This is a genomic window from Polaromonas sp. CG_9.7 (genome assembly GCF_015752205.1).
In the GTDB taxonomy this organism is placed as follows: Bacteria; Pseudomonadota; Gammaproteobacteria; order Burkholderiales; family Burkholderiaceae_C; genus Polaromonas.
The window spans coordinates 1-55,856 of the sequence record NZ_JADOVG010000011.1; the positions used below are offsets into that span (position 1 = coordinate 1).

Genomic DNA, 55,856 nt, shown 5'->3' on the forward strand with positions numbered 1-55,856 from the left:
GACCTCAAGCAAGAGTTGGGAAAGCGCGTACCGGTGCGCAGCAAAGCCAAATTACGCGATGCTGCCAATGAGCACATGACGTTGCTCGAACGCACGCCTGAGCGAGTTATCGCCTATTTCCAGGATCGGCGTGTTCGCTATGCCGCTTGATACTTCATCGGGCCGGATCAATAGGTCATTTGTAGGACATGGCGCTAACATTTTTTAACGTTTACTTTTACAGTCGGATCGCTTACATAATCGCGCCCAGAACGCGTAAAAGTAGCGAATTTTCGTAACTGTCCTGCGCGTCCCTCACCAACAGGAACAAGAAATGAAACAACCCACAAGCCAGTACAGCCACCGCACGTGGCTGTCGGCACTGCTGCTGAGTGCCTTGGTGGCCGGATGCGGCGGTGGTGACAGTGGACGCGACCCCATCCTGGGTTCGGGCGCAACGGTCGTCTCGCCGGTGCCCGCCGCTGTAGCTCCTGCAGTCACCGACGTGAATCCTTCGAATGATTCCACGAGTGTCGCGATCAACCAAACCCTGATCACTGCCACCTTCAGCGAGCCGGTGTCACTGTCAGGCACTGGCGCTTTCACCCTGAGCTGCGCAGCGCCCTGCGTCGCTCCCGCAGGTATCGTGACGTTTGACGCGAGCCAGCAACAAGCTACCCTTGAACTCGCGCCTACCGCCACTCTGGCATCGTCCACGCGTTACACGGCCATGATCAGCGACGCAAAAAGCCTGGCCAGCGGCCTGCGCATGACGACCCCTTATGTATGGCGCTTCACCACAGGCGTTACTGCCGACACGACGCGGCCCCGCGTTTCCCTGACAGTTCCCGCCACGACTAAACCGGGTCCGTTGACCGGCGTGCCGGCCAATACGGCCATCAGCGCCGCGTTTACCGAAGCCATGGCGCCGGGCAGCCTGAACGCCGCCAGTTTCACCCTGACGTGCGCCGCACCTTGCGTATCGCCTTCAGGAACGGTGAGCTATTCGGGAGCCAGAAAAACCGCGTTTTTCAAGCCGTCTGCCGTGCTCACTGTGGGCACCACCTACACCGCCACCGTCACAAGTGCCGCGACCGACTTGGCGCGCAACCAGTTGGGCGGTAACCAGGCCGCACTGCCAGCGGCCAGCAACCATGTCTGGACCTTCACCGCAACAGCGCCGACAGCGCCCGGAAATGTCTCGGTTCTTTCCACCCGGCCTGGCTCCAACGCGGCCAACGTGTGCACGAATGCCAGTGTCAACGCAACTTTCAGTGTGCCCTCAGGTTTTGAAATGGATCCGGCCACCGTCAATACTGCTAGCTTCAACCTGACCGGCCCTGCGCTGACTCCCGTGGCTTCAGCATCCGTGGTGCTGGACGACGCCACCGGCCGCACGGCCACACTGAAGCCTGTGGCGCTGCTGACTGCCGGCGTGACGTACACCGCTGTGGTCAAGGGCGGTGTAAATGGTGTCAAGGACCTGGCCAATCCGGCCAATCCGATGGCTGCAAATTACCAGTGGACGTTTACCGCCGTCAATTGCACCCAGCCGCCCGTTCCGTCTGCCATCGTTCTGGGCGCGGCCAGCACCTTTGCCAGTTATGGCGGTACCGCAGGCATGACCAACCAAGGCATTGACACGGTCATCAACGGCGACATCGGCACCACCGCAGTATCGACTGGTGTGACAGGCCTGCACGACACCAACGGCAATGTCTACACCGTGACGCCGTTGAACGATGGTGCCGTGAATGGCAGCATCTACACTTATCCACCGGCTCCCGGCAATGCCACGACCAAAGCAATTGCCGACGCAGCCCTGAACGCCGCACAAAATGCCTATAACCAGCTCGTCGCAGTTCCACCCGGCGCTTATGCCGGTGCCGGCGAACTTGGCCTGCTGACGCTGGCTCCCGGCACCTACACTTCGGCCACGTCCTACCAGCTGACGCAGGGCGACCTGACGCTTGACGCACAGGGCGACCCGAATGCAGTGTTCATCTTCCAGATGGGCAGTTCGCTGACGGTCGGCATTGCCGGGCCCACAGGCGCGCGCAGCGTCATTCTGGCCAACGGCGCTCAGGCAAAAAATGTGTTCTGGCAGGTCGGCACCTCGGCCACCATCAATGGGGCCGGCGGCGGCTTCATGAAGGGCACCATCATTGCCCAGCAAGCCGTGACCTTCTCCACTGCCGGAAATGCCAAGCTCACGGTGCTTGATGGCCGTGCATTGAGCCTGATCTCCGGCGTGACCATGGTGAATACACATATCAACCTGCCTTGACCGGTTGGAGGTGCTGAAGACCGGCAAGGCGATGGTTTCGCCGGCTTCACTCCTCAAGGCGTGCCTGGCATAGCGGTCAAGCGCAAAGACCAATGATTCAAATCCTGTCTGGAGAAAAACATGAAGTTAATTAAAGTCACAAGTGTGCTCGGCCTGGCCGCGCTGGCGACACTTGCCTGCCCGGGCGTGATGGCGCAAGGCCAGGATGCGGGCTGGTACGGCGGGGCCAACGTGGGCCGCTCGGCTGCCACCATCGACGACGAGCGGATCAACCGAGGCCTGTTGGGCAGCGGCTTCAGCGCCAGCACCCTTGTCGATGCCGACCGCTCCACTGGTTACAAGATTTTTGGCGGCTACCAGCTTAACCGGAACTTTGCGATTGAAGGCGGCTATTTCGACCTTGGGAATTTCGGCTACACCGCCACCACTGTGCCGGCCGGAACGCTTGATAGCCGCATCAAGCTGCGTGGCCTGAACCTTGACCTGGTTGGCACCGTTCCCCTGAGCGAAAAGTTTTCAGTGTTTGGCCGGGCTGGGCTGAATTACGCGCAGGCGCGAGATTCCTTCAGCGGCACGGGCGCCGTCCAGGTGGCCAATTCCAACCCGCGCAAGAACGACACCAACTACAAGCTTGGCTTCGGGCTTCAATATGCCTTGAGCGAGTCGCTTGCCGTGCGTGCCGAGGCCGAGCGTTATCGCATCAACGATGCGATTGGCAACCGGGGCCACATTGACCTGGTTTCAGTCGGCCTGATCTACCGCTTTGGCGCAAAGAGCCAGGCACCCGCGCCACGCATGGCCGCCGCCGAGCCGGTCCGGCAAGTTGTGGCCGTAACACCTCCGCCACCGCCGCCGCCACCCGTGGCGCAATTTGAAAAGTACACCTTGTCGGCCACCGAACTGTTTGCTTTTGACAGTGCCGAGCTGCGCATGCCGCAGATGCGGCTTGACGAAATCGCCAGTGCGCTGGGGCGCCATGCCGAGGTCAACGACGTCGTCATCACCGGCTACACCGACCGCATTGGCTCCAGTGCCTACAACCAGAAGCTGTCCGAGCGTCGCGCTGAGGCCGTCAAGACCTACTTGGCCAGCAAAGGTGTTGGCGCTGCGCGGCTGAAGGCCCAGGGCAAGGGCGAAGCCGATCCGGTCATGGCTTGCACCGAAAGGCAGCGTCCTGCATTGATCAGGTGCCTGGAGCCTAACCGGCGGGTAGAGGTTGAAAACATCACGATCGAACGCCGAGTGCAATAGCCCGGCCGGGAAACCCCCCGGACAGTACCCGGAAAATGACAAAAAAGGCGCTTTCTGCGCCTTTTTTCATGGCTGTTCTCAAAAACCTTAAGCTGAAACTGTTCGTTCCTCCTGACAACGATTCGAGGGAAAATCCTACAGTTGTGTCATTCATTTTTAAAAAAATATAGTTGTGGCGAAAAGTGTGCAGCAAAGCATCTGCAAACATCGGCCGCGCACCGGTGAATTGCCACGCCACATCCGTAAAGCCAGCGCCGGTGCGGATTTTTCAAGTTGTGAACATTGTTATCCACAGCGTGGCGCACAGAATGCATGGCCAATTTGCAGCCAGCGACGGGCCAAAACACCCAACAGCGGGACTGTTTGCGAGGGACTTGAAAAACAGGTTTTCATTGGCAAACAAGGCATTTTTGTCCTTCATGCGGTAATAGCCCTGGTGCTTTGAAAGGCACCGCCCGGCAAGCCAGTGCTGGCGCGGCTTCCGGGGTTTTTGAACAATGTTATGCACAGGGTGGTCCACAGTAATTGGGGGTAATTCATACGGTTGATAAGGCAAGTTTTTGCGGTCACGGTTGTGCGCTGAGGTGTTCGATACCAAGCGTCTGTGCGTACTGGCGGGCATGGCTGGTTTTTTTTGCTGAACACACCATAAAAAGGACAAAGGCTTAACCTCGCAGCCTTGATCAAGAATTTCAGGTGCAGTCATGAACTGGTTTAAAAAAATTCCGCATCACAACCGCGCCGCCAGTGGTCTAGAATGGCGGCTGTGGCGCAGGCTGCCGCTGATTGCCCTGGCGGGCACGGCGCTGCCTTTGGTGTGCCTTGTGGCGGTGCACCTGATGGACGAACCGGTTCCTGATGCCGCTGAGGCGCGCTGGATTCAAATGATGGATTACGTGGTCGGCGGTGTGATCATTTTCCACTGGTCCATGGTCCTGACCGTCGGCATTGGCTGCATCATCGTGATGGTGATGAAGGGCCCCGGCTATGTGGCCGATGGCTACCGGGTGTCGCACAGCGACCAGCCGCGCACCGCGCGCGAAACCGACGAAGAGGTATCGGCTTACCGCCTGCCCGATGCCTGAATAAGGCTTTTTCCACCGCTGGTGTCTTGTGGCGCCGGTAAAGCGATACCTGAACAGCATCATGTCAAATGCATCTGCTGCGTGATTTCCATGCCGGTGCGTCCAACCCGATCCCGGCTCAGGACCCAGCCAGCATGCCCCAAGTGCAAACAGCACCAATATTGTCAAAATTGATAGCTGCTAATGCCCTGCTGGAAAGCGCTACATGTAGTTTTTACTAACATTCAGGTAGATCATCAGTTTGGACTGGTCAATTTTCGGGCACCACTCTGCAGGCCAATGGCAGCGCGGCTTTCGAGGCTTGTGAACATTGTTATCCACAGCTTCGCCCACAGAAAGGGAGGACAAGTTTGCGCCATACGTTGTCAAGCCTCTGGAGTTGTCGCGTGACCTGCTTTTAAACAGCCGGGTGGCATTGAGCGCAGTGGACGTTCATGGCGAATAAAAACGATGCGCCCCTGACTCCTGTCTTGCTGATCAATTCTGGTTCAGGTTTCCCCGCCCGGAATGACAGGGCTTGTCCTTGCCGCAAGGGGCAAGGCGCATCGCAAGGCGACAATTCACGCATCATGAAAACCATTCTTCCCCTGCAACTCCTCGTGGCGCCTGACCTGAATGACCCGCAGCCGCTCATCATTTACCATGGCCGAAAATGTCCTGACGGCTTCGGCTCGGCTTTGGCCGCCTGGTTTTTTTATGCTGGAAAAGCCGAATTCCTGCCGCTTGACCATGGCGACATCAAGTCGGTCGATGATCTGCCCGCGCTGGCAGGCCGCGCCGTCTATATCCTCGACTTCTCGTTTTCGGCCGACATCCTGCACGGTATCGAGGAACGTGCTTCAAAGCTGGTCATGCTCGACCACCACAAGAGCGCCGCTGAAAAGCTGACCGGCTTTGCCTGCCGCTGCGGCGTGGTGCATTTCGACATGGACAAGTCCGGCGCCCGGCTGGCCTGGGAGTTTTTTCATCCCGACAAGCCGGTACCTGATCTGGTGCGCTTTATTGAAGACCGTGACATCTGGGTCTGGCAGTACCCCGAAAGCGCCGGCTTTCTGGCCGCGCTCGACATGGAGCCGCTCGACTTTGCCCGCTGGGCCGAGATTGCGAATTTCAGCCCCGAGCAGACCGCCCATTTCATGGCGCGCGGCCAGGCCATGGACGAGAAATTCAAAAAACTCGTCGCGGACATGGCCGACTCTGCCCAGCCTGTCGTTTTTAATGGGCACAGCGGCTTGATGATCAACGTGCCGGGCGTGTTCCACAGCCTGATCGGCAACATGCTGTCTGAAAAAAGCGGCACCTTCGCCATGATGTGGAATGTCGGCAAGAGCGGCGGTGTGAAAGTCGGCCTGCGTTCTCAACGCAGCTTTGACTGCATTCCACTGGCTGAAAGCATGGGCGGCGGCGGGCATGCACAGGCTTGCGGCTTCAAGATGGGCATTGATCGCCTGCCCGAGTTGCTGAGCGGCGTGTTCAATGCCAGTGCCACTCCTTTGGCCCCGCAGGAAGCGCTTGGTGCGCCTCTTGACAGCGTTTTGCCCAAGTAGTTGAAGGGCGAAAGGGGGAGGGCGGAGGGGAGGGGTTTTTTAGATGATCTGGTCAGCACGCTGTCACAACTGGGATTCCAGCAGCAAGGCCAGCCGCTCCATGAATTTTTCCTTCAGCGGCCGGGCAGCCCATAGGTCGTACGTCACCTGGCGGGAATTTTTCAGGTCGTCCTCGAAAATACGCGTCTGGCGCTCTGCAAAAGCCGTGTCGTAAATGTTCAGGTTGGCTTCGTCGTTCAGGCGAAACGACCGGTTGTCAAAATTGGTTGAACCCACCGACACCAGCAGCTTGTCCACGATCATCACCTTGCAGTGGTACATGCTGGGAATGTATTCATGGATCTCGGCGCCGGCCTTGAGCAGCGGCCCCCAAGTGCCGCGAGAGGCTGCACGCACCGTTTCGGTGTCGATGATTTCTCCAGGCGTGATGACGCGGATTTTCACGCCGCGCTTGAGCGCATCGACCAATGCCTGGGTGGTGAGGTCGTCGGGGACAAAGTAAGCGCTGGACAGGTCAATTGCATCCTTTGCGGCAGTGATGGACAACTGGTACATCAGCTGCATGCTTTCGCTGCCGCCCGAAGGCGAGCTTGAAAAAACCTGGGCGTCGCTGTTGCCCAGGGCTTGCAGCGCCGGAAAGTAATTCTCGCCGTGCATGACCTGGCCGGTGACCTTGAGCCAGTTCTCCATGAACACCGCTTGCATCTGGGCAACCGCCGGGCCTTCGATGCGGAAATGGGAGTCGCGCCAGTGGTCGGCATCCTGGCCGTTGCCGGTCCATTTGGGGGCAATGCCGACGCCGCCAGTGAATCCGGTCTTGCCATCGACCACCAGCAGCTTGCGGTGGGTTCGGTTGTTGAGCCGGTGCAGGCTGTACCAGGTCGGCTTGTGAAACTTCTCGATCTGCACGCCCGCGTTGCGCATTTCGTCCAGAAAGCTGTCGTCGATCTTGGCGCTGCCGACCCAGTCCAGCAGCACATTCACTTTGACCCCCGCCTTGGCACGCTCGGACAGCGCACTGGCAAACTCGCGGCCAATGTCGCCTGACCAGTAGATATAGGTTTCAAAGGTGATGGTCTGCTGCGCGCTGCGGATCGCCGACAGCATGGCCGGGAAAATCTGATCTCCATTGATCAGCTCCTGCACCTGGTTGCCGCCGACAAGTGGCGGACCCAGCAGCGAGCCGATGGCGCGTCGAAACTGCGGATCGTGGGTTGAATACAGGCGTGGCAATTCCTGACTGACGTCTTTTTCACCGCTGCTGAAGTTGATCACCGCCAGCAGGCTGATCAGGGTCAGAAAAAACGTGGCAGCAACGGCCAGCGCAAGGCGTTTTTTTTTAATCATCGTGAATTGGCAGGGTTTTAATGGAAGAAGAGTGGCCTTAATGCCGTCTGAACAGGTTCAAGCTCAAGCATTATTCGACAGGCGGGCGATTTTGTCGAAAGCCGATTCCCTACAGGTCGGTAGTCCGGCAGCCTGATCGCCGGGCGACAATAGCGCCATGGCAAAAACACACATGCAATTGCAGGAAATTCTTTTTTCACAGGGGTTTGGCACGCGGCGCGTCTGCGCGGGGCTGGTTCAACAGGAATTTGTGACGGTAGCGGGCGTTCCTGTTGATGATCCAGCTATGGATTTCGTAGCTGACAGCCTCCAGTTCACGGTGCAGGGCGTGGCGTGGGAATACCACGAAAAAGCCTACCTGATGCTGCACAAGCCGGCGGGCTACGAATGCTCGCAAAAGCCGAGCACTTATCCGAGCATCTACACGCTGCTGCCCGCGCCGATCCGCCAGCGCGGCGGCGGTGCGGCAGCGGGCGTGCAGGCGGTCGGGCGGCTCGACCAGGACACCAGCGGGCTGCTGCTGCTGTCGGACGACGGCAAATTCATTCACCGCATGAGTTCGCCCAAACACCATGTGCCCAAGGTCTACCAGGTCAGGGCCAAGCACCCGGTGGACGCGCAGCAGGTCGGCAAGCTGCTGGCCGGCGTGGTGCTGGACGACGACCCCAAGCCGGTTCGGGCGGCTGCCTGCGAGCAGACCGGCGAATCGCAGCTGAGCCTGACGCTGACCGAAGGAAAATACCACCAGGTCAAGCGCATGATTGCTGCTGTGGGCAACCGGGTGGAAGAGGTGGGCGGCCTTCACCGTTCCTGCATCGGCTCGCTGGCGCTGCCCCCAGACCTCAAGCCCGGTGAATGGCGCTGGCTGACAGCGCACGACCTGGCCAGCATTGCCGGCATCGCTGCCAAGCCGCCGGCCTGACGTTTCGTCACCCATAGTCGCAAGGGCTTGCGTGGCTCGCAAGGCTTTCAATTCACCTTGGCAAGAGCTGTTTATTGCCGGCCGCTACACTACCGGACTGATCTTGGAAAGAACCGTTCTGTGAATGCTTATTCCCGTTTTCCGTCTGTTTGCATGGCGGCTTTTTCAGCCTTGCTGTGCTTGTCCGCATCTGCACAAACTGCCGCAGTTCCGGCCGCTGCGCCGGCAACGGCCGTGATCACCACGCCGGTGTTCGTGCTCAACTCTCTGGAAGACAGCGTCAGCGTGATCAATCCGGCGACCTGGACCGAAGTCAAGCGCATCGAGACTGGCAAGCAGCCACACCATCTGTACCTGACGCCGGACGAAAAATCGGTGATTGTGGCCAACGCGCTGTCGGATTCGCTGACTTTCATTGATCCGAAAACGGCTGAGGTCCAGCGCACCGTGCGCGGCATCATCGACCCTTACCACCTGCGGTTTTCACCCGACATGAAGTGGTTCGTGACGGCTGCCAACCGCCTCAACCATATCGATATTTTTCACTGGGATGGCAAGGACATGACGCTGGCCAAGCGCATCCCCACCGGCAAGACGCCCAGCCATTTGTGGATCGACAGCAATAGCAGCACGATTTATTCGACCATGCAGGAAAGCGACGAACTGATCGCCATCGACATTGCCACGCAGACCATCAAGTGGCGCACCGCCACCGGCTCGACGCCCGCAGACGTGTTTGGCATGGCCAATGACAAATTCGTGCTGGTGGCCCTGACCGGCGGCGACGGCGTCGAGGTGTATGACGTGAGTGGCAAGGAGCCCAAGCGCGTCAAGTTCATCAAGACGGCGATGGGCGCGCACGCCTTTCGCGCCTTCGGCGACAAGCGACACCTGTTGGTCAGCAACCGGGTGGCCAACACCATCAGCATGATCGATTTGCAAACGCTCGAAGTGGTGAACAGCTTTCCGGCACCTGGCGGCCCCGACTGCATGGACGTGAGCCGTGACTTGAGCCAGATCATCGTCACCTCGCGCTGGATTCGCAAACTCACTTTCATCGACGTGGCCAGCCGCAAGGTGGTGCGTCAAATCAACGTTGGCAGGAGTCCGCATGGCGTCTGGACGCTCGATCATTCGCCAAGGTAGGTGGCCCCCACGGTCGCTCACATCGTGTAGCTCCCTGCCCCCCGAGGGGGCCACTTTGCCTGCGGCCCGGCAAAGCCGGTTCCGCGGCCCTGGCTGGTGGAAGCGGGCCACTTTTCACGACGCCTGGCTGATCGCTGCGCCTGCGGCCCGGCCAAGCCAGTTCCGCCGCCATGGCTTGGGTATGCGGCTTGTTCAATTGCTATTTGCTATGTTTTCAATAGCTAATTACGCTTATGCAGAAAGCGCGAACAGCCAATTAGATTTAAAAAACTCGGATGAGCGGCCTTCTTGCAAGCCGGTCTACCTGACGCTGGACACCGGCCACATGGAAGTGGCGCCGCTGATTGCCGACGTGTTGAAACGCCATCAGGTCAGGGCCACTTTCTTTGCCGCCAACGAGCGCACCAAGACCGGCGATGGCAGCCTGGGAGCGTACTGGGCGCCCTGGTGGAAAGCGCGGGCGGCGGAGGGCCACGAGTTCGCCTCGCACACGTTCGACCACACCTACTGGCGGGCCGACGTGCCGGGCGCCTCGGGCGCGCCGACGCAGTTCAGAGTACGCCCTTCGGCGGGGCCATCCGAGGGCAATACATTCACCTGGACAGCCAGGCAATATTGCGAGGAAATAAGCCGCTCCAGCGCGCGCCTGCAGGACATCACTGGCAAGAAGCCTTTGCCGCTGTTCCGCGCACCTGGCGGCAAAACCTCTGGGCCGCTTCTGGCAGCGGCGCGGTCGTGCGGCTTCGCGCATGTGGACTGGTCTCCGGCCGGCTTTCTGGGGGACGAGTTGCCCAGCGAAAAATACCCCAACGCCGCGCTGCTGAACAAGGCGCTGAAGGATGTCCGTTCGGGCGACGTGCTGTTGGCGCACCTGGGCATCTGGTCACGCCAGGACCCGTGGGCGCCCGCCGTGCTGGAGCCCTTGATCACTGGCCTGCAGGCGCAAGGCTTTTGCTTCAAGACGCTGCGCGAGCATCCGCAGTACCAGGCGTGGATTGAAACGCACTCGCCTGTTTTGACAACCCAGACGGGGAAATAACGGCGATGGACTGGTTGACTGGAATTTTCGCAAGTGTTCAGGGCTGGTTGTTCCAGACGCTGGTGCAGCCCGCACTCTTCGCGCTCGACATGGCCAGCCTGTTTGAAGACGCGTATGCAGCGACGGCCTGGTTCATGATGGGCGTCCTGCAGGTCACCGTCCTGCTGGCAGTGATCGGTCCGCTGCAGCGCTGGCGACCGGTCGAGGCCATGGACTCGCCCGCCGACCGGGCCAGTATCCGCATTGATGTGATGTACACGCTGATTCACCGGCTCGGGCTGTTCCGGCTGGCGCTTTTCTTCACGTTGGACCCGTGGTTTGATGCGGCCTTTGGCGCGCTGCGCACTGCCGGCTATGGCACCTTTCACTTGGACCAGCTGTGGCCCGGCGTGACCGACCAGCCCGTCGTGAGCCTGCTGATCTACCTGCTGGTGTTTGACTTTGTCGCCTACTGGACGCACCGTGGCCAGCATCAGCTGGACTGGTGGTGGCGGCTGCATTCGCTGCACCATTCGCAGCGGCAGATGACGATGTGGAGCGATAACCGTAACCACTTGCTCGACAGCATCCTGCTCGACACAGTAGTCGTGGTCATTGCGCAACTGATCGGCGTGGCGTCGGACCAGTTCATCCTGATCGTCGTGCTGACGCAATTGAGCGAAAGCTTTCAGCATGCCAACGTGCGGCTGTGGTTTGGCCGGATCGGTGAGCGGCTCTGGGTCAGCCCGCGCTTTCACCGGCTGCACCACAGCATCGGCCTGGGACATGAAGCCCCCACGCTCCCCACTGCGTGTGGTTCGCTGCCCCCCGGGGGGGCGCTGCGCCTGCGGCCCGGCAAAGCCGGTTCCGCGGCACCTGCTGGTGAAGACAATGCGTACGCTCCCAGACTCGGGGGGCACAATTTTGGCGTGCTCTTGCCGTGGTGGGACATGCTGTTCGGTACGGCCAATTTCGAGCATCGCTACGACCCCACCGGCGTGCGCGACCAGGTCGAGAAGCAGCGCGACTACGGCAGCGGTTTCTGGTCGCAGCAGTGGCTGGGCGTGAAGCGGTTGTTCGGGCGCGCATGAAGCTTTCATGAACACCATGCTGGATTCCTTCTGGCGGGCGGTGATGTACTGCCTGCATCCTCGCGTCATTGCGCTGTCGATCCTGCCCGTCATCATCATGGGCGTGCTGTCGCTGACGCTGGGCTACTTTTACTGGGAAGACGCATTGTTCGCGGTGCGCGCCAGCCTGGAAAGCTTCGAGCTGGTCAACGCCATGGTGCACTGGCTTGAAGGCATCGGGCTAGGCAGCCTGCGCCTGGTGCTGGCGCCGGCGCTGGTGCTGTTTCTGTCCATTCCGGTGATTGTCATCGTGACCCTGCTGCTGGTGGCGGTCTTCATGACGCCCAGCATGGTCGCACTGGTGGCAAGCCGGCGGTTTCCGCAGCTCGAGCGTAAAAAGGGCGGCTCGATGCTGGCCAGCATCGTCTGGTCGCTGGGCTCGACCTTGCTGGCCATCGTGGCGCTGGTGGCGACAGTCCCGCTGTGGCTGGTGCCGCCGCTGATTTTGATCCTGCCACCGCTGATCTGGGGCTGGCTCACTTATCGCGTGATGTCCTACGATGCCCTGGCCGACCATGCCAGCCTCGAAGAACGCGAGCAGTTGTTCCGCGAAAACCGCCTGCCCCTGCTCGGCATTGGCGTGCTCAGCGGCTACCTTGGTGCAGCGCCCAGCCTGCTCTGGGCGTCGGGTGCCATGTTCATCGCCATGGCGCCCATCGTGGTACCGCTGGCGATCTGGATTTACACCCTGGTATTTGCTTTTTCATCGCTCTGGTTTGCACATTACTGCCTGGCCGCGCTGGAACAGCTTCGCAAGAGAAATGCTACTACAGCACAGGCGCTGTCAGCACAAGCTGCTACCGAATTAATAGTTGACGAGTCGCATGCACGCAGCTTGCCACGCGCATCAGCTGGCGGCTTGCCGGATTCATCGACCCAACCCCAGGACCCTTTCGCATGACCCCTCAATTCGGACTCATCATCATTGGCGATGAAATTCTTTCAGGCAAGCGCAGCGACAAGCATTTGCCCAAAGTCATTGAACTGCTGGCCGCCAGAGGTTTGTCGCTGGCTTATGCCGAATACGTCGGCGATGACCCGGAGCGCATCACCGCAACGCTGGCGCGTGCCTTTGCCACCAGCCGCGCGACGGGCGATGTGGTGTTCTGCACCGGCGGCATCGGCGCTACGCCGGACGACCACACCCGCCAGTGCGCGGCTCGGGCGCTGGGCGTGGAACTGGCACTGCACCCCCAAGCCAAACAGCTGATCGAAGAACGCATACGTGACACCGCGAAAGAGCAGGGCGCCGCCTACGAGCCCGATCGTCATGACAACCTGCACCGCCTGAACATGGGCGTGTTCCCCCTCGGCGCCGAGATCATTCCCAATCCCTATAACAAGATTCCAGGTTTCAGCTGCTTCGTTGAGCCCCAGGATGGCGGCTTGTCCCCGGCAGGACCAACTGCATCAGCAGGCAGCGCGGAATTGGAGGCGCAGGCCAGCCAGCCCGGGCCGAAGGACCCGCTTTGCCGGAATGCATCCTCGGTGGGCAGCGAGTCACACGCAGTGGGCAAGCGTGGCGGCATCCACTTCTTTCCAGGGTTTCCCGTCATGGCATGGCCCATGCTGGAATGGGTGCTGGACCACCACTTTGCCGATCTGCATCAAACCTCGGGCGCGGTTGAAAAATCGGTCATCGTGATGGGGTCGATGGAAGCCACATTGACGCCGCTGATGCTCGCGATCGAAGCCGATCATGCCGGCGTCAAAGTGTTCAGTCTGCCCAGCGTTGACCATCCGCAATACGGCCGCCATATTGAACTTGGTGTCAAAGGTCCTGTAGAAGCGGTCAACCGTGCTTATCCCGCGTTGCTGGCAGGCCTGCACCAATTCAACCTGCAACTTGGCCCTGAATTGGTGCGTTAAGCACAATGTCGTCAAATCGATCCAGTAATTGCACACAAACGGTGCATTTTTGGTTTTTTTTCAAAACGGCTGTTTCAAAACAAGTCAATCACCATTCCATAGCGACAATAGTGTCGGCACAATAACGGGTTTAGCCAAAAATCCCGGCGTTCTCGGCTTTGGCACAAAAAGTGCATTCGAAAAAACCGAGACGAATTTTTAAACCACTACCTATCACAGGAGATTCTTGAATGGCAAAGACCGTCGCTGACGTCATGAACATGGTCAAGGAAAACGAAGTCAAGTTCGTTGACTTCCGTTTTACCGACACCCGGGGCAAACAGCACCACACCACGGTGCCCGTGTCTCATTTTGATGAGAATAAATTCACCGACGGCCATGCATTTGACGGTTCGTCCATCGCCGGCTGGAAGGGTATTGAAGCCTCGGACATGCAACTGATCCCCGATCCGAGTACGGCCAACATTGATCCGTTTTTTGAGGAAACGACGCTGATCATGACGTGCGACGTGATCGAACCGACGGACGGCAAGGCCTATGAGCGTGATCCTCGCTCCATCGCCAAGCGCGCAGAAGCCTATCTGAAGTCCACCGGCCTGGCCGACACCGCTTACTTCGGACCCGAGCCAGAATTTTTCATCTTCGACGGCGTGCGCTGGAGTACCGAGCCAAACCACAGCTTCTACGAGATCGAAGAATACGAAGCACCATGGAACACCGGCACCAAACTCGAAGGTGGCAACCGCGGGCACCGTCCCACTGTCAAAGGCGGCTACTTTCCCGTGCCTCCCGTGGACAGCACGCAGGACATGCGCGCTGAAATGTCCCTGATTCTTGAGTCGTTGGGCATTCCGGTCGAGGTGTTCCACCATGAAGTCGGCGGTGCTGGCCAAAACGAGATTGGCACGCGTTTCTCGACCCTAGTCGAGCGCGCTGACTGGACCATCCTGCAAAAGTATGTGGTGCACAACGTGGCCAATGCCTACGGCAAGACCGCCACCTTCATGCCCAAGCCCTACGCTGGCGACAACGGCTCTGGCATGCATGTGCACCAGTCGGTCTGGAAAGACGGCAAAAACCTGTTTGCTGGCGACGGCTACGCCGGCCTGAGCGACTTTGCGCTGCATTACATCGGCGGCATCATCAAGCATGCCAAAGCCCTGAATGCCATCACCAACCCCGGAACCAACAGCTACCGCCGCCTGGTGCCGCACTTCGAGGCTCCGGTCAAGCTGGCTTACTCAGCCAAGAACCGCTCGGCGTCGATCCGCATTCCCTACGTGGCCAATCCCAAGGGCCGCCGCGTCGAAGCACGCTTCCCCGATCCGCTGATGAACCCTTACCTGGGTTTTGCGGCCCTGCTGATGGCCGGCATGGATGGCGTGGAAAACAAAATCCACCCGGGCGAAGCCGCCACCAAGGACCTCTACCATCTGCCGCCAGAAGAAGACAAGCTGGTGCCTACCGTCTGCCATAGTCTGGACCAGGCGCTGGAAGAACTGGACAAGGACCGCGCATTCCTGACCAAGGGCGGTGTGTTCACCGACAGCATGCTCGATGCCTACATCGAATTGAAGATGGGCGAAGTCAACCGCACCCGCGTTGAAGTCTCCCCGGTCGAATTCGACATGTACTACTCGCTGTAAAAAGCGTCAATCCCACCTGCATCCCTGAAGCAGGCGGCCCGGTAAAAAGGATGGTTTGCGCCATCCTTTTTTCATGGCGGCATGGGTTTGACACTTGCATGATTTTGTATTCTTGACGCTTTGCAGCATACTCATTGCGTTTGCAGGCCAATGCGAGATCAGGCGCTAAGGCGCAGACAGTGCCGATGCACCGCAAGGCGAAGCAACAACCTGTCGGATTGATTTGAAATTGGAATCACAGGCAATTTCTGCATCCACCCTGCAACCAACTGCAAGCGCTTTTAGACGCTGTAATCCTTCCATGAAAATTCTCTGTTCCCTGTCCATTTTTTCCATGCTGCTAATCGGTGCAGGCCCCAACGCCTGGGCACAACAGATTTACCGCTGCGTTGGCGCCGGTGCCGGCGCGCCTGAATACATCAACAACGTCAAGGATGCGCAATCGCGCAACTGCACTGTGGTTTCCGGCGGCAATGTCACGGTGGTGCAGGGCACGCCAGTGCCGAAGGCGCCAGCGCGCGTGGCCACCACCCCTGCGCCGGCCAATTCGCGTGCGGACAGCAGCCCCGACCAGCGGGCGCGCGACAGCGATTCACGCATCATCCTGGAGTCGGAGCTCAGGAAATCTGAAGCCCGGCTGGCTGAACTGGAAAAGGAATACAAGAATGGCGAGCCCGACAAGCAAGGCATCGAGGGGCGCAACTACCAGCGTTACCTTGACCGTGTCAGTGACATGAAAGACAGCATTGCGCGCAGCCAGAGCGACATTGCCGGCCTGAAGCGCGAAATTTCCCGCTTGCCAGCGTCAAATTAAGCGGGATAGCGCCGCTTATGGATGAAAATAAGGCTTTTTGAAAAAGCCATCCATCCCCACCTTTTTGTCATCCTTCCCGGATTCGGGAACCCTGCGCTTCCAGGCCTTTGACCTGCTGGCTACCTTGGTTGCGGTGGTTCGCACCAACGGCTGCGTGGTGTTTGCCAATGCCGCGCTCGAAGACGCCCTGGGCACCTCGCGCCGCACTATCGAAGGCTCTCAGCTGCCTGAATGCTTCACCGAGCCACACATCCTCAAGCATGCGCTGGAAGGCGCCGGCAGCAATGAATTTGCCGCCCTGCGCTATGACGCCTGGCTGCGCCGCCTGAACCACGAGCCCATGCCGGTGCATGTCGTGGTGGCCCAGACCGACACACCCGGAGAAGCCATCGTGGAAATGCTGCCGCTGGAGCAGCAGGCCAAGCAGGACCGCGAAGAACGCCTGATTGACCAGGCGCAGGCCAACAAGGAGTTGATCCGCAACCTGGCGCACGAGATCAAGAACCCGCTGGGCGGCATTCGCGGCGCGGCGCAACTGTTGCAAATGGAAATCGGCAAGGACCTGACCGAATACACGCAGGTGATCATTCACGAAGCCGATCGTCTGCAGTCACTGGTGGACCGCCTGCTGGCCCCGCACCGCCGGCCGCACCTGGTGGGCGACGTGAACATCCACGAGGTTTGCGAGCGCGTGCGTTCGCTCATTCTGGTCGAGTTTCCCAAGGGCCTGCGGGTGGTGCGCGACTACGACACGTCGATTCCCGAATTTCGCGGAGACCGCGAGCAGCTGATTCAAGCCGTGCTGAACATTGCCCACAATGCGGCCCAGGAACTGGCGCAGCACATCACGGCAGGCAACGCCACCATCACTTTCAGGACGCGGGTGGCGCGGCAAATAACTTTTGGCAAGAAACGCTATCGACTGGCACTGGAATTGCATGTGATTGACAATGGGCCGGGTGTTCCGGACTCCATCAAAGACCGTATTTTCTATCCCCTGGTTTCAGGGCGTGAAGGCGGTTCGGGGCTGGGGCTGACACTGGCGCAAACCTTTGTCCAGCAACACCACGGCTTGATTGAGTGCGAAAGCCGGCCTGGCCACACAGACTTCAAGCTGCTGATACCACTGCCCTGAAGTCTGCTGTCTTTCATCAAAGATAACCACGCTCCAAGCAAAGGGACCCCCAAGCATGAAACCGATCTGGATTGTTGACGATGACCAGTCCATCCGGTTTGTTCTGGAAAAAGCGCTGCTGCGCGAAGGCCTGCCCACGCGCAGCTTCACCAATCCACGCGAAGTCCTGGCCGCCCTTGACGTTGCCACCGAAAGCGATGGACCGCAAATACTGGTCAGCGACATCCGAATGCCCGGCGGCTCGGGCCTGGACCTTCTGGAAAAAGTCAAGGCCAAACTGCCCGGCCTGCCGGTCATCATCATGACGGCCTTTTCCGACCTGGACAGCGCTGTGTCTGCCTTCCAGGGCGGGGCGTTCGAATACCTGCCCAAGCCGTTCGACCTGCACAAGGCCGTGGAGCTGATCCGCCGCGCTGTCGAGGAAAGCCAGCGCGAGGAAGTGGCCGAAGAGCGCATGGCCGCCGCGCCTGAAATGCTGGGACAGGCGCCAGCCATGCAGGACGTGTTCCGCGCCATCGGCCGGCTCAGCCAGAGCATGGTCACAGTCATGATCACAGGCGAATCCGGGTCGGGCAAGGAACTGGTGGCACGCGCACTGCACAAGCATTCGCCACGCGCCAACGGACCGTTCATCGCCATCAACACCGCCGCCATCCCCAAGGATTTGCTGGAAAGCGAGTTGTTCGGCCATGAGCGTGGCGCCTTCACCGGCGCGCAGACGCTGCGCCGTGGCCGTTTCGAACAGGCTGACGGGGGAACGCTGTTCCTCGATGAAATCGGCGATATGCCGTTTGACCTGCAGACCCGGCTGTTGCGCGTCCTCAGCGATGGAAATTTCTACCGCGTCGGCGGGCACAACGCCGTCAAGACCAATGTGCGCGTGATCGCCGCAACGCACCAGGACCTCGAGCAGCGCGTGAAGGACGGAGGTTTTCGCGAAGACCTGTTTCACCGCCTGAACGTGATTCGCCTGCGTCTGCCCGCGTTGCGCGAGCGGCGGGAAGATGTGTTCATGCTGACGCGCCACTTCCTTCAGCAAAGCGCCAAGCAACTCGGCGTCGAACCCAAGCGCATTTCGGAGGCGGCATTGCAGCAGCTGAGCCTGTTTGGTTTTCCAGGCAATGTGCGGCAATTGGAAAACATCTGCCACTGGCTGACTGTCATGGCACCGGCCCAGGTGGTCGAGCCAAAGGACTTGCCCCCCGAAGTCCTTAGCTCGACGCTGGCGTGGAAGTCCGGTGCGCGGCCATCTGAAAGAATTGACTTGCCCCTGGAGGAATCGACCAGAGATGCCGACAGGCCCGCTGCCACCGTGTATCCGTACGACTCACCAGCGCTTCCCGCGCAGGCGGCAAGCGCAACCGGATCCGAGAACTGCGCACTGCCATCGGCATGGGAAACCGGACTGCAAGCCGAAGCGCTGGCCTTGCTGGTGTCAGGGCGCAGCGATGTCTGGGATGTGCTGACGCGCCGCTTTGAATCCCGTTTGATCATGACCGCGCTGGCCAACACGAACGGCCGACGCATCGAGGCGGCGCACAAGCTGGGCATTGGCCGCAATACCATCACGCGCAAGATACAGGAATTGAATCTTGAGTGAATAAGGGTGTTTGCGCAGGACGGGCAAGCGATAGCAGCTATATTTTCAATAGCAAGCTAAATTTTCCAACATCGAGTGGATGCCACGGAGCCGGTCTTTTTTCCGTTCCCGCTCCAATGTTCCTGCCTGCTGGCCAATGGCGCGCAAGCGATTGGATCAATTGCTTTTGTTCAAGCCCTTTTGAGGGCTGAAAGAAATTCTTGCGCCAGCACATCGGTCAGCGCTGCATTCTGGTTGGTGGCGGATTGCACCAGAACAATGTGCCTCTGCTCAGAGGCCTGTGCAATTTCGATGACCTGGAGCTTGGGGTCCGCCAGCCAGCGGCTGCCGTTGAGAAGCGGAAGAATCGACACACCCAGGTCCGAACGGATGAGCTCCACTATGGTTTCTATGGAATTGAGTTCCAGGAATTCGTTGGGCTTGATGCGCAGCTTTCGCAACGTACGCTCAACGATCTGCCCGGTCAGCTCCGTGCGGTCAAAGCGAAGCAAAGGGTGAGTCTTCAAGACATACTGCACTGTCTTTTCGTTCATCTTTCGGGGGCAGACCAACACCATGGGCTCCGAATAGAGGGCGGTCCAGGCCAAGCCAGACCCGCTTTGTCCGGGGTCACGAACCACCACAGCCGCATCGAGTTCCCCCGAGCCGACCTTGGCCAGCAATTCAATGGACTTGGCAGCGCTGACGTGCAGGTCCAGCGAGGGATGGCGCTCCCTGACCGCCAGGCAGGCCTGCACCAGCGGCCGGACGGTTGAGACAACAGCGCCAAGGTTCACCGTTCCGGACAAGGCCTCGGTCCCTGCGGCACTCAACAGTTTTTCATACTGGGCAATGAGGTGCTTGATCTTTGGAAGCAACTCCCGACCCGTGCCGTTCAGCGTGATGACCTTGCCCCGCCGCTCAAACAGCGGCCGGCGCATTTCGCCTTCCAGCACACGCATCTGCAAGCCGACGGCGGCCTGCGTCAGCGCCACCTTGAGTGCCGCCGCCGCGAAAGAGCCTTCGGTTGCCACCGCGACGAATGTTTTGAGGAGGCGAATACTGGTCATTAGGGGGGATTTTCAAATACATTTAAAAACTTCAGAGTAAAGGTTTTCTTTAGCCTGAAGAGAAAATATCTCGATTGATTTTTTTATTGATGGTTCGATAATTATTGCTACCACCTGTGTCGCACAGCTTGCTCCCGAGGATACATACATGAAATTTTTCTTTACAGTGTTTTTGTCTGCCTGTGCTGCCATGGGCGGGTCGTGGGCACATGCACAAGGCTACCCGGACAGGCCGGTGCGCATCATGATTCCGTTTCCACCGGGCGGTGCGACGGACACGCTGGCGCGCGTGGTGTCTCTGAAAATGGGCAAGACCCTGGGCCAGACCATCATTGTCGAGAACCGAGCGGGCGCGACCGGGGCCATTGGGTCGGACGCGATTGCCAAGGCGGCGCCGGATGGCTACAACCTTTTGCTGGCGACCTCATCGACCCATGCCATCGCGCCCGCCATCAACTCGCGTCTGCCCTACGACGCGGCACGCGACTTCACACCCATCGCGCAGTTGGGCAGCGCTGCCGCCATCCTGCTGGTGCCAAACAATTCGCCCGCCAAGACCGTGCAAAACCTGGTCGATATTGCACACAAGAGTCCGGGCCGTCTCAACTATGGCTCCAGCGGCAAGGGCTCGTACTCGCATCTGGTGGCCGCCATATTCCAGGCCAGGACCAACACGTTCATGACGCATATTCCTTACAAGGGAACAGCGGCGGTGATTCCCGACATGATTGGCGGCAGCATCGACTTCATGTTTGAATCGATCCCGGTGGCTTTGCCGCGCGTGCGCGAAGGACAGCTGCGGGCGCTGGGCGTGACGTCTCCAAAACGAACCCCGCTGGCACCAGAGTTTCCGGCCATTGCCGAAACGGTGCCGGGCTTTGAATCCCTTGTCTGGTACGGACTGTATGGCCCCAAGGGCTTGCCGGACGAGATTCTCCAGCGCATCAACGCCGCTGCCAACCAGGCGCTTGACGATCCAGAGGTCAAAGCCCAATTCAGCCGGCTCGGAATTGATCCGGCCGGGGGCACGCCGCAACAGTTCACGCAAATGGTGGCTGCTGATTTGGCACGGTGGAAGCGTATTGCGACTGATCTGAAGGTAACGCTGGAATAAAACCTATCCAACCTGCGCTGCTCAAATCCATATCCAAATGCATTCAGAAAACCACAGTTGCAAGTTGAAAACCCTCGTCGTTTGCAAGCATTAGTGGGTTTTTCCTAAATTAACTGAAACGCTGCGCTTATGCTTTTGCGCCGCAAAAGTCTTGCTGTAACGACTTCATGCTTGACGTTTCGGCAATTTTGATATTTTCGCCAGCTCTTTTATCCCTTTATCCAGGATCTATTCACATGCGTTTTCTCTCCAACTGCCTTCGTCTGCTGGGAGCCGCCTCGCTCATTGCCGCATCCTCAAGCGCTCAGGCCCAAACCTGGCCTGAACGGCCGGTGCGGCTTGTGGTGCCGTTTCCTGCGGGTGGCGCTACCGACCTGGTGGCACGGGTCATCGCGCAGCGCGTGTCAAAAGACCTGGGCCAGCAGTTCATCGTTGACAACAAGTCCGGTGCGGGCGGCACCATCGGAACGGCCGAGGCTGCAAAAGCAGTAGCCGATGGGTACACGCTGCTGTTGACAACCAGCAGCACCCACGCTATTTCACCCCACCTGATGCCACGTCTGCCTTATGACGCCGTCAAGGATTTCACGCCCGTTGCGCATCTGGCCGACGCCGCGAGCGTGGTGCTCGTCACGCCGTCGCTGCCCGTCAAAACGGTTGCCGAACTGATCGACTATGCCAAAAAGCATCCCGGCCAGCTCAACTACGCCAGCAGCGGCAACGGCACCATCGTGCACTTGACCACCGAAGCCTTCAAGGCCCAGGCGGGCGTGTTCATCACCCACGTACCCTACAAGGGCACGGCTCTGGCCATTCCCGATGTGATTGCCGGCTCGGTGCAGGTGCTGATCGATGCCATTCCCTCAGGCATGCCGCATGTCAGGAGCGGGCGTCTGCGTGCGCTGGCAGTCACTGGCGACAAGCGCTCGACCCTGGCGCCCGAGTTGCCGACCGTGGCCGAGGCCGGTCTGCCGGGTTTTTCTTCAATCACTTGGTTTGGGCTGTATGCACCGCGCAATCTGAAGCCCGACCTGCTGGCACGTGTGCATGAAGCCTTCGAAAAAGCCTCCCACGCGCCTGACGTGGTGGAAAGCCTGGCCAAACTCGGCGTGGAACCCGCGCCATTGGGTTCACCCGCACAGTTCGCCGCCATGGTGTCGGCTGACAGCCAGCGCTGGGCGCGCATCATTCGCGACCGCAACATCAAACTGGAATGAAAGAAAACCCCATGAACGCTTCATCTTCCCTGGACTTCACCAATCCCTATCCTTCGGCCCGTTCTGCGGTGCTGGGGCGCAATGTGGTCAGTACCTCGCAGCCCCTGGCCGCACAGGCCGGCCTGCGCATGCTGCTGGCCGGTGGCAATGCGGTGGATGCTGCCATTGCCACGGCCATGGCATTGACCGTTGTTGAACCGACCGGCTGCGGCCTGGGCAGCGACGGGTTTGCTATTGTCTGGGACGGCAAGGAACTGCATGGCCTGAACGCCTCGGGCCGCTCGCCAGCGGCCTGGTCTGCCGACCGCTTTTCAGGCCGCGATGCCATGCCGGACAAAGGTTGGGACGCTGTCACCGTGCCTGGGGCGGTGTCTGCCTGGAGCGCGCTTTCGCGCCGTTTCGGACGTCTGCCATTCACCCACCTGGCCCAGCCCGCCATCGACTACGCGCGCAACGGTTTTGCGGTGTCGCCGATCATTTCGCATTTGTGGGCAATGGGCGGCGCGCGGCTGGGCGACCAGCCCGGTTTTGCCGACTGCTTTCTGCCCGGTGGCCGCGCCCCTCGTGCTGGCGAGGTGTTTCGCAGCGAAGCCCATGCCAGCACGCTCGAAGCCATTGCCGAAAGCCATGGCGAGTCGTTTTACCGGGGCGCGCTGGCCCGGCAAATTGCCGCCCATGCGCGGGCGCATGGCGGCGCATTGACCGAGGACGACCTGGCCAACCACAAGACCGACTGGTGCGGCACGCTGGCGCAGCCTTTTGCCGGTTCAGTGGTGCACGAGCTGCCACCCAACGGGCAGGGCATTGCCACCCTGATGGCGCTGGGCATGCTGCAAGCCCTGGGCATTGGCAACCAGCCGCTTGACCATGTCGACACGGTACACCTGTCGATCGAAGCGATGAAGCTCGCGCTGGCAGACCTGTACCAGTACAACGCGGACATTGATGCCATGCAGATCGCGCCCGGTGCGCTGCTCGACCCGGCCTACCTGGCCGAGCGCGCCAGCCTGATCGACCGCAACAAAGCCGGCGACCCGGGCCATGGTGCACCCAAGCCGGGTGGCACGGTTTATGTGGCAGCGGCGGACGCCTCGGGAATGATGGTGTCCTTCATCCAGTCCAACTACATGGGCTTTGGCTCGGGCATCGTCGTGCCCGGAACCGGTATCAGCCTGCAAAACCGGGGCCATGGGTTTTCACTGGCGCAAGGACATGCGAACCAGGTCGGATCTGCCAAGCGTCCGTCCCACACCATCATTCCGGCATTCGCCATGCATGCCGATGGCACGCCGCAAATGGCCTTTGGTGTGATGGGCGGGCCGATGCAGTCCCAAGGCCATCTGCAAATGGCCTTGCGCGTGCTGCACTACGGGCAAAATCCGCAGGCAGCCGCCGATGCACCGCGCTGGCGCGTGACCGGCGGGCGCCAGGTGGCGGTCGAGCCGGGCTTTGACGCCGGTGTGGTCAGTGAGCTGATCGTGCGCGGGCATGACGTCAAGGCCGAACCCGGCAACGGCGTGTTTGCCTTCGGCGGCGCGCAACTGGTGCTGAAGCAGCAGGGCGGTTACATCGCAGGCTCGGACCCGCGCAAGGACGGCCAGGCCGTGGCGTACTGAAGCAATGAACATTGAGCTGACCCTGATCGTCGAGCTGCTGGTGCTCGGCTGCATTTCCGGCTTCCTCGCCGGCCTGCTGGGCATTGGCGGCGGCATGCTGCTGGTGCCGGCCCTGACCTACCTTGCCACCGCGCAAGGTTTCCCGGTGGGCTATGTCGTCAAGATGGCGGTCGCCACGTCGCTGGCCACCATCTTGTTCACCTCGCTGGCCTCCGTGCGTGCGCACCACAAGCGCGGCGCGGTTCGCTGGGAAGTCGTCAAGCTGCTGGCGCCCGGCATTGTGGTGGGTTCGCTGCTGGGCGCGCAAATTGCCCGGCTGCTTTCGGCCAAGACGCTGGCGCTGGTGTTTGCCGTTTTCGTCACCTATTCGGCAGTGCAGATGTTCATCGACAAAAAGCCCAAGCCATCCCGGCAATTGCCAAAAGGCGCGGGCATGTTTGGCGCGGGTACGGTTATTGGCACGCTGTCGTCGCTGGTCGGAGCCGGCGGCGGTTTTATCTCGGTGCCCTTCATGGCCTGGTGCAATGTCGCCATTCACACCGCCGTGGCGACTTCATCGGCCCTGGGATTCCCGATTGCGCTGGCGGGCACCGTCGGCTACCTCATCGCCGGCTGGAACCTGCAAGGTGTGCCGGAGGGCAGCTTTGGCTACCTCTACCTGCCGGCTCTGGTGCTGGTCGTGGCGACGAGCGTGATTTTTGCGCCTTTGGGTGCCAGGGCCGCCCATACGCTCAATGTCAAGCAGCTCAAGCGCGCCTTTGCCTGCCTGTTGTTTGTGCTGGCCTCCTACATGGCCAGCAAGGGACTGGCTGCCTGACAGCGCTGGCTGAAATTATTGTAAAAAATAGCCAATAGCCAATAGCCAATAGCGCATGCTGCACAAGCGCTGGCAGCTACTGTTTTTATAGCGAAGCGAGCTCCACGACGACAGGCACATGGTCGCTGGGCCGCTCGTTCTTGCGCGGCAGCTTGTCAATCACGCAACTGGCTACCCGTGGCTTGAGCGGCTCGCTGACCAGGATGTGGTCAATCCGAAGGCCCCGGTTGCGGCGAAAAGCCATCTCGCGGTAGTCCCACCAGGAATAGCTTTTTTCCGGCTGGTCGAACATCCGGAACGCATCCGTCAGGCCGAGCTTGACCAGGGCCTGGAAATTGAGCCGCTCTTCGCTGGTGTGGTGAATGGTCTCGCGCAGGCCTTCAGGGTCATAAGTGTCGCGGTCGTCGGCGGTAATGTTGAAGTCGCCCAGCAGCACCAGGTTCGGGTGCTTGGCCAGTTCGTCCCGCAGCCAGTTTCGCAGTCCTTCCAGCCACTTCATCTTGTACTCGAACTTTTCGCTGCCCAGCGACTGGCCGTTGACGAAATACCCGTTGACCACGCGCACCTCGCCGCCGGGCATGTCTAGCGTGGCGGCAATGACGCGCGACTGCTCGTCGGTGAAGCCGGCGATGTTTTTCGCCACGTCACGCGCTGGCGTGCGGCTCAGGATGGCGACGCCGTTGTAGGTTTTCTGGCCAAACACGGCGCTCTGGTAGCCGGCGGCGTCAAGCGCGGCATGCGGAAACTTGTCGTCGCTGAGCTTGAGTTCCTGCAGGCAGAGAACATCAACCGGATTAGCCGCAAGCCAGTCGAGCACCTGCGGCAGGCGAACCGTCAGGGAATTGACATTCCAGGTGGCAATTTTCATGGGTTTTAGTGCTCCAGCGTAATCAGGATGGGCGAGAGTAGCTATTAAATGTGTAGCGCAGCCAATGCGCCCATCACCAGGCCTACACCGGCGAGGGCAAACATGCCATATTCCAGCCACTTCTTGCGCGTCAGCAGCGCAATGGCTGCCAGCGCAATCGAAACCTGCAGCACGGTGGTGGCCTGGGCCCAACGGTGGTGCTGGTGCATCTGTTCATCGGATGATTTTTCCCAGTTAGAGGATTCGGTTTCGAGTTTTTCAGCGCCTACCTTGATCTCGTTTTTTTCTTTTTCATAACGGTCAATCTTGACTTGGTAGCTTAACTTTTTGTCGTCAGGCGCCAGGTCGCGGGCAAATTCAGCCAGTGCCTGCTTGGTGCTTTTAGCCTGAAAAAAGCTCCACTGGTTGGCCGCTTCGGTCTTCTTGATGGCCGCGTTGTTTTTGTAGAGGCCAGCATTGGCCTGCGTGGCGCCGCCCTGGTATGAAAACAGCGCGCCCACGGTGGCGATGATGGCGGTGACGACCGCAATCTGCGCGATCATGCCACCGCTGTCATGGCCGCCCTGGGCCGCATGTTCGAGTTCGTGGTCGTGGGGGCCGTGTACGTGAAATCCTTGTCCTGACATATTGTTTCTCTGGGTATTTTTATAGGGGAAAAAACTGAATTTCAGCCACTGCTGTCGCCGAAGGGTCACGGATTAGATACTTCAGGTGACCATTTCCATGGCGTGCAGTTTCAGGTTGAGGCTAGCTGTCGTGTCAATTCAGCAGCGGGAATCTCGCGGCAGCCACTGGCGTTCTGTCCTGCCCAGAGCGTGGGGAAATCATCTCGACCGAGCTTTTCGGCAGCGGCTTTCAAGGGCATCAAGGCGGATGTTGCCAGCGGAAAAGCCGGCGGCGCGTCGCTCAGCGCGCCCAATTCGCGCATCAGCCGGTTGTACATGCCCCGCGCCGGGCGGCCGGTGATGAGGTTGGTGAGCGCGGTGTGTTCTGCCCGATCGCTTTGCAATGCAGCACGGTGCAGCGCCGTGGTGGTGGCTTCCGGGCACAGCAGGTAAGACGTGCCAACCTGCACGCCAGCAGCGCCCAATGCCAGTGCGGCTTTCACGCCCTGTGCGTCGGCAATGCCGCCGGCCGCGATCACCGGTACGCGCACGGCGCGCAGCACCTGCGGCAGCAGCGCCAGCGTGCCTACCTGCGTCGTCAGGTCGTCGCTCAAAAACAGTCCGCGATGGCCGCCGGCTTCCAGGCCTTGGGCAATGATCGCGTCGGCACCGTTCGCTTCCAGCCAGCGGGCTTCCGCGACGGTGGTGGCTGAAGCGATGACCTTTGCACCCCAGGACTTCACGCGTTGCACCAACGCTGGCGCAGGCAAGCCGAAATGAAAGCTAACAACCGGTGGCCTGAACGTCGCCAGCAACTCGGCATGTTCGCTGCTGAAAGGCGCCCGACCGCTGCCGGCTTGCACCGATGCGGGGTCAATGCCAAATTCAGCGTAGTAGGGCGCGAGCACGGCGCGCCATTTGGCCTCGCGGGCCGCATCAGGCGCGGAAGGCGTGTGGCAGAAGAAGTTGACGTTGTAGGGCCGTTGGGTCTGTGCGGTGATGGCTTGCAGCTCTGCGCGAAGCGACTCAATCGTCAGCATGGCGCAGGGCAATGAACCCATGCCACCAGCGTTCGACACGGCTATTGCCAGCGCGCTGGCCTGCACACCCGCCATGGGCGCCTGAATGACGGGCAGCTCAATGCCGAAAAATTCCTGGATGTTCATGCACCGGTCTTTTCAAACGTGACGAAGCTGAAGGGCAAGCCGTTGCTTGACACATGCGCTTCACGCGCTGTTTCCTGCCATGCGTCACTCAATGGCGGCGCAAACGCATCGCCCTCAAAGTCCTGGGCGATTTCGGTCGCTTCAATCCGCAAGGCCAGCGGCTCGGCCTGGGCATAGATTTGCGCGCCGCCGATGATCCAGACTTCTTCGAACGTGCTGCACTGCGCCAGCGCATCGCCCAGGCTGTTGGCAGGGTTCGCACCGGCTTCACGCCAGTCCGGCTGCCGCGTGATGACCACATTGGTCCGGCCGGGCAGGGGACGAAACCGGGGTGGCAGCGAATCCCACGTCTTGCGGCCCATGATGACCGGCCAGCCCTGCGTCAGACGCTTGAAATGCGCCAGGTCTTCGGGCAGGTGCCAGGGCATGGCGTTGTTCTGCCCAATCACGCCATTGGCGGCGCGGGCGTAAATCAGGTTGATGCGGGGCGTCGCGGCCATGTTCATCAAACCGCCACCGGCGCCTTGATGGCCGGGTGGTGCTGGTAGTCGAGGAATTCGAAGTCCTCGAACTGGTAATCGAAGATTGAATCCGGCTTGCGCCTGATGTTCAGCGTCGGATAAGCAAACGGCGCGCGGCCGAGTTGGAGCTCAACCTGCTCGGCGTGGTTGCTGTAGATATGGCAGTCGCCGCCGGTCCAGATGAAGTCGCCGACCTCAAGGTCACACTGCTGCGCCACCATGTGCGTGAGCAGCGCGTAGCTGGCGATATTGAACGGCACGCCGAGGAAGATGTCGGCGCTGCGCTGGTAGAGCTGGCAGCTGAGCCGGCCCTTGCCGCCGGCTTCAAGGGCGGGCGCGACATAGAACTGGAACAGCGCGTGGCAGGGCATCAGCGCCATCTTGTCCAACTCGGCGACGTTCCAGGCGCTGACGATAATGCGGCGCGAGTCCGGGTTGGTTTTCAGGGTCTTGATGACTTCGGCGATCTGGTCGATGTGGCCGCCGTCCGGCGTGGGCCAGCTGCGCCACTGGACGCCGTAGACCGGCCCCAAGTCGCCGTCCGGGCGCGCCCATTCGTTCCAGATCGTCACGCCGCGTTCAAGCAGCCAGTGATTGCTGCTCGAACCCGTCAGGAACCAGAGCAGTTCCTGGATGATGGACTTGACATGGACCTTCTTGGTGGTGACCAGTGGAAAGCCTTCGTTCAAATCGAAGCGCATCTGGTGGCCAAACACGCTTTTCGTGCCGGTGCCGGTGCGGTCGGCCTTGTGGACGCCTTGCGTGTCCACCAAGCGCATGAGGTCTTCGTATTGGGAGCGTGTGGGGCGGGTCATGGAGAAAAACCGGAGTGGTGAGATTTCAAACGGTGGTTTGAATTGATAGAGCGGAGTACTTGCAGGCAAGACGTGTCGACGAAAATTCAATTATGCCCGCCGCCTGCGGCTTCAGAGCTTGACGATGCGACCCGGATTCATGATGTTCTGCGGGTCCAGTCCCTTTTTGATGGCGTGCATCATCGACAGGGCAACAGCTGATTTGTAAAGCGGCAGCTTGTCGGTTTTCAGGCTGCCGACGCCGTGCTCGGCAGAAATCGAGCCGTCGAACCGGGCCACCGAGTCGTACACCAGCGTGTTGACTTCGTCCTCGTGGTCGTGCAAAAAAGCTTTGGCATCGCCGCCTTCGGGTGCCTGCACGTTGTAGTGCAGGTTGCCGTCGCCCAGATGGCCGAAGTTGACCAGCCGCACGCCGTCGATGCGCTGGCGCAGCAGCGCATCAGTCACCTCAACGAACTCGGGAATGCGCGAAACGGCAATCGAGATGTCGTGCTTGACGTTCAGGCCTTCCTCGGCCTGCGCCAGCGGAATGCTTTCGCGGATGTGCCATAAAGCTTTGGCCTGCGACAGGTTTTCAGCCACCACGGCGTCCAGCACGCAACCTTGGTCGAAAGCCGTTTCCAGCAGTTGCTCGAAGCGTTCGCGCGCATGCGCTTCGGATTCACTGTCGGAATTTTCAAGCAGTACGCAATAAGGCATGGCCACGCTCCCAACAGCTGGTGCATTGCTGCCATTCGATCCAGCTTGACTGGCGTTGGTGGCCGAAGCTTCAATAAAGGGCACTCGCAGCTGGGGAAAGTGCTTGTCCACCAGGCTCAGGGCAAACTGGCCCATCACTTCAAAACCGGTCAGTCCCGCGCCCAGGTGCTGGTGCGCCAGGCCGAGCAGCGTGACGGCCGCTTCCATCGAAGGCAGGCCGGCCCACGCGGTCAGCCGGGCGGCGGGCTGCGGATACAGCTTGAGCGTGGCGGCGGTGATGATGCCCAGCGTGCCTTCGCTGCCGACGAACAAGTCGCGCAGGTCATAACCGGTGTTGTCCTTGCGCAGGCCCGACAGGCCATGCCAGATCTCACCCTGCGCATTGACCACTTCCAGACCCAAACACAGGTCGCGCGCATTGCCGTAGCGCAGCACCTGCGTGCCGCCGGCATTGGTCGCCAGGTTGCCGCCAATGGTGCAGCTGCCTTCGGCGGCCAGGCTCAATGGGAACAGGAAGCCGGCTTTTTCAGCCGTTTGTTGCAGGTTTTGCAGGATGCAGCCAGATTCGACGGTGATGGTGAGGTTGGCCGCGTCAATGGCGCGCACCGCGTTCATGCGCTGCAGGCTGAGCACCACCTGCCTTCCGGATTCGTCAGGCACTGAACCGACCGCCAGGCCGGTGTTGCCGCCCTGCGGCACCAGGCTGGTGCCAGCGGCTGCACAGGCCTTGACGATGTCCGCCACCTCTTGCACGCTGGCCGGGCGTACCACGGCCAATGCCTTGCCCTGCGCGCGCTTGCGCCAGTCCTGGGTGTAGGCGCTCAGGTCGCCGTCATACAAAACATGCGGCGCACCGGTGATCTGGCGCAGGGTATCGAGAAGTTCGGCTTGTGTGGTCATGGTGCGGTGTCGTTGGCAAGGGCGGCAGAAGGCAGGTTTTTGAAGCGCAAGCGCACATGCTGCGCGCAGGCAATGAACAGCAGCAGGCACAGCAGCACTTCCACCATGGCCAGGTAATTGCCCGGCGCGCGGTCGCTCCAGGCGCGCACCACGCCTTCGGTGAAGTAGAGCCAGACCATCAGGCTGACCCAGCGGTAGGTGTACATGCGGTTTTTCCAGATGCCGGCCAGTGGAATCACCAGCGGCAGCACTTTGAGCGCCAGCAGCGAGCCGCCCGGGCGTATCGGCGCGAGCCACATTTCCCAGGCCAGGCCCAGCACAATCAGGCCGCTCAGGCTGCCCAGGGCCAGCAGGCGGGTTATTTCAATTTGGTTTGCTTTGTTCATCTTGGGTCTTTGAGGGCAGTGGCATGATACCGGGGATGAAATTTCCGCCCTGGCTTGAGGCCTTGCTTGCCGACCTGTCCCATTTTCCGTGGCGCGACACCGCCATCACGCTGCGCAACCGCTTCCGTGAAGACCGCATGGGGCTGACCGCCAGCAGCCTGACCTTCACCACGTCGATTGCGCTGGTGCCTTTTTTCACCGTGGCGCTGGCCGTCTTCACCGCCTTCCCGATGTTTTCCACGCTCCAGGCGGCGCTGCAGGCCTGGCTGGTCAGGAGCCTGATTCCCGACAACATCTCGCGCCAGGTGCTGGGCTACCTGACGCAGTTCAGTGGCCAGGCCAGCAAGCTGGGCGGCGCCGGCCTGGCGGTGCTGCTGGTGACGGCGATTGCGCTGATCCTGACCATCGACCGCACGCTGAACAGCATTTGGCGCGTGCGCAAGCCTCGGCCGCTGGCGCAGCGGGTGCTGATTTACTGGGCGGCCATCACGCTCGGACCGCTGGTGCTGGGGGCCAGCCTGGCGGTGACGTCGTATGTGGTGTCGGCTTCCAGCGGCCTGGTTGGCGTTTTGCCGTTCAGCGTGCGCTTCGTGCTGGATGTGGCACAGTTTTTCCTGGTGGCCGGCGGCATGGCGGCGTTGTACCGTTATGTCCCCAACACCTATGTCAAATGGGGCCATGCCTTTGCCGGCGGCCTGTTCGTCGCGGCAGGAATTGAAATCGGCAAGAAAGTCCTGGGCGCCTACATGACAGCGGTGCCCACCTATTCCATGGTCTATGGGGCCTTTGCGGCGTTGCCGATCTTGCTGGTGTGGATCTATGTCTCCTGGGTGATCGTGCTGATGGGCGCCGTGATCAGTGCCTACCTGCCCAGCCTTCTGGCAGGCGTCACGCGCCGCGGCAGTGCCCATGGCTGGCAGTTCCAGCTGGCGATTGAAATCCTGCAAATGCTGGACAAAGCGCGAATCACCGCACGCATGGGTGTCAGCGCCTCGCAACTGGCCGAGATGCTGGAGTTGGATGTCCTGCAATTCGAGCCGGTGCTTGAAACGCTGGTGGAGATGGACTGGATTGGCCAGCTCAACGACGCAGAAGGCAACGCAGAGTCACGCTATGTGCTGCTGGCCGATCCGGAAACCACGCAGCTGGAGCCGCTGATGCAGCAATTGCTGCTCGACCGCGCACCCTCGGTTCATAAATTATGGGAAAAAGCCGGCTGGCGCACGCTGCTACTGCGTGATTCGCTATGAAAAAATGAGCAACCAGATTCAACGCATGAACGATCCATCCGTCACCCAGCCTATGCCAACCACCGGCGTGACCTGGGTTGTCTGCCTGTGCGCCGACTGGTGCGGGCTGTGCCGCGACTATGAAGCGGTTTTCGCGAACATGGCGGCGCGCTACCCCGCGTTGCGCTTTGCCTGGCTGGATATTGAAGACCAGTCCGACCTGGTGGGCGACCTCGACGTGGAAACCTTCCCGACGGTGCTGATGGCCGATGCGCAGGGCACGCGGTTTTTCGGCCCCCTGACGCCGCAGGCCAACACCCTGGCGCGGCTGCTCGATTCGCTGCAAAGCGCCAGCCTGCAAGCGGCGCCGCTGACGCCCGCGACACGGCAACTGCTCGATGCCCTGCAAGCGGCGCCCGGACACTGGGTCACGCCTGCAAACGTGTAAACCAAGGTAAGGCTGTTCTCCAATTGGCAGCAGGCCTTGCACCGGGCCGGGTGCAGTGCTAAACCCCATATAGCAAATCTGCTCACGCAACTGATCCGGCGCAATGGCCGGTTTTGGCCCTTGTTGTTGTTGTTGTTGTTGTGTGCTGAGCGCATTGCGCCAGAACCCAAGGAAGGACACTGCCATGAAAAACCTGCAATCGGCGCAAATCGATGCGCTCAAGAAAGACGTTCAGGGAACGGTCATTGCCGCCGGCGACGCGGCCTACGACAGCGCCCGCCAAATCTGGAACGCGATGGTGGACAAGCATCCCGCCGCCATCGTCCAGTGCGCCACGACCGGGGATGTGGTTTACGCGGTGAATTTTGCAAGGGAGCACCAGGTTCCGCTGGCGGTTCGCGGCGGGGGACACAACATTGCCGGCAGCGCGCTGCGCGACGACGCCATCGTCATCGACCTGTCGAAGATGAAGGCCGTGCAGGTCGATGCCGGCGCCCGCCGCGCCAGCGTCGAAGGTGGCGCCACACTGGCCGATTTCGATGCCGCCGCCCAGGCCCATGGCCTGGCGACGCCGCTGGGCATCAACTCCACCACCGGCGTTGCTGGCCTGACGCTGGGCGGCGGCTTCGGCTGGCTCAGCCGCCAGTACGGCATGACGGTTGACAACCTGGAGTCCGCCGAAGTCGTGACGGCCGCCGGCGACGTGCTGCGCGCCAGCGCCAGCCAAAACACTGACCTGTTCTGGGCGCTGCGCGGCGGCAGCGGCAATTTCGGCGTCGTGACACGCTTTGAGTTCCGCCTGCACCCGGTTGGCCCCGAGGTGCTGGCCGGGCTGATCGTCTATCCGTTTTCGCAAGCCAAATCAGTGCTGCAGCAGTACCGTGCGTTCATGGACCAGGCTCCTGACGATGTTTCCGTCTGGACCGTGCTGCGCAAGGCGCCGCCGCTGCCCTTCCTGCCGGAAAGCGTTCATGGCCAGAAAGTGGTCGTACTGGCACTGCTCTACACCGGCGACCCCTCGCAGGGCGAGGCGCTGGTCAAGCCGCTGCACGGCTTTGGCACGCCGCTTGGCACGCATGTTGGCGCCATGCCCTATGTGAACTGGCAACAGGCCTTCGACCCCTTGCTCACGCCCGGCGCGCGCAACTACTGGAAATCGCACAATTTCTCGGCGCTGGAAGACGGTCTGTTCGATGCCGTCATCGAGTACGTCGCAAAGCTGCCGTCGCCACAGTGCGAGATATTTTTCGGCGCCATCGGCGGCGCGACCATGCGCCCCGCGCCCGATGCCACAGCCTACGCGCACCGCGACGCACGTTTCGTCATGAATGTCCACGGCCGCTGGGATGACCCGGCCGATGACGCCGCGGGCATTCGTTGGGCGCGCGAGTATTTCAAGGCCTCGGCACCGTTTGCCAGCGGCGGCGTGTACGTCAATTTCCTGACCGACGACGAGGGCGAGCGTGTGAAAGCCGCGTATGGACCCAACTACGGCCGGCTGGCGCAAATCAAGCGCCAGTACGACCCGGCCAACCTGTTCAGTTCCAACCAGAACATCATGCCCGCCTGAGCGCAACCCTGGCGCTTGCAGGCGCCGGGCGCGTCTAGAAAATACATGCAGGTTTGTCACGAGGGCCGGCGTTTCGGGACCGCCGCCGACCCGCGAATGCCGGAGGTCTCGCCGACAGGAAGAAAAACCATGAAAACCTATATCGCCCTTTGCCATTTCACCGACCAGGGGATGCGCAGCGTGAAGGACACCACGAAGCGCGCCGATGCCGTGATGGAACTGGCAAAAAAATTTGGCGCCAGCATGCGCCAGCTCTACTGGACGTCGGGCCAGTATGACCTGGTGGCGGTCATCGAAGCCGAGGACGAGGAATCCGCCAACGCCTTCGGCCTGAGCATAGGCGCCGCCGGCAACATCCGCGCCGAGATGCTGCGGGCGTTTTCCAAGGACGACATGAACGTCATTCTGGGCAAGATGGCCTGAGGCACGCTGGCAGGCCGTCAAAAACCTGTTTTATGCATTAAAAAAGCCTTTTTGCGCATGTCAAGCAAGCCTTTTTAGCTATTTTATTTATAGCAAAAATCCTTGTTTCTCCATCGGTCAGCAGGGCCGTTCACGCTTGGCGTGTATGCCGCGCGCGGTGCCGCGTGACGTCCGGGCTGCGCAGTGCCGCATGCTTGGTGGTCCGGCCCGCCATGCGTTCACGCCACATCTTGAACGACGAGCGCTTGAGCTGGCGGCGCATCAGGGCAATGACGGCCGACTCGTTCAAACCAAACTGCACTTCGATGGATTCGAAGGGCGTGCGGTCTTCCCATGCCATTTCAATGATGCGGGAGATGTCCGCCGCGTCGGGCGGCAGGGGACGGGATGGTGTCATGTTCATGTTTTTAAAAAGTCACGAATGGCAAACAATGTCGCATCCGGCGCTTCGGTCATCTGGTGATGGCCGACCGGCAGGTTTGTGACCTGAACCGACTTGCCCGACGCACGGGCGGCTTTGACCAAGCCCTGCGCGGCTTTGGGCTGCGTCATCTGGTCGTGTTCTCCAAGCAAAAACAGCACCGGGCAGGTGATGGCCTGAATCGCGGCCTCGCCGTTGGCATAACTGTCGCAGGCCTTGAAGCCCCGGTGGAACACGTTGACTTGGCGGTTGCTGGCCAGCACGCGGCGGCCCAGCGCCATGCTCGCGCCATAAACCCAGGTGCCCGGACCCAATGCCGACGGCGGCGGCGCCAGTGTGCTGCGCGAGAAAACGTTGACCAGCGCCAGCGCCTTCATCGGCTCGTTGAGCGACGCGTCCAGCAGCGCGGGCGACACCTTCATCGGAAACGCCGTGCCGACCAGCACCAGGTGGCTGATGCGGTCTTTTAGTCTGGACGCAGCTTCCAGCGCAATCAGCGAACCCCAGCTGTGGCCCACCAGCGCGGCATGCTGCACGCCGGCCGCATCGAGCAGCGCGGCAATGAAACCGGCAGCGTCCTCGACGCAAGAGGGCGCTTCGCCTTCACTGCGGCTGTGGCCCGGCAGGTCGACGGCCAGCACGTTCCAGCCGTGGTGCGCCAGGTAGCGGCTTTGCAGGCTCCAGACGCTGTGGTCGTTCAGCACGCCGTGAATGAAAACCACCGTGGGCTGCGCTGCATCGAAAGGCTTGCCGCCGGTGTAGCAATAGGTTGTGGCGCCGTTGACAAGGAGGTCCATGCTCAAGCCCCGGCTTTCTCGGCCACTTTCAAGGCGCGCTTGAGGTCATCGATCAGGTCGTCCGGGTCTTCCAGGCCGATGGACAGGCGAATCGTTCCCTGCGTGATGCCGGCGCCCGCCAGCGCCTCGCCCGTCATGCGGAAATGCGTGGTGCTGGCCGGGTGGATCACTAGGCTGCGGCAGTCGCCGACGTTGGCCAGGTGGCTGAAGACCTTCAGCGCCTCGACAAACGCCTTGCCCTGGGCGCGGCTGCCCTTCAGGTCAAAGCTGAACACCGAACCGGCGCCGCGCGGCAACAGTTTTTGCGCCAGCGAATGGCTGGGGTGCGACTCCAGCAGCGGATGACCGACGCGCGAGACGAAGGGATGGCTGGCCAGGAAAGCCACCACCTTTTCGGTGTTGCTCATGTGGCGTGCCATGCGCAGCGGCAGGGTTTCAATGCCCTGCAAGATCAGCCAGGCCGTGTGCGGGCTCATGCAGGCGCCAAAGTCGCGCAGGCCTTCGCGGCGGGCGCGCAGCAAAAAGGCGCCTACGGTGCTTTCCTCGCTGAACACCATGTTGTGAAAGCCGTCATAGGCCTGGGTCAGTTCGGCGAACTTGCCGGACCGGTCCCAGTCGAAGCTGCCTCCATCGACCACCAGCCCGCCAATCACCGTGCCGTGGCCGCTGAGGAACTTGGTCGCCGAGTGGTACACCAGGTCGGCGCCGTGGTCGAACGGCTTGATCAGCCAGGGCGAGGTCAGCGTCGAATCGACCAGCAGCGGCACCCGCGCTTCATGGGCCATGGCCGCCACGGTGGCGATGTCCAGCACCTCCAGGCCCGGATTGCCGACGGTTTCGCCAAAAAACAGCTTGGTGTTGGGCCGTACAGCCGCGCGCCAGCCGTCGATGTCGCCGGGCTTGACAAAGGTGGTGTCGATGCCGAAGCGGCGCAGCGTGTAGTGCAGCAGGTTCTGGCTGCCACCGTACAGCGCTGTGCTGGCGACGATGTGGGAACCCGCACCCATCAGCGTGGCAATGCTCAGGTGCAGCGCCGCCTGGCCGCTGGCCGTGGCAATGGCGCCAATGCCGCCTTCGAGTGCCGCGATGCGTTCCTCCAGCACCGCGTTGGTCGGGTTGCTGATGCGCGAATAGACATGGCCGGCGCGCTCCAGGTTAAAGAGGCTGGCAGCGTGGTCGCTGGATTCAAAGACGAAGGACGTGGTCAGGTGGATCGGCACGGCGCGAGCGCCTGTGGCCGGATCGGGCGCGGCGCCTGCGTGCAGTGCCAAGGTGTCGAAACCGGGGTCTGAGTAACCGGGCATGAATAAAATCTCCAGTGCAAAAAAGCTGATTTTTCAAACGCACCCGGCCATATTCGGGTCAAGGGTCAAAAAGCCAGGGTCAATGCCAGATGACGTCGCGAAAATCGTTACCCTTGGTGAAAGCATTGTGGGCTATATTTAAAGTCGGTTTTACCCTTAGCAACCGCTGCGTGTCACGGCGGAAACCTTGAAACACACACTGGCAGGCGCTGCTGCCAGAACCACCTAGGAAAAACGATGAAGGTAGCAGATATCCTGCGCGTCAAGGGCAACACGCTCTACACCGTACAGCCTGGCGAGCCGCTGGCCAAGGCCGCCGAGATCATGGCCGAGAAAGACATCGGCTCGCTGGTCGTCATGGAGCATGGCGATCTGGTCGGCATGCTGACCTTTCGCGAGGTGATTGTCTGCATCGTGAACAATGGCGGCGAAATCGGCCGCACGCTGGTCAGGAAGGCAATGGACGACCATCCGATGACCTGCACGCCCGACACCGAGATCGACGAGGTGCGCCGCATGATGCTGGAGCGCCACGCCCGCTACATGCCGGTGATGAGCCAGCGCATGCTGATGGGCGTGATCAGCTTCTACGATGTCGCCAAGGCCGTGGTGGACAGCCAGAATTTTGAAAACAAGATGCTCAAGGCCTACATCCGCGACTGGCCGGCAGAAAGCGATGCGGATCGTGACTGATGCCCCGGACTGGATTGAACCGTTTAAAAACCGTCTGGGATAATCATTGCCATGAGCGGCAATACTTTTGGAAATCTTTTCGCAGTCACCAACTTTGGTGAATCCCACGGCCCGGCCATTGGCTGCGTGATCGACGGCTGCCCGCCGGGCATGTCGCTCACCGAGGCCGATATCCAGGGCGACCTGGACCGGCGCCGCCCCGGCACCAGCCGCCACGTCACCCAGCGCAACGAACCCGACGCGGTCGAAATCCTGTCGGGCGTGTATGAAGGCAAGACCACCGGCACGCCGATCTGCCTCTTGATCAGGAACACCGACCAGCGCAGCAAGGACTACGGCAACATCCTGGACACCTTCCGGCCCGGCCATGCCGACTACACCTACCTGCACAAGTACGGCCTGCGCGACCCGCGCGGCGGCGGCAGGTCGTCGGCGCGGCTGACAGCGCCCATGGTGGCGGCGGGTGCAGTGGCCAAAAAATGGCTGCTTCAGCAGTACGGCACCACCTTTCGTGGCTGCATGGCGCAGATCGGCGAGGCGGTGATTCCGTTTGAGTCCTGGGCGCATGTGCCGAACAACCCGTTTTTTGCCCCCAGCGCTGACGTGTCAAATCTCGAAAACTACATGGACGCGCTGCGCAAGGCCGGCGATTCGTGCGGCGCGCGCATTCGCGTGGTGGCCTCTGGTGTGCCGGTCGGCCTGGGCGAGCCGCTGTTCGACAAGCTGGACGCCGACATCGCCTTTGCCATGATGGGCATCAATGCGGTCAAGGGCGTGGAGATTGGCGCCGGTTTTGGCGCGGTTACGCAGCGCGGCACGACGCATGGCGATTCGCTGACGCCCGAAGGCTTTGTGTCAAACAACTCTGGCGGCGTGCTGGGTGGCATCAGTACCGGGCAAGACCTGGAAGTGTCGATTGCCATCAAGCCGACCAGCTCCATCATCACGCCGCGCCAGTCGATTGATACCGAAGGCAACCCGGCCGAAGTGGTGACCAAGGGTCGGCACGACCCCTGCGTCGGAATCCGCGCCACGCCGATTGCCGAGGCCATGCTGGCGCTGGTCGTCATGGAGCATGCCTTGCGCCAGCGCGCGCAGTGCGGCGACGTGAAGGTCAACACACCGGACATCATGCGCAGACGGGGCTGAACCGCCCAGGTTGACTTTCCCTGCTCACGCTGGCAGTTCTGTGGCCGAAGCAGGTAATTTGACTACATCGCTTGAAAAGGTGTCGTCGTAGATTGAATCTTTTGGTCATTCAAAAGGCATTCATGGCAAGCACCCCATCACGTTCATCGCCGAAGAGCGACGCCCAGGCTGTCGTTGACAAGCAGCGCAGCATTCAACAGCAGCAAGACGGCAAAGACGCCGCGAAACCGAAGAAAAGCAGTGGCGCAAAAAGCAACAAGCCCGCTGTCCAGGCGGGCTTGACCCCGCAGCCTGCACCGCCGTTGCCGGCCCAGCATCTCGAAAAGCCGGGCGTGGAAGCCAACATGCAACTGCGGCCAAAGTTCATGGCTCAGGGATATAAGGGCAGCGAGAAGCTTGCAGGAATGACTGCGCTGGTCACCGGCGGCGACTCAGGCATTGGGCGGGCCGTGGCGGTGCTGTTTGCCCGTGAAGGCGCTGACGTGGCGATTTTTTACCTGAATGAACATGTGGACGCCGAGGAAACCAAGCGTTGCATCGAGGCCGAAGGCCAGCGCTGCCTGCTGATAGCCGGCGACGTGAAGGATGCCGCTTTCTGCCGCACGGTGGTCGAGAAAACTGTCAGCACATTCGGCAAGCTCGACATTCTGGTGAACAACGCGGCTTTCCAGGAACATGCAGATTCGCTTGAAGACCTGACCGAAGAGCGCTTCGACGAAACCCTGCGAACCAATGTCTATGGCTATTTTCATATGACGAAGGCTGCGCTGCCGCACTTGAAAAAAGGCTCGTGCATCATCAATACCGGCTCGGTCACGGGCTTGGAAGGCGAGTCCAAGCTGCTGGATTATTCAGCGACCAAAGGCGCGATTCACGCCTTTACCAAGGCGCTGGCCAGCAACCTGCTCGACAAGGGAATTCGGGTCAATGCCGTAGCGCCAGGACCGGTCTGGACACCGCTGAATCCGGCCGACAAGGATGCCGAGTCGATCCAGAAGTTTGGTTCTGCGACTGACATGAAACGCCCGGCCCAGCCCGAGGAGTTGTCCCCCGCCTATGTCTTCCTGGCCTCGCCGGTGTGCTCCAGTTACATCACCGGCATCGTGCTGCCGGTGACAGGCAGCGTGGGCGCGTGATCTCTGGCAAACGTGAAATTTTGATCAAATAAGCTGTTTTCGCAGTGTGGGTAAGCCTTAACAGCTATTAAATAAGTAGCGTCATGCCGTTTCGAGCAAGTCGGCCAGGCCGTCGCTCCGCTGGCTGCGCAACTCGACCATTTCTGCGTTGTGATCTGTCGGCAAAGCCACGCCGATAATCACTGTGGACAAAGCCCTGCAAAGCCTGGGCACCATTGAAGCCGCTCTGCACCCGATAGCCAGTGGCCCGACTGCAGACTTGCAGGCGCTGAACCAATCCGTAACCCGAAAACCCACTGCATGCCTGTGATTCACAAGTTTCCGATCGATGAACGCGACGTCGAGCTCAGCGCCATCCGGGCTCAGGGTGCGGGTGGACAAAACGTCAACAAGGTGTCCAGCGCCCTGCATCTGCGCTTCGACATCAAGGCATCCTCGCTGCCGGACGAGATCAAGGAGCGCTTGCTCGCCTTGAGCGACAGCCGAATCACACAGGAAGGCGTGCTGGTGCTTAAAGCGCAGCAGCACCGCACGCAGGAAATGAACCGCGCCGATGCGCTGTCGCGATTGCAGCAGGTGATCGACGGCGTGTCCAATCCGCCCAAAGCCCGGCGGGCCACCAAACCCACCTATGGTTCCCGGCAACGCCGTCTGGAAGGAAAGAGCCAGCGTTCAGCGACCAAGGAACTGCGCGGCAAGGTAAACAAGGAATAGCGTAATTAACAGCTATTTTTTTGATAGCTATTGGTGTTTGACTGGTGTGCGCTCATAGGAAGACCTGCAAACCACTGGGTTTGCAGGTCTTCAGGTTTCGAGGTCAGGCCGCCGGTGGGCGGCTCATGGCTTAGAAACGGTAACGCAAGCCCACCGTGGTTGCGTTGACGCGGTCGCGGCCATCACCGGCAAACTTCAGCTTGTGCTCGTCATACTGAAGCACGGCAGACAGTTGTGGGTTGAAGGAATATTCCGCACCGATGCCATAGGAAACACCGAAGCCGTTTTCCTTGCCGGATGCAATGCCTGTGCCTGGAAAAGCCAACACTTCGGTTCGGCCGTAGGTGGTGCCCAGCTTGCCGAAAATGTTGAATGACTGGGTGATCGGTGCCCGGCCGACCAAGCTGAGGTTGAAGCCTTGTGCCTTGGTGTTGCCGCCTGCCCGGTCGATCTTGCCGAAATTGGTATAGCCTGCTTCGACGCCGAAGTTCGGGGTAAAGAACGTGCCGGTGTAAATGTTGTAGACCGTGTCTCTGTTGTCTGATGCAAAAGGCCCGAATCCGTTGCCAAGCGAAAAATTGGAAGAACCAACGTTCAGGCCGACATAACTGGCTCCGGGGGAATACAAGGCGTAATTGCTCTGGGCTTGGACACCCGTGGCAGCTGTCAATGCAGCGACCGACAACACGATGGCTGAAAAGCTGCGATTGAATAGTTTCATGATGCTCCTTTGGTGTGTAAATGACGACTTCTATGGACGTAGGACCAGAGTTTGCGGAAGTTGTTCCCCAATAGTTTTATGCCAACAGACTGTTGCAACTGTGGGGCCAAAAGGCAAATTTTTGTAGGACAAAAAGCTTGTTGCAGTGGGTTTTCCGGGTAGATGCAGTTAATCCCGGAACCTGTTTTTTTCAAGCTTCCCGAGTTGTCTCCAACTCGCTTGCGTGAAGCATCGAAAGCTGCTGATAAAGTCGCGTCATGCAGCTCTTCACCCATCTTCCCGGCAGCACTGCGCTGGTCCTTGACTCGCCCCACAGCGGTGTGTTTTATCCCCCGGATTTTCGGCACACCTGCGAAACGTCGATTTTGCGCAAGGCTGAAGACACGCATGTTGAAAAGCTCTACGACTTTGCACCCGGCCTGGGCGCTCACTGGATCGAGGCGCATTTCCCCCGCAGCTACCTGGATGCCAACCGCAACACCACGGAGCTTGACGTATCTCTGTTGGACGGGCCCTGGCCTGATCCTGTCGCCACCGATCCGGTCGTGCTTTCCAAGGTGCGGCTCGGCAAGGGGTTGATCTGGCGCACCACGGATGACGGCTTGCCCATCTACGGGCGCAGCCTGTCGGTGCAAGAAGTGAAGCATCGCATCGAACACTGCTGGACGCCCTACCATGCAGCCGTGGCCGAGGCGATTGATGCGGCGCATGCTGGACACGGCTACAGCCTTCATCTCAACTGCCATTCGATGCCAGCCATTGCCTCCAGCCACGCAACCAATTTTCCGGGTGAAAAACACGCCGACTTCGTCGTTGGCGACCGCGACGCCAGTACCGCCAATCCGGTCTTGTCCCAACGGATTTGCGCGCACCTGACGGCGCTGGGCTACCGCGTGGCCTACAACCATCCGTACAAAGGCGTGGAACTGGTGCGGCGATACAGCGACCCGGCCGCCCAACGGCACAGCATTCAGCTTGAAATCAACCGCAGGCTTTATATGAACGAGGAAACACTCGAGTTGACAGCCGGTTTTGAGCCGCTCAAAGCGCATCTGCAATCGCTGGTCGAGATGCTTCTCAAGACCGATCCCCGGCAGCTGTGAGCGTGCCAGGCTGCTGCAAGATCTGCCTTTTTTTCATGCGTGCGTTGCAAGTTCGCATTTCCGGATGACCACCGATGATTACTTTTTTCAATGACAGCCATCAGGCGCATGCACCGGAATTCGAGTTTTTCCGGGGCGAGCGGGTGGCCTGCTTTGAAACCCCGGACCGTGCCGAATACGTCAAGGCCCGGCTGACCGAACATGGCCACCACCTGCACAGCGCCCAGGTCGACAGCCGCGATCTACTGGACATGGTGCATGCGCCGCGCTACCTGGCTTTCCTGGAACATGCCTGGCGTGACTGGCTTGCACTGGCACCCGGCAATGACTGCTGCCAGCCTTTTCCATCCATCTGGCCGGTGCGCAGCCTGCGCAGCGACATTGAGCCGCTCAATTTCATTGCCCGGCTGGGCCTGTATTCCATGGACAACGGCTCGCCGCTTTCGGCGGGCACCTGGCAGGCCGCGAAGGCCGGCGCCGATGCAGCGGCCAGCGCCGCCGCACAGGTGGCTGCGGGCCATGGCGGCGTGCGTGCAGCCTTTTGCTGCAGCCGGCCTCCGGGGCACCATGCGGGTGCTGACTTCATGGGCGGCTACTGTTTCCTGAACAACGCGGCGGTGGCGGCGCAGTCGATGCGCAATGCCGGCGCTGATCGCGTGGCCATCCTGGATGTGGACTATCACCACGGCAACGGCACGCAAAGCATCTTTTATGGTCGAGCCGATGTGCTGTGCGTCAGCCTGCATGGCGACCCGCTGACCGAATACCCGTTTTTTCTGGGCCATGCCGACGAAACCGGGCAAGGGGAGGGCGAGGGCTTCAACCTGAACCTGCCCCTGCCTGCCGGATGTGCCGCATCGCGCTGGTTCGATGCGCTGGAGCAGGCGTGCCAGCGCATCGGCCATTACCGCGCCAATGCGCTGGTGGTGGCGCTGGGACTGGACACCTTCGCAGAAGACCCGATTTCGAAATTTGCGCTCCAGTCTGACGATTTCAGCCGGCTGGGCCGGCGACTGGGTGCGATGGGCCTGCCCACGGTCTTTGTGCTGGAAGGCGGTTATGCAGCGGCTGCGCTGGGGACCAATGCAGTCAACGTGATTGAAGGTTTTGAGGAGGCTTGATGGAAAAAATCGAATGTGTGGTGATTGGTGCGGGCGTGGTGGGGCTGGCCATCGCACGCGCCCTGGCCTTGCAGGGCCGGGAGGTGATGGTTCTGGAATCGGCCGACGCCATCGGCACCGGCACGAGTTCGCGCAACAGCGAAGTCATTCATGCGGGCATTTATTACCCGCAAGGCTCGCTCAAGGCTCTGCTCTGCGTGCAAGGACGGGCGATGCTGTACGACTACTGCGCCGCGCGCGGCGTGGGCCACAGCCGCTGTGGCAAGCTGCTGGTGGCCACCAGCGACGAGCAGGTGGCGCAGTTGCACGGCATCATCAAAAAAGCCGCCGCCAACGGCGTGCATGACCTGGTGCTGATGTCGCGCGAGCAAGCACAGGCCATGGAGCCTGCGTTGCAATGCGTGGCCGCTGTGCATTCGCCCAGCACCGGCATCGTTGACAGCCATGCGCTCATGCTGGCTTTTCAGGGCGATCTAGAGAACGCTGGCGGGCTTGTTGTGCTTAATTCGCCATTGGCGCACGCCCAATGTGCACCAGGCGCTATTACTCTGGTAGCAGGTGACGGCACCGAATTGCAGGCCGCGTGGGTGGTGAATTCGGCTGGATTGCAGGCGCAAGGCCTGGCGCGGCGCTTTGCCGGGCTGCCAGCGCAGGCCGTGCCGCCCAGCTATTACGCCAAAGGGAATTACTTCACCCTGGCCGGCCGCTCGCCATTTTCGCGGCTCATTTACCCGGTGCCGCAAGCCGCCGGGCTGGGCGTTCACCTGACCATCGACCTGGGCGGGCAGGCCAAGTTTGGCCCGGATGTGCAGTGGGTCGAATCGGCCGACGATCTGGTAGTGGACCCGGCGCGCGGCGATGCCTTTTACGCCGAGGTGCGCAAATACTGGCCTGACCTGAAAGATGGTGCCTTGTTGCCGGGCTATGCCGGTATGCGCCCAAAGATCCAGTCGCCAGACGAGCCGGCAAAGGACTTCATGATCCAGGGACCCGCCGCGCATGGCGTGGCGGGGCTGGTAAACCTGTTCGGCATCGAGTCGCCAGGACTGACAAGTTCGCTGGCCATCGGCGAGTACGTGAGCCGGATGCTGTCAGAAGCGTGATGCCATTTCTGCCTTAAAGCAGCAGTTGGCAGCGCCCGCCATGCCGTACCAGGGCACTGCATGTGGCGGGTTCCTGTCAGTAGGAGGGGCAACCAACCAAACCGGTTTATTGAGCGGCCCAGCCGCCGTCCATGTTCCAGGCCACGCCCCGAATGTTGACGCCGGCGGGCGAGCAGAAAAACACCGCCAGCGCGCCCAGCTCCTCGGGCGTTGTGAACTGCATCGAAGGCTCTTTTTCGCCCAGCAGTTGCTGCTTGGCCGCTTCGTTGCTGATGCCGCCCGCCTCGGCACGGGCATCAACCTGTTTTTGCACCAGCGGCGTGAGCACCCAGCCCGGGCAGATGGCATTGCAGGTCACGCCGGACGTGGCGTTTTCAAGCGCCGTCACCTTGGTCAGCCCGACAATGCCGTGCTTGGCTGCCACATAGGCCGATTTTTCGGCCGAGCCCACCAGGCCATGCACCGATGCCAGGTTGATGATGCGGCCCCAGCCCTTGCCGCCATCGGCCGCCTGCATCGCCGGCAACGCCAGGCGCGTGGCATGAAAGGCGCTGCTCAGGTTGATGGCGATGATGGCGTCCCACTTTTCAGTCGGGAAATTTTCAATGCGCGCGACATGCTGGATGCCGGCATTGTTCACCAGGATATCGACCTGCCCAAATTCGGCAGCGGCAAATTTCATCATCGCCTCGATCTCGCCGGGTTTGCTCATGTCGGCGCCATGGTAGACAACTTTCACACCCAGCGCGGCAATCTCGGCCTTCGGGCCGTCCACATCGCCAAAGCCGTTGAGCACGATGTTGGCGCCCTGTGCAGCCAAAGCCTTGGCAATGCCCAGGCCGATACCGCTGGTAGAGCCGGTGACAAGAGCTGTTTTACCTTTGAGCATGAAATTCCTCTGGATGATTTACGATGGTTGGTTGAAGCGGTGCAGTGATTGGCGCGCCAGATGGCGCAAAACCTGCCCCCACAATTGTCAAGCTTACTCCAGCCTTTTCCTGAGACCCACACCATGACCCAGCCCAGCCTGAATCACGTCACCTGTCCCGATGCCGCTGACGGCCACCGCATGGCCTATTGGCAATGGGGCCAGCCTGACAGCCCGCATGTGGTGTTGTGCGTCCATGGTCTGACCCGCCAGGGCCGCGACTTTGACGTGCTGGCGCAAGCCTTGTGCGCGCAAGCCGGTTCATTGGAAGGGACAGGCATTCGCGTCGTCTGCCCCGATGTGGCAGGCCGGGGGGAAAGTGAATGGTTGAAGGACCCGATGGGCTACCAGGTGCCTGTTTATGCAGCAGACATGCTGGCGTTGCTGACGCAGCTTCACGCGCAGGCGTCGATCGCCACACTGGACTGGGTGGGTACCAGCATGGGCGGGCTGATCGGCATGGTGGTGTGCGGCCAGCCGGGCTTGCCGCTGCCGGTACCGGTGCGCAAACTGGTGCTGAACGACGTCGGTCCCGCGCTGCAATGGCGGGCGATTCAACGCATTGGTGCCTATCTGGGGCAGTCCGGCCATTTCGATACGCTTCAGGACGCGGCTGATGCGATGTGGACCATCTCCAGCAGTTTTGGCCCGCACACCCCGGCGCAATGGCTGGCCCTTTCAAAGCCGATGGTCAGGCCGGTGGCGCCAGAAACCGAAGGTCTGCTGCGGCTGCACTACGATCCTGCGATTGCCATTCCCTTCAAGCTGGCGGACGAAGACGGCGCAAAGCATGGCGAAGCTATGCTCTGGCAGCTCTACGATGGTATTCAGGCCGAAACGCTTTTGGTGCGCGGTGCCCAATCCGATTTGCTGAGCCCGCAAACCGCCTTGTCCATGACGCAGCGCGGGCCACGCGCCAGACTGGTTGAGTTTGACGGCGTCGGACACGCGCCAACACTGGTTGCGCAAGACCAGGTCGCTGCATTGACAGGGTTCCTGCTTGAGTGAGGAATGACTACAAAGTGACAGAGATTTCATGAAAAATAAATCGACGGCAACGCACATCCTTTCAGCTTCCACAGACGCGCCCAGCCCCATTGTCCTGGCCACGGCGGACAACGTGGCCGATCAGCCGCATGCGCTGGCGCGTGCACGCGCTTTTGCCGAGCCGCTGATCGCTTGCGAGGTGATGGACACCGGCGAAAATGTTCTGTCGCACGCCAATGCGGTGGTGGCAATTCTCGATTCCATCGGTGGTTCCGAAGCCATGCAGGCAGCCACTTACCTGGTACACGCCTGCCAGCACCTGAACAAGCCGCAGGACGTGATCGCCAAGGCTTTTGGCCCCAGTTATGCCGCACTTGCAGTGGAAACCACCAAGCTGATCTACGTGCAGCGGCAGACGCGGGCGGTTGATGGCAAGTCCCATTTGCATGACGACCCCGCCGCCCAGACTGAAAACGTTCGCCGGATGTTGCTGGCGTTTTCCCGCGATCTGCGGGTGGTCATGCTGCGTCTGGCGTCGCGTTTGCAAACCCTGCGTTATTACGCGGCCAGCCGGCAGGCTGCTCCGATTGCATTGGCGCATGAGTCGCTGCATGTTTTTGCACCGTTGGCCAACCGCCTGGGCATCTGGCAAATCAAATGGGAGATGGAGGACCTGTCTTTTCGCTTCCTGGAGCCTGAAACCTACCGGCAAATCGCCAGGCTGCTTGATGAGAAACGCGCCGAGCGTGAAGTTTTCATGGAAGCCCTGCGCACGCAACTTGAAAGAGACCTGAACCGCAACGGCATTGCTGCGCTGGTTCAAGGGCGGCCCAAGCATATTTGGAGCATCGTCAAGAAGATGCGTGGCAAATCGCTTGATTTTGACCAGGTGCTCGACATTCGCGCCATGCGTGTGATTGCCGCCGATGTGAAAGGCTGCTATGCCGTCCTGGGCTTTGTGCATTCATGTTTTGAACCGATAAACGGGGAGTTCGACGATTACATTGCCAAGCCCAAGGCCAACGGCTATCAGTCGCTTCATACAGTTGTCCGTGAGAGCAATGGACGTGCAGTCGAAATCCAGATCCGCACGCAGGCCATGCACGACCATGCCGAACATGGCGTGGCAGCGCATTGGGCTTACAAAGAGGCGGGCACCAAAGGCTATGCCGGTGTTTCGGCGAGCAGCGAATACGACGCCAAAATTGCGGTCCTGCGGCAGTTGCTGGCTTGGGAACGGGAACTGTCTGCGCCCGCTGCGCAGCGGGCCCGTGATGCCAATCAGGGGCTGTTCGAAGACCGCATCTATGTGCTGACGCCCGAAGCCGCCATTGTGGAATTGCCGCAGGGCGCCACGACAATTGACTTTGCCTACAGCGTCCATACCAGCTTGGGCCATCGCTGCCGTGGTGCGCGCATCGACGGCGCCATGGTGCCACTCAACACGCCGCTGCAAAACGGTCAGACGGTTGAAGTCATCACTACCAAAGAGGGTGGGCCATCGCGTGACTGGCTCAACCCCGAACTGGGCTTCCTGCTGAGTCACCGTGCCAAATCGAAAGTGCGGGCCTGGTTCAATGCGCAGGTTATGGAGCAAACCGTGGCCAAAGGCCGGGAAGCCGTTGAAAAGCTCCTGCAGCGGGAAGGCAGGACTGCCATGAAGCTGCAGGATCTGGCGCTACAGCTGGGCTTCAAGACCGCCGACGATCTGTTCGCGGTCGTGGGGAAAGACGAGTTTTCTCTGCGCACCATTGAAACCCTGCTCAGGCCTGCAGAGCCTGTCTTGTCGCCAGACGAGTTCATCCTCGCCAAAAAGCCGCGACAGACCGAAAAATCCAGCACAGCCACAAAAGGCAGTCAGGGCAGTGTGCTGGTGGTAGGAATGGATTCTTTGCTGACACAACTGGCCAAATGCTGTAAACCCGCCCCCCCGGATGTCATTCTCGGGTTTGTTGCGAAAGGAAAAGGCGTGAGTATTCACCGAAGCGATTGCAGCAATTTTCGCAATATGGCCAGTGGCAGCCCTGACCGGGTGATAGAAGTAGAGTGGGGTTCTGCCAAGGCTCCGGACGGAGCGGTTTACCCAGTCGATGTCGCCGTAGAAGCTGCCGATCGCCAAGGCCTGCTCCGCGATATTTCTGAGGTGTTCGCCAAAGAAAAAATGAACCTGATCGGCGTGCAAACCCAGTCGGTCAAAGACAGCCGCGGAGGAACTGCCTGGATGACCTTCACCGTCGAGGTTCCCCAGTCAGGGCGGCTTCAACAAGTGCTTGGTATCGTCAGCAATGTGCCGGGTGTTCGCTCGGCACGAAGACGGTAAGTTGATTGCACTTATTTTTGCGCAGGTCTTAAAACCCGTATTTTGCACTGCTAGAATACGACCTTCGAATAGTTCTTTAGGCGCGTAGCTCAGCTGGTTAGAGCACCACCTTGACATGGTGGGGGTCGTTGGTTCGAGTCCAATCGCGCCTACCAATTTTTTTGAATTGGTTTTTAGTTTTTTGCTTGTCTTAGGCAATTGATTAAAAAAAACCATAAAAAATTGCGTAGATCAAGACATTCCTAGAATGTACCGAAACCTGTCTTAATAAAGCAGGCGCTCGTTATTTCATGGAGTCATCATTGCATAGCAACAAATCCGTTATTCAGCAAGCTGTTTTACCTTCTTCTGCAGGCAGTCAGCCTGCTGTCGCCAGCACCGGCAACGAAAATAAAAAAACGACTGCCAACAGCGTCGGGCCAGCACGCATCATCAAAAAGTATCCCAATCGGCGACTTTATGACACCGAGACTTCGGCCTACATCACGCTTGCGGAGGTGCGCCGCTTGGTCATGGGCAGTACGCACTTCGTCGTGCGCGATGCCAAAACCAATGAAGACCTTACGCGCAGCATTCTGCTTCAGATTATTCTTGAGGAAGAGGCTGGCGGCGCACCCATGTTTACCGAAGCGGTACTGTCCAATATCATTCGTTTCTATGGCGATGCCATGCAAAGTTTCATGGGCGCGTACCTTGAAAAAAATGTGCAAAGCTTCATGGATTTGCAGGTCAAGATGGCCGAGCAGTCAAAAGGCATGAGTCCGGAAATGTGGGCTCAGTTCATGAACGCCAAATCGCCCATGATGCAAGGCATGATGGGGGCTTATGTCGAGCAATCCAAAAATGTTTTCACGCAAATGCAGGAACAGATGCAAAAACAAAATGAACAAATGCTTGCTGCACTGGGATTAAAGCGTTAGCAAGCAACTGCTTCGTAGCTAATTTGGAAGCGGAATTCTGGGCTTTATCGATTTTTTCGCCTGCTCTGAGACAATAGAGACATGAGCGAAGTACTTTCCCAATCTCCCCTTTCCCCTGCTGCCCCTGTCAAGCGCGCTCCGCGCGTAGGTTTTGTCAGTCTGGGCTGTCCCAAGGCTCTCACTGATTCCGAGTTGATTTTGACCCGGCTCAGTGCCGAGGGCTACCAGACGTCCAAAACCTTTGAGGGTGCTGACCTAGTCATCGTCAATACCTGTGGCTTCATTGATGATGCGGTCAGAGAAAGCCTGGACACCATAGGCGAAGCGTTGGCCGAAAACGGCAAGGTTATCGTGACAGGTTGCCTTGGCGCCAAAACTGGCGATGGTGGCGGTAATTTGGTGCGCCAGATGCACCCGAGCGTATTGGCTGTCACGGGTCCGCATGCCACACAGGAAGTGATGGATGCGGTGCATCTGAACTTGCCCAAGCCGCATGATCCCTTTGTGGATCTGGTGCCCAATGCTTTTGGCATTGCCGGCATCAAGCTCACGCCCCGGCACTACGCCTACTTGAAAATCAGTGAGGGCTGCAACCACCGCTGCACTTTCTGCATTATTCCCTCCATGCGCGGCGATCTGGTGTCACGGCCTGTCGGGGATGTCCTGAACGAAGCACGTGCGCTGTTTGAAGGTGGCGTAAAAGAGTTGCTGGTTATCAGCCAGGATACCTCTGCGTACGGTGTCGATGTCAAATACCGAACAGGATTTTGGGATGGCAAACCGGTGAAGACCCGCATGCTCGAACTGGTCCAGGCGCTTGGTGAAATTGCCGCACCTTTTGGTGCCTGGGTGCGTTTGCATTACGTTTATCCCTACCCTAGCGTTGACGAGATACTTCCCTTCATGGCAACTGGCAAAGTACTGCCTTACCTGGATGTGCCTTTGCAGCACAGTCATCCGGATGTGTTGAAGCGTATGAAGCGTCCCGCCAGTGGAGAAAAAAACCTGGAACGAATTGCGCGCTGGCGTGAGATTTGCCCGGAAATTGTAATTCGCAGCACTTTCATTGCCGGCTTTCCCGGCGAAACCGAAGCCGAATTCGAGCACTTGCTTGACTTCATGCGTGAGGCAAAAATTGATCGTGCCGGATGTTTTGCCTACAGTTCGGTGCAAGGCGCTGCTGCAAACGATATTCCAGGAATGTTGCCTCTGGAGGTGCGTGAACAGCGTCGCGCACGATTCATGGCCGTGGCAGAGGCCGTTTCAAGCCAGAAACTTCAACAACGTATAGGCGCGACCATGCAGGTGCTGGTAGACCATGCCCCTGCGCTGGGCCGTAAGGGTGGAACGGGAAGGTCATATGCGGATGCGCCCGAGATTGACGGCGTGGTCAAGTTGCTGCCGCCCGAGAAAATCAGCAAGACAATGAAAGTTGGCGAATTCACGCGTGCTCGCATCGTGGGAGTACAGGGTCACGATCTGGTTGGCGTACCTGTCTGAGAATTTTCAATAGTCTGCATTTTTTGCCATTTCCTGTACTCATCGGGAATGGCAAAAAAGCGTCGATATCGTGCAGCCGAAAAAAAAGCTACTGTGGTAGCAGTAGCTTTTTTAACTTGATAAGTTTGGTGCCCGGGAGAGAACTCGAATCTCCACATCTTGCGATACACGGACCTGAACCGTGCGCGTCTACCAATTCCGCCACCCGGGCACAGCAAGCAGTTTAACATTACATTTACGGCTGATCAGGCATGCAACTGAAAATTTTCAGGATTTTAAAAAATACTGATCGGTGACGAAATGACGTCGCGACATCAGGCTCACTTTCTCATTCCAGAATCAGATAAACCGTTCCGTTGAACGGAACATCGGCTTTTCACAAATCGCGGCTAGTATCTGGTTTTAAACTGATACAACAACAAACGGAACTGGCCAATCTTCATTCTTCACGCGCTTTTGCAGAACAGTCTTCAGCAGCGCGATTCCATGAAAGAGACTTCTTATCAAAACAAATCTTCCCATTTCCGGCGCCACTGCCGGGCTTCTCGCTGAATTCGAGGGCATTGTGTCTGGTCACCGTGACGGCCATGGTTTCGTCCAGCGAAGCGACGGTGAGTCGGACATCTACCTGCCGCCGAACGAAATGCGCGCTGTGCTGCACAACGACCGCGTCAAGGCGCGTATCGTGCGGCACGATCGAAAAAACCGGCCTGAGGGCCGCGTCACCGAAATCATCGAACGCTCGTCCAATCCGATCATTGGCCGCCTGTTGCAGGAAAGTGGTGTCTGGCTGGTAGCGCCCGAAGACAAGCGTTACGGCCAGGATGTACTGATTCCCAAGGGTGCCACTGGCACGGCAAAAACAGGCCAGATCGTGGTCGTGCAGCTCACAGAGCCACCAGCTCTATTCGGTCAGCCGGTAGGGCGTGTGACCGAAGTGCTGGGTGAAATTGACGACCCGGGCATGGAAATAGAAATAGCTGTGCGCAAATATGGCGTGCCGCACATCTTCAGCGACAACGCGCTGGCGCTTGCGCGCACATTGCCCGATGCGGTTCGCCCGGTCGACAAACAGCATCGTGTTGATTTGACTGATATTCCCCTCGTCACTATTGACGGCGAGGATGCGCGCGACTTTGACGATGCCGTTTATTGCGAGCCCGTGAAGGTAGGGCGTGGCAAGGGCTGGCGACTGCTGGTAGCGATTGCCGATGTGAGCCATTACGTCGAAACCGGAAGCGCGATTGACATTGACGCCTACGACCGTGCCACCAGCGTGTATTTTCCGCGTCGCGTGATTCCCATGCTGCCCGAAAAGCTGTCCAACGGCCTGTGCTCGCTGAACCCGAATGTCGAGCGCCTGTGCATGGTCTGCGACATGCTCGTCAATGCCAAAGGTGAGGTTCAGGCCTACCAGTTTTATCCGGCAGTGATGCTCAGCCAGGCACGCCTGACGTACAACGAAGTGGCGGCAGTCCTGGGCAATACCCGTGGACCGGAAGCGCAGCAGCGAAAGGACATCGTGCCGCATCTGCTGCACCTGCACGAGGTGTACCAAGCCCTGCTCAAGGAGCGCGGCATGCGTGGCGCGGTTGATTTTGAAACCACTGAAACGCAGATCGTCTGTGATGAAGTTGGCCGGATCGAGAAAATCATTCCGCGTACCCGAAATGTCGCGCACCGGATGATCGAAGAGTCGATGCTGGCGGCCAATGTCTGCTCTGCCGACTTTATTGCGCAAAGCAAACATACTGCGCTGTTCCGGGTCCATGAAAGCCCCACGCCCGAGAAGGTCGAACTGCTGCGCAACTATCTCAAGGCGGTTGGCATAGGCATGACGGTCAGCGACAACCCGGCGCCGGGTGAGTTCCAGCAAATCGCCAAGGCGACGAAGGACCGGCCGGATGCACTGCAGGTGCATTCCATGCTGCTGCGTTCCATGCAGCAGGCGGTTTACACGCCGGTAAACGCGGGCCACTTTGGCCTGGCCTACGAGGCCTACACGCACTTCACCAGTCCGATCCGCCGGTATCCCGACCTGTTGGTGCACCGGGTGATCAAGGCGATCCTGAAAAAGACGAAATACCAGTTGCCGGTATTGCCTACGCCTGGCGAAGCGCAAGCCAAGCTGTCCAAGCGGCTGGCTGCCCGTGTCAAGGAACCCACTGAAAAGCCTAAGAAAGCCAGTGTGGACCAGCTTGCCTGGCAGGCAGCCGGACTGCATTGCAGTGGCAATGAACGCCGGGCTGATGAAGCCAGCCGCGATGTGGAAGCCTGGCTCAAGTGCAAGTACATGCGCGAGCATCTGGGAGAGGAGTTTGGTGGCGTGGTCACTGCAGCGACCAGTTTCGGGGTTTTTGTGACGCTTGACGCCATGTACGTCGAAGGTTTGGTGCATATCACCGAACTGGGCGGCGAATACTATCGCTTTGACGAAGCGCGGCAGGAATTGCGCGGCGAGCGCAGTGGCATGCGTTACGCATTGGGCACCCGGGTGCGTGTGCAGGTCAGCCGCGTCGATCTGGATGGCCGGAAAATTGATTTTCGCCTGGTCCATGAAGGCGAGGACAAGTCGGGAATCGTGAACCGGGCCATGAAAGACAAGAACGGCGGTACTGTGGACGAATCGTCCCTGCAGGATCGCAGCACCGGATCGCGCCGTAGCGGACGTGGGGAGCGTGAGGCGGGCAACAAGAGTCGCCAGTCTCCGCCTGACAGGGCATCGCCGTCGCAACCTCGTGCACGCAAGTCAGCAGCAAAAAAAGCATCCTTGGGTACCGTGCCAAAACAGGGCAAAAAGCCCCGTCGCTAGGACACCATGAACATTTTCATGCACCAACCTGACGGGCACATATGCTGATCCGGATTCTGGCGTTTCTGCTGGAAACTGCCTTTTTTGTGCTGATTGCTGCGGCGCTCCTGCGCGCCTGGATGAACTGGCTGCGCGTCAGCATGACCGGGCAGCCTGGCAGCTTCGTGATGGCCTTGACCGACTGGCTGATCAAGCCGCTGCGCCGTTCCCTGCCCAAGGCGTGGAGCAAATCTCGCGTGGATTGGGCCAGCGTGCTGGCCGCGGCGTTGATGGCGCTGGTTTATGCGGCGTTGGTGGGCTTGCTGTTTGGCATCTTTGGCCGTGTTGGCGAAGACGGACTGGATTGGGGGGCGGGTGTTTTTCTGCTGTTGCCCCTGGTTGCCGTCAAGATGCTGATCCGGGTCGCGTTGCAAACGCTGTTCATGCTGGTTCTGGGTTACGCCATCTTGTCCTGGGTCCAGCCAGGTTCCTGGGTGTATGGTCTGCTGGCCCGCCTGACTGAACCACTGCTGGAGCCGTTCCGGCGGGTAATCCCCACCATTGGTGGCGTTGACCTGTCGGCGCTGGTCTTGCTACTTACGCTTCAAATTGGCATGATGGTTCTGGTCTGAGCAGAGTGCCAGTGGGCAAGCCTTGACGCTGTCAGCGCCATATCTGGCCTGTTTGTGGCCCAGGTATCAGCTCTGTGGCCATGCTCGAACACCGCGCTTCGGGCCGCATCCAGGCTGCTTTGGCCCTGTGCCATGAAGGCGCCGATCAATCCTGCAAGTACATCGCCGGTCCCTGCAGTGGCCAACAGCGCATTGCCGGTTGGGTTGATCCAGACGGTCTGGCCGGGTCCCGCAACAACGGTTCCGGAACCCTTGAGTACCACCACGCAGTGAAACAGCTCGGCGAGTTGATGCGCTGTTTCAAGCCGGTTGCACTGGACCGCCGCAGCGCTTCTGCCGGTCAAGCGCGCCGCTTCCAAGGGGTGGGGCGTGATCACCGTGCTGTAGCCGCGGCCGTCCCGGGCCTTGAGCTGGATTTGCAGTTGCGGGTCGACGGCTATGGCATTGAGTGCATCGGCGTCCAGTACCAACCGCCTGGCCGTTGACAGCACCTTGGGAAGAACAGATGCCACTGAATGGCCGCCGCCACAGCCACACACCAGGACCTGGCTCACCATGTCCAGCGCATCCGGCGAGCGGAACATGAGTTCGGGTTGTTCCGTGTCAACCTGCAAATCGGGCATATTGCCAAGCAAGGCCACGAAAACCCGGCCAGCGCCTGCATGCAGGGCAGCGCTCGCCGCCAGCAATGCGGCCCCAGTCATGTGCGTCGACGCTGTCGACTCGCCTCCAATGACCGCGACATCGCCAAAGCTGCCTTTGTGAGTGGCATGCGCTTCCTGCGCGCGAGAGATGTGGCGGGTTCGATCTGCCCCCAGCAGCCAGGCGCAAGGATCGACAGGCAAGGCTTGTTCGGGAGCCTGCATGAGGCTGGCCCCGAGATCATCAAACCAGACCTCGCCTGCGCAGTCTTGTCCGCTGGCAGTGAACAACCCTGGCTTCAAGGTCAATAAATTTAAGGTAAAAAGACGGTTTGCGCCTGATGCACGGGCATTAATTGCTATGAATTTGATAGTTTTATCAAAGCTTTGTGCACCAGTGTCGGCATTCAGGCCAGTTGGAACATCGACCGACAGCCGCAATGCTGTACTGCATTGCATGGCATGAAGCCATTCCTGCATCAGGGCGCTTCCAGGCCGCGCTGGATCGAGTGCGGCGCCGATGCCGAGCAGCGCATCAATGCAGAGATCAAATTCTTCGGGCGGTTCGCTGGCCATGGTCACGCCCGCAGCCAATGCGCGCTGGCGCGATGCCTGGGCGTCCGGCGGAAGTCCAGCCTTGCCGGATGGAAAGCCGG

51 protein-coding genes, 2 tRNA genes and 1 pseudogene (1 of these 54 running past the window's edge) are annotated in these 55,856 nt (G+C 60.0%); 37 read left to right on the top strand and 17 right to left on the bottom strand.

Annotation, left to right across the window (positions count from 1 at the left end; genetic code table 11):
• The 3 genes and pseudogenes from IWX87_RS12215 to IWX87_RS12225 form a co-directional block, all read left to right on the top strand.
• Window positions 1-150: pseudogene (locus IWX87_RS12215) on the top strand (IS630 family transposase); the annotation flags it as partial.
• A gap of 163 nt (window positions 151-313) precedes the next feature.
• Window positions 314-2,266 (top strand): ice-binding family protein, encoded by a 1,953-nt coding sequence (locus IWX87_RS12220; RefSeq protein ID WP_196863799.1) that lies wholly within the window; start codon window positions 314-316, stop codon window positions 2,264-2,266.
• A 120-nt stretch (window positions 2,267-2,386) separates the two neighbouring features.
• Window positions 2,387-3,517, top strand: coding sequence for an outer membrane beta-barrel protein (locus IWX87_RS12225; RefSeq protein WP_196863800.1), 1,131 nt, complete (start codon window positions 2,387-2,389; stop codon window positions 3,515-3,517).
• Between the two features lie 268 nt (window positions 3,518-3,785).
• Here IWX87_RS12225 and IWX87_RS12235 read toward each other — a convergent pair whose 3' ends face one another.
• Entirely contained in the window at window positions 3,786-4,223 is a 438-nt protein-coding gene (locus tag IWX87_RS12235) for a hypothetical protein (protein ID WP_196863802.1), read from the bottom strand.
• Here IWX87_RS12235 and IWX87_RS12240 point away from each other — a divergent pair.
• Together IWX87_RS12240 and IWX87_RS12245 are read left to right on the top strand one after the other, a co-directional pair.
• On the top strand, window positions 4,222-4,602 hold the full coding sequence (locus IWX87_RS12240; RefSeq protein ID WP_196863803.1) for a hypothetical protein: 381 nt from the start codon (window positions 4,222-4,224) through the stop codon (window positions 4,600-4,602). The genes IWX87_RS12235 and IWX87_RS12240 overlap by 2 nt on opposite strands.
• 569 nt (window positions 4,603-5,171) lie before the next feature.
• Window positions 5,172-6,149, top strand: coding sequence for a DHH family phosphoesterase (locus tag IWX87_RS12245; RefSeq protein ID WP_196863804.1), 978 nt, complete (start codon window positions 5,172-5,174; stop codon window positions 6,147-6,149).
• Between the two features lie 63 nt (window positions 6,150-6,212).
• Here IWX87_RS12245 and IWX87_RS12250 read toward each other — a convergent pair whose 3' ends face one another.
• Complete coding sequence (locus tag IWX87_RS12250; protein ID WP_196863805.1) at window positions 6,213-7,496, bottom strand: phosphatidylserine/phosphatidylglycerophosphate/cardiolipin synthase family protein; 1,284 nt, start codon at window positions 7,494-7,496, stop codon at window positions 6,213-6,215.
• Window positions 7,497-7,668: 172 nt separating this feature from the next.
• On the opposite strand from IWX87_RS12250, the gene IWX87_RS12255 reads away from it, so the two are divergent.
• The 10 genes from IWX87_RS12255 to ntrC all read left to right on the top strand — a co-directional run bounded on the left by IWX87_RS12255 (window position 7,669) and on the right by ntrC (window position 18,776).
• Window positions 7,669-8,418 (top strand): pseudouridine synthase, encoded by a 750-nt coding sequence (locus IWX87_RS12255; RefSeq protein WP_196863927.1) that lies wholly within the window; start codon window positions 7,669-7,671, stop codon window positions 8,416-8,418.
• A 153-nt stretch (window positions 8,419-8,571) separates the two neighbouring features.
• The gene (locus IWX87_RS12260) at window positions 8,572-9,564 is read left to right on the top strand and encodes a YncE family protein (RefSeq protein WP_231374777.1); all 993 of its coding nucleotides are present in this window, start codon (window positions 8,572-8,574) and stop codon (window positions 9,562-9,564) included.
• A gap of 208 nt (window positions 9,565-9,772) precedes the next feature.
• Window positions 9,773-10,603 (top strand): polysaccharide deacetylase family protein, encoded by an 831-nt coding sequence (locus IWX87_RS12265; RefSeq protein WP_196863807.1) that lies wholly within the window; start codon window positions 9,773-9,775, stop codon window positions 10,601-10,603.
• Window positions 10,604-10,608: 5 nt separating this feature from the next.
• Entirely contained in the window at window positions 10,609-11,673 is a 1,065-nt protein-coding gene (locus tag IWX87_RS12270; RefSeq protein ID WP_196863808.1) for a sterol desaturase family protein, read from the top strand.
• Window positions 11,674-11,680: 7 nt separating this feature from the next.
• A complete protein-coding gene (locus IWX87_RS12275; RefSeq protein ID WP_196863809.1) occupies window positions 11,681-12,613 on the top strand; it encodes an EI24 domain-containing protein in 933 nt (310 codons plus the stop codon).
• On the top strand, window positions 12,610-13,581 hold the full coding sequence (locus tag IWX87_RS12280) for a molybdopterin-binding protein (protein WP_196863810.1): 972 nt from the start codon (window positions 12,610-12,612) through the stop codon (window positions 13,579-13,581). Before IWX87_RS12275 ends, IWX87_RS12280 begins: the two co-directional genes overlap by 4 nt.
• Window positions 13,582-13,811: 230 nt before the next feature.
• Window positions 13,812-15,227, top strand: coding sequence for a type I glutamate--ammonia ligase (gene glnA, locus IWX87_RS12285; RefSeq protein ID WP_196863811.1), 1,416 nt, complete (start codon window positions 13,812-13,814; stop codon window positions 15,225-15,227).
• A 301-nt stretch (window positions 15,228-15,528) separates the two neighbouring features.
• Complete coding sequence (locus tag IWX87_RS12290) at window positions 15,529-16,041, top strand: hypothetical protein (protein ID WP_196863812.1); 513 nt, start codon at window positions 15,529-15,531, stop codon at window positions 16,039-16,041.
• A 64-nt stretch (window positions 16,042-16,105) separates the two neighbouring features.
• Entirely contained in the window at window positions 16,106-17,176 is a 1,071-nt protein-coding gene (glnL, locus tag IWX87_RS12295; RefSeq protein ID WP_231374769.1) for a nitrogen regulation protein NR(II), read from the top strand.
• A gap of 55 nt (window positions 17,177-17,231) precedes the next feature.
• Complete coding sequence (gene ntrC / locus IWX87_RS12300; RefSeq protein WP_196863814.1) at window positions 17,232-18,776, top strand: nitrogen regulation protein NR(I); 1,545 nt, start codon at window positions 17,232-17,234, stop codon at window positions 18,774-18,776.
• Window positions 18,777-18,946: 170 nt separating this feature from the next.
• Here the strand turns inward: ntrC and IWX87_RS12305 are convergent, their stop codons facing one another.
• Window positions 18,947-19,825 carry a LysR family transcriptional regulator gene (locus IWX87_RS12305; protein ID WP_196863815.1) on the bottom strand — a complete coding sequence of 293 codons (879 nt, stop codon included), beginning with the start codon at window positions 19,823-19,825 and terminating at the stop codon, window positions 18,947-18,949.
• A gap of 148 nt (window positions 19,826-19,973) precedes the next feature.
• Between IWX87_RS12305 and IWX87_RS12310 the strand changes: the two genes are divergently transcribed.
• From IWX87_RS12310 to IWX87_RS12325, 4 genes are all read left to right on the top strand, one after another.
• Window positions 19,974-20,939 (top strand): tripartite tricarboxylate transporter substrate binding protein, encoded by a 966-nt coding sequence (locus IWX87_RS12310; RefSeq protein ID WP_196863816.1) that lies wholly within the window; start codon window positions 19,974-19,976, stop codon window positions 20,937-20,939.
• A 236-nt stretch (window positions 20,940-21,175) separates the two neighbouring features.
• Window positions 21,176-22,156: a tripartite tricarboxylate transporter substrate binding protein gene (locus tag IWX87_RS12315; RefSeq protein WP_196863817.1), complete on the top strand. Its 981-nt coding sequence runs from the start codon at window positions 21,176-21,178 to the stop codon at window positions 22,154-22,156.
• A gap of 11 nt (window positions 22,157-22,167) precedes the next feature.
• Window positions 22,168-23,772: a gamma-glutamyltransferase family protein gene (locus IWX87_RS12320; protein ID WP_196863818.1), complete on the top strand. Its 1,605-nt coding sequence runs from the start codon at window positions 22,168-22,170 to the stop codon at window positions 23,770-23,772.
• 4 nt (window positions 23,773-23,776) lie between these two features.
• Complete coding sequence (locus IWX87_RS12325; RefSeq protein WP_196863819.1) at window positions 23,777-24,589, top strand: sulfite exporter TauE/SafE family protein; 813 nt, start codon at window positions 23,777-23,779, stop codon at window positions 24,587-24,589.
• A gap of 85 nt (window positions 24,590-24,674) precedes the next feature.
• On the opposite strand, the gene xth is transcribed toward IWX87_RS12325, so the two are convergent.
• The 7 genes from xth to IWX87_RS12360 all read right to left on the bottom strand — a co-directional run bounded on the left by xth (window position 24,675) and on the right by IWX87_RS12360 (window position 30,549).
• Entirely contained in the window at window positions 24,675-25,457 is a 783-nt protein-coding gene (gene xth / locus IWX87_RS12330) for an exodeoxyribonuclease III (protein ID WP_196863820.1), read from the bottom strand.
• Window positions 25,458-25,501: 44 nt separating this feature from the next.
• Complete coding sequence (locus IWX87_RS12335) at window positions 25,502-26,083, bottom strand: DUF4337 domain-containing protein (protein WP_196863821.1); 582 nt, start codon at window positions 26,081-26,083, stop codon at window positions 25,502-25,504.
• 110 nt (window positions 26,084-26,193) lie between these two features.
• Entirely contained in the window at window positions 26,194-27,228 is a 1,035-nt protein-coding gene (locus IWX87_RS12340) for a nitronate monooxygenase family protein (RefSeq protein WP_196863822.1), read from the bottom strand.
• Entirely contained in the window at window positions 27,225-27,728 is a 504-nt protein-coding gene (locus IWX87_RS12345) for a dihydrofolate reductase (protein WP_370583880.1), read from the bottom strand. Before IWX87_RS12345 ends, IWX87_RS12340 begins: the two co-directional genes overlap by 4 nt.
• A gap of 5 nt (window positions 27,729-27,733) precedes the next feature.
• The gene (locus IWX87_RS12350; RefSeq protein WP_196863824.1) at window positions 27,734-28,564 is read right to left on the bottom strand and encodes a thymidylate synthase; all 831 of its coding nucleotides are present in this window, start codon (window positions 28,562-28,564) and stop codon (window positions 27,734-27,736) included.
• Window positions 28,565-28,675: 111 nt separating this feature from the next.
• A complete protein-coding gene (locus IWX87_RS12355) occupies window positions 28,676-30,163 on the bottom strand; it encodes an FAD-binding oxidoreductase (protein ID WP_196863825.1) in 1,488 nt (495 codons plus the stop codon).
• Window positions 30,160-30,549 carry a DUF2069 domain-containing protein gene (locus IWX87_RS12360; protein ID WP_196863826.1) on the bottom strand — a complete coding sequence of 130 codons (390 nt, stop codon included), beginning with the start codon at window positions 30,547-30,549 and terminating at the stop codon, window positions 30,160-30,162. The genes IWX87_RS12355 and IWX87_RS12360 overlap by 4 nt, the downstream gene beginning before the upstream one ends.
• Before the next feature lie 35 nt (window positions 30,550-30,584).
• On the opposite strand from IWX87_RS12360, the gene IWX87_RS12365 reads away from it, so the two are divergent.
• The 4 genes from IWX87_RS12365 to IWX87_RS12380 all read left to right on the top strand — a co-directional run bounded on the left by IWX87_RS12365 (window position 30,585) and on the right by IWX87_RS12380 (window position 34,219).
• Window positions 30,585-31,799, top strand: a complete 1,215-nt coding sequence (locus IWX87_RS12365) for a YihY family inner membrane protein (protein ID WP_196863827.1) — start codon at window positions 30,585-30,587, stop codon at window positions 31,797-31,799.
• Between the two features lie 25 nt (window positions 31,800-31,824).
• Window positions 31,825-32,226 carry a thioredoxin family protein gene (locus IWX87_RS12370; RefSeq protein WP_196863828.1) on the top strand — a complete coding sequence of 134 codons (402 nt, stop codon included), beginning with the start codon at window positions 31,825-31,827 and terminating at the stop codon, window positions 32,224-32,226.
• 184 nt (window positions 32,227-32,410) lie between these two features.
• Window positions 32,411-33,796: an FAD-binding oxidoreductase gene (locus IWX87_RS12375; protein ID WP_196863829.1), complete on the top strand. Its 1,386-nt coding sequence runs from the start codon at window positions 32,411-32,413 to the stop codon at window positions 33,794-33,796.
• A gap of 129 nt (window positions 33,797-33,925) precedes the next feature.
• Complete coding sequence (locus tag IWX87_RS12380) at window positions 33,926-34,219, top strand: GYD domain-containing protein (protein ID WP_196863830.1); 294 nt, start codon at window positions 33,926-33,928, stop codon at window positions 34,217-34,219.
• Between the two features lie 130 nt (window positions 34,220-34,349).
• On the opposite strand, the gene IWX87_RS12385 is transcribed toward IWX87_RS12380, so the two are convergent.
• The 3 genes from IWX87_RS12385 to IWX87_RS12395 are packed head-to-tail and all read right to left on the bottom strand — an operon-like array spanning window position 34,350 to window position 36,741.
• Window positions 34,350-34,616: a TIGR03643 family protein gene (locus tag IWX87_RS12385; RefSeq protein WP_196863831.1), complete on the bottom strand. Its 267-nt coding sequence runs from the start codon at window positions 34,614-34,616 to the stop codon at window positions 34,350-34,352.
• A 2-nt stretch (window positions 34,617-34,618) separates the two neighbouring features.
• Window positions 34,619-35,437, bottom strand: a complete 819-nt coding sequence (locus tag IWX87_RS12390) for an alpha/beta fold hydrolase (RefSeq protein ID WP_196863832.1) — start codon at window positions 35,435-35,437, stop codon at window positions 34,619-34,621.
• A gap of 2 nt (window positions 35,438-35,439) precedes the next feature.
• Entirely contained in the window at window positions 35,440-36,741 is a 1,302-nt protein-coding gene (locus IWX87_RS12395) for an O-acetylhomoserine aminocarboxypropyltransferase (protein WP_196863833.1), read from the bottom strand.
• A 237-nt stretch (window positions 36,742-36,978) separates the two neighbouring features.
• Here IWX87_RS12395 and IWX87_RS12400 point away from each other — a divergent pair, with 237 nt between their 5' ends.
• The 4 genes from IWX87_RS12400 (at window position 36,979) to arfB (ending at window position 40,433) form a co-directional block, all read left to right on the top strand.
• On the top strand, window positions 36,979-37,434 hold the full coding sequence (locus tag IWX87_RS12400) for a CBS domain-containing protein (RefSeq protein ID WP_196863834.1): 456 nt from the start codon (window positions 36,979-36,981) through the stop codon (window positions 37,432-37,434).
• A gap of 51 nt (window positions 37,435-37,485) precedes the next feature.
• The gene (gene aroC, locus IWX87_RS12405; RefSeq protein WP_196863835.1) at window positions 37,486-38,583 is read left to right on the top strand and encodes a chorismate synthase; all 1,098 of its coding nucleotides are present in this window, start codon (window positions 37,486-37,488) and stop codon (window positions 38,581-38,583) included.
• Between the two features lie 122 nt (window positions 38,584-38,705).
• Window positions 38,706-39,719 (top strand): SDR family oxidoreductase, encoded by a 1,014-nt coding sequence (locus IWX87_RS12410; RefSeq protein WP_196863836.1) that lies wholly within the window; start codon window positions 38,706-38,708, stop codon window positions 39,717-39,719.
• A gap of 300 nt (window positions 39,720-40,019) precedes the next feature.
• Window positions 40,020-40,433: an alternative ribosome rescue aminoacyl-tRNA hydrolase ArfB gene (arfB, locus tag IWX87_RS12415; RefSeq protein WP_196863837.1), complete on the top strand. Its 414-nt coding sequence runs from the start codon at window positions 40,020-40,022 to the stop codon at window positions 40,431-40,433.
• 130 nt (window positions 40,434-40,563) lie between these two features.
• Here the strand turns inward: arfB and IWX87_RS12420 are convergent, their stop codons facing one another.
• Window positions 40,564-41,154 carry an outer membrane beta-barrel protein gene (locus tag IWX87_RS12420; protein ID WP_196863838.1) on the bottom strand — a complete coding sequence of 197 codons (591 nt, stop codon included), beginning with the start codon at window positions 41,152-41,154 and terminating at the stop codon, window positions 40,564-40,566.
• Between the two features lie 257 nt (window positions 41,155-41,411).
• Between IWX87_RS12420 and IWX87_RS12425 the strand changes: the two genes are divergently transcribed.
• The 3 genes from IWX87_RS12425 (at window position 41,412) to IWX87_RS12435 (ending at window position 44,481) form a co-directional block, all read left to right on the top strand.
• Window positions 41,412-42,257, top strand: a complete 846-nt coding sequence (locus IWX87_RS12425) for an N-formylglutamate amidohydrolase (RefSeq protein ID WP_196863839.1) — start codon at window positions 41,412-41,414, stop codon at window positions 42,255-42,257.
• A 74-nt stretch (window positions 42,258-42,331) separates the two neighbouring features.
• A complete protein-coding gene (locus tag IWX87_RS12430) occupies window positions 42,332-43,378 on the top strand; it encodes a histone deacetylase family protein (RefSeq protein WP_196863840.1) in 1,047 nt (348 codons plus the stop codon).
• Window positions 43,378-44,481: an NAD(P)/FAD-dependent oxidoreductase gene (locus tag IWX87_RS12435; RefSeq protein ID WP_196863841.1), complete on the top strand. Its 1,104-nt coding sequence runs from the start codon at window positions 43,378-43,380 to the stop codon at window positions 44,479-44,481. The genes IWX87_RS12430 and IWX87_RS12435 overlap by 1 nt, the downstream gene beginning before the upstream one ends.
• A 106-nt stretch (window positions 44,482-44,587) precedes the next feature.
• On the opposite strand, the gene IWX87_RS12440 is transcribed toward IWX87_RS12435, so the two are convergent.
• The gene (locus tag IWX87_RS12440) at window positions 44,588-45,370 is read right to left on the bottom strand and encodes a 3-hydroxybutyrate dehydrogenase (protein ID WP_196863842.1); all 783 of its coding nucleotides are present in this window, start codon (window positions 45,368-45,370) and stop codon (window positions 44,588-44,590) included.
• Window positions 45,371-45,493: 123 nt separating this feature from the next.
• Here IWX87_RS12440 and IWX87_RS12445 point away from each other — a divergent pair, with 123 nt between their 5' ends.
• The 5 genes from IWX87_RS12445 to rimO all read left to right on the top strand — a co-directional run bounded on the left by IWX87_RS12445 (window position 45,494) and on the right by rimO (window position 51,136).
• Entirely contained in the window at window positions 45,494-46,417 is a 924-nt protein-coding gene (locus tag IWX87_RS12445; RefSeq protein ID WP_196863843.1) for an alpha/beta fold hydrolase, read from the top strand.
• 28 nt (window positions 46,418-46,445) lie between these two features.
• Window positions 46,446-48,716 carry a bifunctional (p)ppGpp synthetase/guanosine-3',5'-bis(diphosphate) 3'-pyrophosphohydrolase gene (locus IWX87_RS12450; RefSeq protein ID WP_196863844.1) on the top strand — a complete coding sequence of 757 codons (2,271 nt, stop codon included), beginning with the start codon at window positions 46,446-46,448 and terminating at the stop codon, window positions 48,714-48,716.
• Between the two features lie 78 nt (window positions 48,717-48,794).
• Window positions 48,795-48,871, top strand: a tRNA-Val gene (locus IWX87_RS12455).
• A gap of 147 nt (window positions 48,872-49,018) precedes the next feature.
• The gene (phaR, locus tag IWX87_RS12460; protein WP_231374770.1) at window positions 49,019-49,636 is read left to right on the top strand and encodes a polyhydroxyalkanoate synthesis repressor PhaR; all 618 of its coding nucleotides are present in this window, start codon (window positions 49,019-49,021) and stop codon (window positions 49,634-49,636) included.
• 81 nt (window positions 49,637-49,717) lie between these two features.
• On the top strand, window positions 49,718-51,136 hold the full coding sequence (rimO, locus tag IWX87_RS12465) for a 30S ribosomal protein S12 methylthiotransferase RimO (RefSeq protein ID WP_196863846.1): 1,419 nt from the start codon (window positions 49,718-49,720) through the stop codon (window positions 51,134-51,136).
• 126 nt (window positions 51,137-51,262) lie between these two features.
• Here the strand turns inward: rimO and IWX87_RS12470 are convergent.
• Window positions 51,263-51,347: transfer RNA gene (locus IWX87_RS12470), tRNA-Leu, on the bottom strand.
• Between the two features lie 291 nt (window positions 51,348-51,638).
• Here IWX87_RS12470 and rnr point away from each other — a divergent pair.
• Complete coding sequence (rnr, locus tag IWX87_RS12475) at window positions 51,639-53,948, top strand: ribonuclease R (protein ID WP_196863928.1); 2,310 nt, start codon at window positions 51,639-51,641, stop codon at window positions 53,946-53,948.
• A gap of 41 nt (window positions 53,949-53,989) precedes the next feature.
• The gene (locus IWX87_RS12480) at window positions 53,990-54,559 is read left to right on the top strand and encodes a YggT family protein (protein WP_196863847.1); all 570 of its coding nucleotides are present in this window, start codon (window positions 53,990-53,992) and stop codon (window positions 54,557-54,559) included.
• Here the strand turns inward: IWX87_RS12480 and IWX87_RS12485 are convergent.
• Window positions 54,532-55,856, bottom strand: the 3' portion of a protein-coding gene (locus IWX87_RS12485; protein ID WP_196863848.1) for an NAD(P)H-hydrate dehydratase. Its footprint extends 262 nt past the window's final position; 1,325 of the gene's 1,587 nt are visible here — the last part of the coding sequence; its start codon lies beyond the right edge, outside the window — the gene reads right to left on this strand; the stop codon is at window positions 54,532-54,534. The two genes, IWX87_RS12480 and IWX87_RS12485, sit on opposite strands and share 28 nt — an antisense overlap.

What these genes read in the sequence shown, in the direction of transcription:
- IWX87_RS12220 (WP_196863799.1), top strand. Translation starts at nt 314, where the DNA reads ATGAAACAACCCACAAGCCAGTACAGCCACCGCACGTGGCTGTCGGCA.
- IWX87_RS12225 (WP_196863800.1), top strand. Translation starts at nt 2,387, where the DNA reads ATGAAGTTAATTAAAGTCACAAGTGTGCTCGGCCTGGCCGCGCTGGCG.
- IWX87_RS12240 (WP_196863803.1), top strand. Translation starts at nt 4,222, where the DNA reads ATGAACTGGTTTAAAAAAATTCCGCATCACAACCGCGCCGCCAGTGGT.
- IWX87_RS12235 (WP_196863802.1), bottom strand. Translation starts at nt 4,223, where the DNA reads ATGACTGCACCTGAAATTCTTGATCAAGGCTGCGAGGTTAAGCCTTTG.
- IWX87_RS12245 (WP_196863804.1), top strand. Translation starts at nt 5,172, where the DNA reads ATGAAAACCATTCTTCCCCTGCAACTCCTCGTGGCGCCTGACCTGAAT.
- IWX87_RS12250 (WP_196863805.1), bottom strand. Translation starts at nt 7,496, where the DNA reads ATGATTAAAAAAAAACGCCTTGCGCTGGCCGTTGCTGCCACGTTTTTT.
- IWX87_RS12255 (WP_196863927.1), top strand. Translation starts at nt 7,669, where the DNA reads ATGCAATTGCAGGAAATTCTTTTTTCACAGGGGTTTGGCACGCGGCGC.
- IWX87_RS12260 (WP_231374777.1), top strand. Translation starts at nt 8,572, where the DNA reads ATGGCGGCTTTTTCAGCCTTGCTGTGCTTGTCCGCATCTGCACAAACT.
- IWX87_RS12265 (WP_196863807.1), top strand. Translation starts at nt 9,773, where the DNA reads ATGTTTTCAATAGCTAATTACGCTTATGCAGAAAGCGCGAACAGCCAA.
- IWX87_RS12270 (WP_196863808.1), top strand. Translation starts at nt 10,609, where the DNA reads ATGGACTGGTTGACTGGAATTTTCGCAAGTGTTCAGGGCTGGTTGTTC.
- IWX87_RS12275 (WP_196863809.1), top strand. Translation starts at nt 11,681, where the DNA reads ATGAACACCATGCTGGATTCCTTCTGGCGGGCGGTGATGTACTGCCTG.
- IWX87_RS12280 (WP_196863810.1), top strand. Translation starts at nt 12,610, where the DNA reads ATGACCCCTCAATTCGGACTCATCATCATTGGCGATGAAATTCTTTCA.
- glnA (WP_196863811.1), top strand. Translation starts at nt 13,812, where the DNA reads ATGGCAAAGACCGTCGCTGACGTCATGAACATGGTCAAGGAAAACGAA.
- IWX87_RS12290 (WP_196863812.1), top strand. Translation starts at nt 15,529, where the DNA reads ATGAAAATTCTCTGTTCCCTGTCCATTTTTTCCATGCTGCTAATCGGT.
- ntrC (WP_196863814.1), top strand. Translation starts at nt 17,232, where the DNA reads ATGAAACCGATCTGGATTGTTGACGATGACCAGTCCATCCGGTTTGTT.
- IWX87_RS12305 (WP_196863815.1), bottom strand. Translation starts at nt 19,825, where the DNA reads ATGACCAGTATTCGCCTCCTCAAAACATTCGTCGCGGTGGCAACCGAA.
- IWX87_RS12310 (WP_196863816.1), top strand. Translation starts at nt 19,974, where the DNA reads ATGAAATTTTTCTTTACAGTGTTTTTGTCTGCCTGTGCTGCCATGGGC.
- IWX87_RS12315 (WP_196863817.1), top strand. Translation starts at nt 21,176, where the DNA reads ATGCGTTTTCTCTCCAACTGCCTTCGTCTGCTGGGAGCCGCCTCGCTC.
- IWX87_RS12320 (WP_196863818.1), top strand. Translation starts at nt 22,168, where the DNA reads ATGAACGCTTCATCTTCCCTGGACTTCACCAATCCCTATCCTTCGGCC.
- IWX87_RS12325 (WP_196863819.1), top strand. Translation starts at nt 23,777, where the DNA reads ATGAACATTGAGCTGACCCTGATCGTCGAGCTGCTGGTGCTCGGCTGC.
- xth (WP_196863820.1), bottom strand. Translation starts at nt 25,457, where the DNA reads ATGAAAATTGCCACCTGGAATGTCAATTCCCTGACGGTTCGCCTGCCG.
- IWX87_RS12335 (WP_196863821.1), bottom strand. Translation starts at nt 26,083, where the DNA reads ATGTCAGGACAAGGATTTCACGTACACGGCCCCCACGACCACGAACTC.
- IWX87_RS12340 (WP_196863822.1), bottom strand. Translation starts at nt 27,228, where the DNA reads ATGAACATCCAGGAATTTTTCGGCATTGAGCTGCCCGTCATTCAGGCG.
- IWX87_RS12345 (WP_370583880.1), bottom strand. Translation starts at nt 27,728, where the DNA reads ATGGCCGCGACGCCCCGCATCAACCTGATTTACGCCCGCGCCGCCAAT.
- IWX87_RS12350 (WP_196863824.1), bottom strand. Translation starts at nt 28,564, where the DNA reads ATGACCCGCCCCACACGCTCCCAATACGAAGACCTCATGCGCTTGGTG.
- IWX87_RS12355 (WP_196863825.1), bottom strand. Translation starts at nt 30,163, where the DNA reads ATGACCACACAAGCCGAACTTCTCGATACCCTGCGCCAGATCACCGGT.
- IWX87_RS12360 (WP_196863826.1), bottom strand. Translation starts at nt 30,549, where the DNA reads ATGAACAAAGCAAACCAAATTGAAATAACCCGCCTGCTGGCCCTGGGC.
- IWX87_RS12365 (WP_196863827.1), top strand. Translation starts at nt 30,585, where the DNA reads ATGAAATTTCCGCCCTGGCTTGAGGCCTTGCTTGCCGACCTGTCCCAT.
- IWX87_RS12370 (WP_196863828.1), top strand. Translation starts at nt 31,825, where the DNA reads ATGAACGATCCATCCGTCACCCAGCCTATGCCAACCACCGGCGTGACC.
- IWX87_RS12375 (WP_196863829.1), top strand. Translation starts at nt 32,411, where the DNA reads ATGAAAAACCTGCAATCGGCGCAAATCGATGCGCTCAAGAAAGACGTT.
- IWX87_RS12380 (WP_196863830.1), top strand. Translation starts at nt 33,926, where the DNA reads ATGAAAACCTATATCGCCCTTTGCCATTTCACCGACCAGGGGATGCGC.
- IWX87_RS12385 (WP_196863831.1), bottom strand. Translation starts at nt 34,616, where the DNA reads ATGACACCATCCCGTCCCCTGCCGCCCGACGCGGCGGACATCTCCCGC.
- IWX87_RS12390 (WP_196863832.1), bottom strand. Translation starts at nt 35,437, where the DNA reads ATGGACCTCCTTGTCAACGGCGCCACAACCTATTGCTACACCGGCGGC.
- IWX87_RS12395 (WP_196863833.1), bottom strand. Translation starts at nt 36,741, where the DNA reads ATGCCCGGTTACTCAGACCCCGGTTTCGACACCTTGGCACTGCACGCA.
- IWX87_RS12400 (WP_196863834.1), top strand. Translation starts at nt 36,979, where the DNA reads ATGAAGGTAGCAGATATCCTGCGCGTCAAGGGCAACACGCTCTACACC.
- aroC (WP_196863835.1), top strand. Translation starts at nt 37,486, where the DNA reads ATGAGCGGCAATACTTTTGGAAATCTTTTCGCAGTCACCAACTTTGGT.
- IWX87_RS12410 (WP_196863836.1), top strand. Translation starts at nt 38,706, where the DNA reads ATGGCAAGCACCCCATCACGTTCATCGCCGAAGAGCGACGCCCAGGCT.
- arfB (WP_196863837.1), top strand. Translation starts at nt 40,020, where the DNA reads ATGCCTGTGATTCACAAGTTTCCGATCGATGAACGCGACGTCGAGCTC.
- IWX87_RS12420 (WP_196863838.1), bottom strand. Translation starts at nt 41,154, where the DNA reads ATGAAACTATTCAATCGCAGCTTTTCAGCCATCGTGTTGTCGGTCGCT.
- IWX87_RS12425 (WP_196863839.1), top strand. Translation starts at nt 41,412, where the DNA reads ATGCAGCTCTTCACCCATCTTCCCGGCAGCACTGCGCTGGTCCTTGAC.
- IWX87_RS12430 (WP_196863840.1), top strand. Translation starts at nt 42,332, where the DNA reads ATGATTACTTTTTTCAATGACAGCCATCAGGCGCATGCACCGGAATTC.
- IWX87_RS12435 (WP_196863841.1), top strand. Translation starts at nt 43,378, where the DNA reads ATGGAAAAAATCGAATGTGTGGTGATTGGTGCGGGCGTGGTGGGGCTG.
- IWX87_RS12440 (WP_196863842.1), bottom strand. Translation starts at nt 45,370, where the DNA reads ATGCTCAAAGGTAAAACAGCTCTTGTCACCGGCTCTACCAGCGGTATC.
- IWX87_RS12445 (WP_196863843.1), top strand. Translation starts at nt 45,494, where the DNA reads ATGACCCAGCCCAGCCTGAATCACGTCACCTGTCCCGATGCCGCTGAC.
- IWX87_RS12450 (WP_196863844.1), top strand. Translation starts at nt 46,446, where the DNA reads ATGAAAAATAAATCGACGGCAACGCACATCCTTTCAGCTTCCACAGAC.
- rimO (WP_196863846.1), top strand. Translation starts at nt 49,718, where the DNA reads ATGAGCGAAGTACTTTCCCAATCTCCCCTTTCCCCTGCTGCCCCTGTC.
- IWX87_RS12480 (WP_196863847.1), top strand. Translation starts at nt 53,990, where the DNA reads ATGCTGATCCGGATTCTGGCGTTTCTGCTGGAAACTGCCTTTTTTGTG.